Origin of the sequence: Kaistia defluvii (assembly GCF_026343955.1) — a bacterium.
Classification (GTDB): Bacteria; Pseudomonadota; Alphaproteobacteria; order Rhizobiales; family Kaistiaceae; genus Kaistia; species Kaistia defluvii.
Genome location: NZ_JAPKNI010000003.1, coordinates 558658 through 615246 on the forward strand (window position 1 = coordinate 558658; position 56589 = coordinate 615246).

57 protein-coding genes and 1 tRNA gene (2 of these 58 cut by a window edge) are annotated in these 56589 nt (G+C 66.6%); 21 read left to right on the plus strand and 37 right to left on the minus strand.

All coding sequences use genetic code 11. From position 1 onward, the window contains the following. The 4 genes from purH to htpX form a co-directional block, all read right to left on the minus strand. On the minus strand, positions 1-827 hold the 5' portion of the coding sequence (purH, locus tag OSH10_RS10665) for a bifunctional phosphoribosylaminoimidazolecarboxamide formyltransferase/IMP cyclohydrolase (RefSeq protein WP_266331685.1). 790 nt of this gene lie to the left of the window's left edge; 827 of the gene's 1617 nt are visible here — the first part of the coding sequence; its start codon is at positions 825-827; the stop codon falls past the left edge of the window. Positions 828-895: 68 nt separating this feature from the next. After that, positions 896-2536, minus strand: coding sequence for a heparinase II/III family protein (locus OSH10_RS10670; RefSeq protein WP_266331686.1), 1641 nt, complete (start codon positions 2534-2536; stop codon positions 896-898). 254 nt (positions 2537-2790) lie between these two features. Beyond that, entirely contained in the window at positions 2791-4161 is a 1371-nt protein-coding gene (locus tag OSH10_RS10675) for an RsmB/NOP family class I SAM-dependent RNA methyltransferase (RefSeq protein WP_407660697.1), read from the minus strand. Then, complete coding sequence (htpX, locus tag OSH10_RS10680; RefSeq protein ID WP_266331688.1) at positions 4152-5153, minus strand: zinc metalloprotease HtpX; 1002 nt, start codon at positions 5151-5153, stop codon at positions 4152-4154. The genes OSH10_RS10675 and htpX overlap by 10 nt, the downstream gene beginning before the upstream one ends. Before the next feature lie 172 nt (positions 5154-5325). Here htpX and OSH10_RS10685 point away from each other — a divergent pair, with 172 nt between their 5' ends. From OSH10_RS10685 to OSH10_RS10695, 3 genes are all read left to right on the plus strand, one after another. Continuing rightward, positions 5326-5523, plus strand: a complete 198-nt coding sequence (locus OSH10_RS10685; RefSeq protein WP_266331689.1) for a DUF1674 domain-containing protein — start codon at positions 5326-5328, stop codon at positions 5521-5523. 68 nt (positions 5524-5591) lie between these two features. Further along, positions 5592-5858 carry a CopG family ribbon-helix-helix protein gene (locus OSH10_RS10690; protein ID WP_266331690.1) on the plus strand — a complete coding sequence of 89 codons (267 nt, stop codon included), beginning with the start codon at positions 5592-5594 and terminating at the stop codon, positions 5856-5858. Further along, complete coding sequence (locus OSH10_RS10695) at positions 5846-6139, plus strand: type II toxin-antitoxin system RelE/ParE family toxin (RefSeq protein WP_266331691.1); 294 nt, start codon at positions 5846-5848, stop codon at positions 6137-6139. The genes OSH10_RS10690 and OSH10_RS10695 overlap by 13 nt, the downstream gene beginning before the upstream one ends. Positions 6140-6157: 18 nt before the next feature. Here OSH10_RS10695 and acs read toward each other — a convergent pair whose 3' ends face one another. From acs to tsaD, 7 genes are all read right to left on the minus strand, one after another. After that, a complete protein-coding gene (gene acs / locus OSH10_RS10700) occupies positions 6158-8098 on the minus strand; it encodes an acetate--CoA ligase (protein WP_266331692.1) in 1941 nt (646 codons plus the stop codon). 57 nt (positions 8099-8155) lie between these two features. Next, entirely contained in the window at positions 8156-8908 is a 753-nt protein-coding gene (locus OSH10_RS10705) for a class I SAM-dependent methyltransferase (RefSeq protein WP_407660698.1), read from the minus strand. After that, a complete protein-coding gene (locus OSH10_RS10710; RefSeq protein WP_266331693.1) occupies positions 8860-9288 on the minus strand; it encodes an EVE domain-containing protein in 429 nt (142 codons plus the stop codon). The genes OSH10_RS10705 and OSH10_RS10710 overlap by 49 nt, the downstream gene beginning before the upstream one ends. 43 nt (positions 9289-9331) lie before the next feature. Further along, positions 9332-9610, minus strand: a complete 279-nt coding sequence (locus OSH10_RS10715) for a YciI family protein (protein WP_266331694.1) — start codon at positions 9608-9610, stop codon at positions 9332-9334. A gap of 81 nt (positions 9611-9691) precedes the next feature. Beyond that, positions 9692-10660: an NAD(P)H-dependent glycerol-3-phosphate dehydrogenase gene (locus OSH10_RS10720; RefSeq protein WP_266331695.1), complete on the minus strand. Its 969-nt coding sequence runs from the start codon at positions 10658-10660 to the stop codon at positions 9692-9694. Further along, positions 10657-11106 carry an NUDIX hydrolase gene (locus OSH10_RS10725; RefSeq protein ID WP_266331696.1) on the minus strand — a complete coding sequence of 150 codons (450 nt, stop codon included), beginning with the start codon at positions 11104-11106 and terminating at the stop codon, positions 10657-10659. Before OSH10_RS10725 ends, OSH10_RS10720 begins: the two co-directional genes overlap by 4 nt. Then, complete coding sequence (gene tsaD, locus OSH10_RS10730) at positions 11103-12194, minus strand: tRNA (adenosine(37)-N6)-threonylcarbamoyltransferase complex transferase subunit TsaD (RefSeq protein WP_266331697.1); 1092 nt, start codon at positions 12192-12194, stop codon at positions 11103-11105. Before tsaD ends, OSH10_RS10725 begins: the two co-directional genes overlap by 4 nt. A 123-nt stretch (positions 12195-12317) precedes the next feature. Here tsaD and hemC point away from each other — a divergent pair, with 123 nt between their 5' ends. The 5 genes from hemC to OSH10_RS10755 all read left to right on the plus strand — a co-directional run bounded on the left by hemC (position 12318) and on the right by OSH10_RS10755 (position 17054). Beyond that, the gene (gene hemC, locus OSH10_RS10735; RefSeq protein WP_266331698.1) at positions 12318-13256 is read left to right on the plus strand and encodes a hydroxymethylbilane synthase; all 939 of its coding nucleotides are present in this window, start codon (positions 12318-12320) and stop codon (positions 13254-13256) included. A gap of 3 nt (positions 13257-13259) precedes the next feature. Next, entirely contained in the window at positions 13260-13991 is a 732-nt protein-coding gene (locus OSH10_RS10740) for a uroporphyrinogen-III synthase (protein ID WP_266331699.1), read from the plus strand. A gap of 47 nt (positions 13992-14038) precedes the next feature. Continuing rightward, positions 14039-15271 (plus strand): COG4223 family protein, encoded by a 1233-nt coding sequence (locus OSH10_RS10745; protein ID WP_266331700.1) that lies wholly within the window; start codon positions 14039-14041, stop codon positions 15269-15271. A gap of 10 nt (positions 15272-15281) precedes the next feature. After that, complete coding sequence (locus tag OSH10_RS10750) at positions 15282-16871, plus strand: heme biosynthesis protein HemY (RefSeq protein WP_266331701.1); 1590 nt, start codon at positions 15282-15284, stop codon at positions 16869-16871. Positions 16872-16978: 107 nt separating this feature from the next. After that, positions 16979-17054 (plus strand) — tRNA-Thr (locus OSH10_RS10755). Between the two features lie 204 nt (positions 17055-17258). Here OSH10_RS10755 and OSH10_RS10760 read toward each other — a convergent pair. The 12 genes from OSH10_RS10760 to OSH10_RS10815 all read right to left on the minus strand — a co-directional run bounded on the left by OSH10_RS10760 (position 17259) and on the right by OSH10_RS10815 (position 29969). Next, positions 17259-18029, minus strand: coding sequence for an SDR family NAD(P)-dependent oxidoreductase (locus OSH10_RS10760; RefSeq protein ID WP_266331702.1), 771 nt, complete (start codon positions 18027-18029; stop codon positions 17259-17261). 1 nt (position 18030) lies between these two features. Further along, a complete protein-coding gene (locus OSH10_RS10765) occupies positions 18031-18969 on the minus strand; it encodes a 3-hydroxyacyl-CoA dehydrogenase (protein ID WP_266331704.1) in 939 nt (312 codons plus the stop codon). Further along, positions 18969-19859 carry an N-acyl homoserine lactonase family protein gene (locus tag OSH10_RS10770; protein WP_266331706.1) on the minus strand — a complete coding sequence of 297 codons (891 nt, stop codon included), beginning with the start codon at positions 19857-19859 and terminating at the stop codon, positions 18969-18971. Before OSH10_RS10770 ends, OSH10_RS10765 begins: the two co-directional genes overlap by 1 nt. A 13-nt stretch (positions 19860-19872) precedes the next feature. Further along, on the minus strand, positions 19873-20451 hold the full coding sequence (locus OSH10_RS10775; RefSeq protein WP_266331708.1) for a hypothetical protein: 579 nt from the start codon (positions 20449-20451) through the stop codon (positions 19873-19875). Next, positions 20441-21484 (minus strand): LacI family DNA-binding transcriptional regulator, encoded by a 1044-nt coding sequence (locus tag OSH10_RS10780; protein ID WP_266331710.1) that lies wholly within the window; start codon positions 21482-21484, stop codon positions 20441-20443. The genes OSH10_RS10775 and OSH10_RS10780 overlap by 11 nt, the downstream gene beginning before the upstream one ends. Positions 21485-21510: 26 nt before the next feature. Beyond that, a complete protein-coding gene (hisD, locus tag OSH10_RS10785) occupies positions 21511-22800 on the minus strand; it encodes a histidinol dehydrogenase (RefSeq protein ID WP_266331711.1) in 1290 nt (429 codons plus the stop codon). 58 nt (positions 22801-22858) lie between these two features. Then, complete coding sequence (locus OSH10_RS10790; protein WP_266331712.1) at positions 22859-24079, minus strand: sugar ABC transporter substrate-binding protein; 1221 nt, start codon at positions 24077-24079, stop codon at positions 22859-22861. Positions 24080-24177: 98 nt separating this feature from the next. Further along, positions 24178-25191 carry an ABC transporter permease gene (locus OSH10_RS10795; RefSeq protein ID WP_266331714.1) on the minus strand — a complete coding sequence of 338 codons (1014 nt, stop codon included), beginning with the start codon at positions 25189-25191 and terminating at the stop codon, positions 24178-24180. Beyond that, entirely contained in the window at positions 25188-26195 is a 1008-nt protein-coding gene (locus OSH10_RS10800; protein WP_266331715.1) for an ABC transporter permease, read from the minus strand. The genes OSH10_RS10795 and OSH10_RS10800 overlap by 4 nt, the downstream gene beginning before the upstream one ends. After that, positions 26192-27745, minus strand: a complete 1554-nt coding sequence (locus OSH10_RS10805) for a sugar ABC transporter ATP-binding protein (protein WP_266331716.1) — start codon at positions 27743-27745, stop codon at positions 26192-26194. Before OSH10_RS10805 ends, OSH10_RS10800 begins: the two co-directional genes overlap by 4 nt. A gap of 202 nt (positions 27746-27947) precedes the next feature. Next, positions 27948-28766 (minus strand): PIG-L deacetylase family protein, encoded by an 819-nt coding sequence (locus tag OSH10_RS10810; RefSeq protein ID WP_266331717.1) that lies wholly within the window; start codon positions 28764-28766, stop codon positions 27948-27950. A gap of 69 nt (positions 28767-28835) precedes the next feature. Continuing rightward, positions 28836-29969, minus strand: coding sequence for an ROK family protein (locus tag OSH10_RS10815; RefSeq protein ID WP_323181578.1), 1134 nt, complete (start codon positions 29967-29969; stop codon positions 28836-28838). A 399-nt stretch (positions 29970-30368) separates the two neighbouring features. On the opposite strand from OSH10_RS10815, the gene OSH10_RS10820 reads away from it, so the two are divergent. The 9 genes from OSH10_RS10820 to OSH10_RS10860 all read left to right on the plus strand — a co-directional run bounded on the left by OSH10_RS10820 (position 30369) and on the right by OSH10_RS10860 (position 40190). Beyond that, on the plus strand, positions 30369-31946 hold the full coding sequence (locus tag OSH10_RS10820; RefSeq protein ID WP_266331719.1) for an ABC transporter substrate-binding protein: 1578 nt from the start codon (positions 30369-30371) through the stop codon (positions 31944-31946). 102 nt (positions 31947-32048) lie between these two features. Then, positions 32049-33038, plus strand: coding sequence for an ABC transporter permease (locus tag OSH10_RS10825; protein WP_266331721.1), 990 nt, complete (start codon positions 32049-32051; stop codon positions 33036-33038). Beyond that, on the plus strand, positions 33028-33975 hold the full coding sequence (locus OSH10_RS10830; RefSeq protein WP_266331722.1) for an ABC transporter permease: 948 nt from the start codon (positions 33028-33030) through the stop codon (positions 33973-33975). The genes OSH10_RS10825 and OSH10_RS10830 overlap by 11 nt, the downstream gene beginning before the upstream one ends. 7 nt (positions 33976-33982) lie before the next feature. Next, positions 33983-35176, plus strand: coding sequence for an amidohydrolase family protein (locus tag OSH10_RS10835; protein WP_266331723.1), 1194 nt, complete (start codon positions 33983-33985; stop codon positions 35174-35176). After that, positions 35176-36192, plus strand: coding sequence for an ABC transporter ATP-binding protein (locus OSH10_RS10840; RefSeq protein WP_266331724.1), 1017 nt, complete (start codon positions 35176-35178; stop codon positions 36190-36192). Before OSH10_RS10835 ends, OSH10_RS10840 begins: the two co-directional genes overlap by 1 nt. Beyond that, positions 36185-37198, plus strand: coding sequence for an ABC transporter ATP-binding protein (locus OSH10_RS10845; protein WP_266331725.1), 1014 nt, complete (start codon positions 36185-36187; stop codon positions 37196-37198). The genes OSH10_RS10840 and OSH10_RS10845 overlap by 8 nt, the downstream gene beginning before the upstream one ends. 14 nt (positions 37199-37212) lie before the next feature. Then, positions 37213-38694 (plus strand): amidohydrolase family protein, encoded by a 1482-nt coding sequence (locus tag OSH10_RS10850; protein ID WP_266331726.1) that lies wholly within the window; start codon positions 37213-37215, stop codon positions 38692-38694. 105 nt (positions 38695-38799) lie between these two features. Next, positions 38800-39537, plus strand: coding sequence for a GntR family transcriptional regulator (locus OSH10_RS10855; protein ID WP_266331727.1), 738 nt, complete (start codon positions 38800-38802; stop codon positions 39535-39537). Further along, entirely contained in the window at positions 39534-40190 is a 657-nt protein-coding gene (locus OSH10_RS10860) for a flavin reductase family protein (protein WP_266331728.1), read from the plus strand. The genes OSH10_RS10855 and OSH10_RS10860 overlap by 4 nt, the downstream gene beginning before the upstream one ends. Before the next feature lie 29 nt (positions 40191-40219). Here the strand turns inward: OSH10_RS10860 and OSH10_RS10865 are convergent, their stop codons facing one another. The 12 genes from OSH10_RS10865 to OSH10_RS10920 all read right to left on the minus strand — a co-directional run bounded on the left by OSH10_RS10865 (position 40220) and on the right by OSH10_RS10920 (position 52335). After that, positions 40220-40945 (minus strand): ribonuclease activity regulator RraA, encoded by a 726-nt coding sequence (locus OSH10_RS10865; RefSeq protein WP_266331730.1) that lies wholly within the window; start codon positions 40943-40945, stop codon positions 40220-40222. Between the two features lie 24 nt (positions 40946-40969). Then, positions 40970-42703, minus strand: a complete 1734-nt coding sequence (gene araD / locus OSH10_RS10870; protein WP_266331731.1) for an L-arabinonate dehydratase — start codon at positions 42701-42703, stop codon at positions 40970-40972. After that, entirely contained in the window at positions 42700-43620 is a 921-nt protein-coding gene (locus tag OSH10_RS10875) for an aldose 1-epimerase (protein ID WP_266331732.1), read from the minus strand. Before OSH10_RS10875 ends, araD begins: the two co-directional genes overlap by 4 nt. Next, a complete protein-coding gene (locus tag OSH10_RS10880) occupies positions 43617-44408 on the minus strand; it encodes an NAD-dependent epimerase/dehydratase family protein (protein WP_266331733.1) in 792 nt (263 codons plus the stop codon). The genes OSH10_RS10875 and OSH10_RS10880 overlap by 4 nt, the downstream gene beginning before the upstream one ends. Before the next feature lie 43 nt (positions 44409-44451). After that, positions 44452-45651, minus strand: coding sequence for a mandelate racemase/muconate lactonizing enzyme family protein (locus OSH10_RS10885; protein ID WP_266331734.1), 1200 nt, complete (start codon positions 45649-45651; stop codon positions 44452-44454). Between the two features lie 51 nt (positions 45652-45702). Then, the gene (locus tag OSH10_RS10890) at positions 45703-46548 is read right to left on the minus strand and encodes an ABC transporter permease (protein WP_266331735.1); all 846 of its coding nucleotides are present in this window, start codon (positions 46546-46548) and stop codon (positions 45703-45705) included. A gap of 3 nt (positions 46549-46551) precedes the next feature. Next, positions 46552-47370 (minus strand): ABC transporter permease, encoded by an 819-nt coding sequence (locus tag OSH10_RS10895; RefSeq protein WP_266331787.1) that lies wholly within the window; start codon positions 47368-47370, stop codon positions 46552-46554. 101 nt (positions 47371-47471) lie between these two features. Continuing rightward, positions 47472-48551 carry an ABC transporter ATP-binding protein gene (locus OSH10_RS10900; protein WP_266331736.1) on the minus strand — a complete coding sequence of 360 codons (1080 nt, stop codon included), beginning with the start codon at positions 48549-48551 and terminating at the stop codon, positions 47472-47474. An 86-nt stretch (positions 48552-48637) separates the two neighbouring features. Then, entirely contained in the window at positions 48638-49807 is a 1170-nt protein-coding gene (locus OSH10_RS10905) for an extracellular solute-binding protein (protein WP_266331738.1), read from the minus strand. A 69-nt stretch (positions 49808-49876) separates the two neighbouring features. Then, the gene (locus OSH10_RS10910) at positions 49877-50788 is read right to left on the minus strand and encodes a dihydrodipicolinate synthase family protein (protein WP_266331739.1); all 912 of its coding nucleotides are present in this window, start codon (positions 50786-50788) and stop codon (positions 49877-49879) included. 22 nt (positions 50789-50810) lie between these two features. Next, complete coding sequence (locus OSH10_RS10915; protein WP_266331740.1) at positions 50811-51695, minus strand: GntR family transcriptional regulator; 885 nt, start codon at positions 51693-51695, stop codon at positions 50811-50813. A gap of 106 nt (positions 51696-51801) precedes the next feature. Continuing rightward, positions 51802-52335, minus strand: coding sequence for a lipocalin family protein (locus OSH10_RS10920; protein ID WP_266331742.1), 534 nt, complete (start codon positions 52333-52335; stop codon positions 51802-51804). Between the two features lie 141 nt (positions 52336-52476). On the opposite strand from OSH10_RS10920, the gene OSH10_RS10925 reads away from it, so the two are divergent. The 4 genes from OSH10_RS10925 to OSH10_RS10940 all read left to right on the plus strand — a co-directional run bounded on the left by OSH10_RS10925 (position 52477) and on the right by OSH10_RS10940 (position 55821). Next, positions 52477-53043 carry a dual specificity protein phosphatase family protein gene (locus OSH10_RS10925; RefSeq protein WP_266331744.1) on the plus strand — a complete coding sequence of 189 codons (567 nt, stop codon included), beginning with the start codon at positions 52477-52479 and terminating at the stop codon, positions 53041-53043. Beyond that, a complete protein-coding gene (locus OSH10_RS10930) occupies positions 53040-53396 on the plus strand; it encodes a porin (protein ID WP_266331746.1) in 357 nt (118 codons plus the stop codon). The genes OSH10_RS10925 and OSH10_RS10930 overlap by 4 nt, the downstream gene beginning before the upstream one ends. 120 nt (positions 53397-53516) lie before the next feature. After that, a complete protein-coding gene (locus OSH10_RS10935; RefSeq protein ID WP_266331748.1) occupies positions 53517-54545 on the plus strand; it encodes a YihY/virulence factor BrkB family protein in 1029 nt (342 codons plus the stop codon). Between the two features lie 166 nt (positions 54546-54711). Then, positions 54712-55821, plus strand: a complete 1110-nt coding sequence (locus OSH10_RS10940) for an AI-2E family transporter (protein ID WP_266331749.1) — start codon at positions 54712-54714, stop codon at positions 55819-55821. Positions 55822-55912: 91 nt separating this feature from the next. Here the strand turns inward: OSH10_RS10940 and OSH10_RS10945 are convergent, their stop codons facing one another. Together OSH10_RS10945 and OSH10_RS10950 are read right to left on the minus strand one after the other, a co-directional pair. Beyond that, complete coding sequence (locus OSH10_RS10945) at positions 55913-56308, minus strand: hypothetical protein (RefSeq protein ID WP_266331750.1); 396 nt, start codon at positions 56306-56308, stop codon at positions 55913-55915. A gap of 121 nt (positions 56309-56429) precedes the next feature. Then, a protein-coding gene (locus OSH10_RS10950; protein ID WP_266331751.1) for a L,D-transpeptidase family protein crosses the window boundary here: on the minus strand, positions 56430-56589 show its end. It continues 1130 nt past the right edge of the window; the window shows 160 of its 1290 coding nt (coding positions 1131-1290); its start codon lies beyond the right edge, outside the window; the stop codon is at positions 56430-56432.

Here is a 56589-nt window from a genome sequence, read left to right on the forward strand (position 1 = left end):
TCGGCCACCAGCTCGAAGGCGGCGTCGGTGTCGTTGATGTTGTTGTAGGAAAGCTGCTTGCCCTGCAGCTGCTTCGCGGTCGACACGCCGGGACGAACCTCGCCGGTGGCGTAGAAGGCCGCCTGCTGGTGCGGGTTCTCGCCATAGCGCATGATTTCGCGCAAGGACCCGCCGAACGAGCGCCAGGCCGGCGCCGGCTCTTCGAGCACACGGGCAAACCAGTTCGAGACCGCCGCGTCATAGGCAGCCGTGCGAGCAAAGGCTTTGGCCGCGAGGCGCTTGCGGAAGGCGAGCGGCGTCGCGCCGCCATTCGCGTCGAGCGCTTCCAGCACCGAGGCATAATCGGCCGGGTCGACGACGATCGAGACGAAGCCGTGGTTCTTGGCGGCGGCGCGGGTCATCGCCGGGCCGCCAATATCGATGTTCTCGACGGCGGTGGCGTAATCCTCGGTCGAGGCGATGGTCTTCTCGAACGGGTAGAGATTGACGGCAACGAGGTCGAAGCCCTCGATGCCATGCTCCTGCATTTCCGCTGCGTGCTGCGGATCGTTGCGGATGCCGAGCAGGCCGCCATGGATCTTCGGATGCAGCGTTTTGACCCGGCCGCCGAGGATTTCTGGAAAACCGATGACATCGGCGACATTGGTGGCCGGCAGGCCGGCGTCGATCAGCGCCTTGCAGGTCGAACCCGTGGCGACCAGGGCGACGCCGCGCTCATGCAGCGCACGGGCGAAGTCGAGCAGGCCAGTGGAGTCCGACACCGAAAAGAGCGCGCGCTTCATCGGAACGAGTTCGGGAAGGGCGACCTTTGACGGCGGTACGGCCATGGAGTCCTCGCGGGTTCGAATGCTGAAGGCCCGCGCGATACCACGTTTTTTCACGCCATGCAGCCGCTTTACGCACCCAGCGGCAGATCGTCTCCGGGATCGTCGTGATTGCGCATCCGTCCGCCCGGCTCGACGACGCGATGCAGGATCCATTCGACCGAGGCCTGATGCAACGCCCGGCCATAGACGACTATCTGATCGGTGCGCCGGCTGCCGCGAATATCGGAGAGGCGAATGCTCTCCTCGAGCAGAACCTCGAGCTCCGGAGTCTCGAACTGCCAGGCCGAACCATCCGGCAAGGCGAGGAAGACGCCGCGACCATTGTCAAAGCGCGTGGCCTCGACGGCGGGATGCAGGTGGAAACGCAGCGCGAACGCGTCGCGGCCGCCGCGCGCGATGGTGTTGCCGCTCGGCGTCGTGAACGAATCCACGCCGTCGATGCGGTCGCCATAGGCGGAAAGCACCAGCTTGCGCTCGTGCCGGATGCCGAAGCGCGCCACATAGCCGTCATGCGCCGCGATCAGCACCGTCTCGCTGCGATTGTCCTGGCGGGAGACGTCGACGCGGGTCGGGCCGGAAAGGATCGCCTCCCCGAGCTTGTCGGCGAGATAGGTCCCCTTCAGGAAGCGGCAGGACGAGGAATCGTTCAGCGTCACGGTCGAATGCGCCGCCGTGGTGCGTGCCATCCGCCGCAGCGCCGTGGCGCCCGGCCCCGGCACGCCGCAATTGACGATCAGCGGCTGGCGACCGGAGCTCATCTCGAAGGAGAGGCAGCCGGCATGCGCCTCGAGCGACAGCACCGGGCGCGGCGGCGGGCCGGTGTCGACCAGCATCACCGTGTCGCCCGCATCGAGCCGCTGATAGCCGGCATAGGGCGCATTCTTGCCCGGCGCGCCGCGCGCGTCGTCATAGGCGAGGACGGTGGCGAGCAGGCCGAGCTGGGTCTCGCCCATGCCGTTGAACTTGGCGAAGGAACCGTCGCCATGCCGGAAGAAGCGCAGCATCGGCATCATGCGGTCGATGGCGCCGAGAAGCGCCGGCGAAGGCTGCTGGCCACGAGCGGTAAAGGCCTGGCGAAGCGGCAGCAGGTCGACCAGGATTTCCAGCACCGTGCCGGGATTGCGGCCGACATGGCCGCCATCCGGCAGGATCTGCCGGGCCAGTTCGTGATCGAGCCAACGCGACGCCTGGCGGACCAGGCGCGGCTGGTCGGAAAGCGACAGCCCGGCGGCGGCCAGCGCCATCATCACGCGCAGGCGCGGCATGCCGGGGCGCACATCGCGCGCCACCCGGCGCAGATGGCGGACCTGCTTGGTCAGGGAGCGCATGAAGCGACGGTAGAAGCCGTGATCGCAGCCCTCGAGCACCAAGGGTGTCTGCGCCAGCCAGGACAGGATCCGCCGCGCCATGACGTCGGGATCACGCGCGATCGGATCATGGCTCTTCTGGAAGCGGATCCATTCGTCGAGCAGTGCGCGGGCATTGGAGCGCGAGACGGCGAGGTCGGAGGCGCGCAGATGGCGCAGCCAGCCGAAACTGTGCAGCCGCTCGGCCCAGGCGCGCGACGGCGCCTCGATCTCGAACACCGAGAAGCCGGCGACGTCGACAACCTCGCCGGCGAAGACGAAGCGGCCGGCATAGATATCGTTGGCGATGGTAGGGTCGGCGGTGCGCAGGTCGGTCGGCGCGATCAGCAGCCGCTCGGGCACCTGGCCGGAATATTTCCACCGATAAAGCGCGCTGGCATGAAACGCGTAGCGCGCTCGTCGCCATGCAGACGCGAGTGCGAAGCGGACGAGCCGACCCCGACCGGATCCTGCTCCGAACGCCATACCCTCTCGCTCCCTCATCTACGGCTGAAATCGTGCTGACCCGATCGTCGACGGTTCGAAACGAATCAGTCGGCCAGCGATTCGAGCAATCTAATTGCGGATTCGCTCAAATTGAAACCGTTTCCCGGCGCCTAGAGGCGCCGGAAGCGGGCGGCGAAGAAGCCGTCGAGCCCGGAAAGCCGCGGCTCGGCATTCGGCAGGTCGGATGGCAGCGTGCGCAGGAAGCCGTCGCGACAGATGGCTTCGACACCGCCCACCTCCTCCGGCCGGATCGGCTCCAAAACCAGCGGTAGGCTGGCCAAGGCCAACGCAACCTGATCCTCGCCCTCGGCCTTCTCCAGCGAACAGGTGCAGTAGACCAGCGTTCCGCCGGAGACCAGCATCGAGGTGGCGCGCGCGAGCAGCGAGGCCTGCAGATTGGCCAGCGCCTTGATGTCGGCCGGCCGCTTCAGCACGGCGACGTCGGGATGGCGGCGGATCGTGCCGGTCGCCGAGCACGGCGCGTCGAGCAGGATGGCGTCGAACAGCCGGTTCGGCTGCCAGGTCTCGACATCGGCCGCGATGGTTCCGATCTGCAGCTTGAGCCGCGACAGATTCTCGCGCACCCGCTGCAGGCGGCCCTCATTGATGTCGACGGCCATCACCTTGGCGCCGGCGGCGGCGAGCTGGGCGGTCTTGCCGCCCGGCGCCGCGCAGAGATCGGCGACGTCGAGACCCTCGACCTTGCCGAGCAGCTTGGCCGGCAGCGCGGCGGCGGCGTCCTGCACCCACCACTGGCCTTCGGCGAAGCCCGGCAGTGCGTCAATCGGTCCGTGCGCAATCAGGCGGACGCTGCCGGTCGGCAGGACGATGCCGCCGAGCTTCTCCGCCCAGCCCTCGGGATCGGACTTGACCGACAGGTCGAGCGACGGCTCCAGCAGATGGGCGGCGGCGATCGCCTGCGTGGTCTCGGCGCCATAGTCCTTGACCCAGCGCTCATAGAGCCAGTCTGGCACGTTGAGGCGAACCTCATCCTGCGAGGCGAGAATGGCGTCCCGCTGCTCGGTCAGGCGGCGCAGCACGGCGTTGACCAAGCCCTTGAAATGGCGCGCGTCGCGATCGGCCTCGGCGGTCTCGACGGCGATCGAGACGGCGGCATGATCGGGCACGTCCATGAACAGGATCTGCGCCGCGGCGACATGCAGGATCGCCGGCAGCGGGCCGGACTTGCGCGGCAGGGCTTTGTCGAGGAAGCGGCCCAGCGCGTCGTCGATCTGGCCGCGACGGCGCAGCGCGATGCCGAGAATGGCCCGCGCCAGGCCGCGCTCGCGCGGATCGAGCGTTTCGAACGGCCCGTCGGTGGCGTCGACGGCGCTATCGAGCGGGCGATGGTCGACCAGCACGGCCATCAGCGCGGTGGTCGCGGCAAGGCGGGCGGCGACGCCCGGCGCGAGGCGGGGCGCACGCGGCGCGTTGCGGTTCGGACGGGTACCGGCCGGCGTTGTCTTCTTGCTCAACCCCACGGCCCCCGGCCCTGCGAACCGCCGGAGCCATTGCCCCACGGCCCGCGCGACGCACCCGAAGCGGGACGGCTGGAACGGAAGCCGCCCGGCAGGTTGACGCCACGGCCAGCGCCCGGACCCGGACCGAAGCCCGCGCCCTGGCTGCCTGTCTCGGCTTCCATCGCCAGCAGCGCCGCGATCCGGTTGTCGGTATCGGGATGGGTAGAAAAGAGATTGTCCATGCGCTGCCCGGATAGGGGATTGATGATGAAGAGATGCGCGGAAGCCGGATTGGCCTCTGCCGTCTCGTTGGGGATCTCGTGCGCCCCGCGCGCGATCTTGGCAAGGGCTGTCGCGAGCGAACGCGGCGAACCGCAGATCTCCGCCCCCAGCCGGTCGGCCGCGTATTCGCGCGTCCGGCTGACCGCCATCTGCACCAGCATGGCGGCCATGGGCGCGACGATCATCATGACGATCGTCCCGATCATGCCGATCCCGCCGCCCTCGCGGTTGCGGTTGCCACCGAACAGGAAGGCGAAATTGGCCAGCATCGAGATGGCGCCGGCCAGCGTCGCCGCAATGGTCATGGTCAGCGTGTCGTGATTCTTCACATGCGCCAGTTCATGCGCCATCACGCCGGCGATCTCGTCGCGGGAGAGTGCCTGCAGCAGGCCGGTCGACGCGGCAACGGCGGCATTTTGCGGATTGCGGCCGGTGGCGAAGGCATTGGGCTGGGCGGAATCGATCACATAGACCTTCGGCATGGGCAGGTTGGCGCGCTGCGCCAGCTGCCGGACGATGCCGTAATACTCCGGCGCGCTGCGTTCGTCGACCTCATGGGCGCCGTACATCGACAGCACCATCTTGTCGGAATTCCAGTAGCTGAACACGTTCATGCCGGCGGCGATGACGAAGGCGATCATCATGCCGCTGGATCCGCCGATCAGATAGCCGATGCCCATGAACAGGGCGGTCAGGGCCGCGATCAGCAGGGCAGTGCGCATGATGTTCATCGGGGACTCCGGGAATGACTCCGAGGATGGTTGGCGGACCGGCTGCGTTGCAGCGGCCCGCCGCTTCGACCTATATGATGGGAGGAGGCAGGTCGACCTGCAAGCGGCGGCTTGGCTGGAATCCGCCGGAAAGCAAGCCGTTTCCCTCCCTTATGCAACGTGCGAGGCCCTCATGAGCGACGAAGTCGAAACCCCTATGCCGCCGCGCCCGCTCAGCGACGCCGCCCGCCGCGCGCTGGCCGAGGCGGAGGTCCGCCGGATCGAGATCGACGCGGCGACGAAGCGCCCGCGCGAAATCCTCGGCCGCTCCGGCCCGGAGCCGATCCGCTATGGCGACTGGGAAAACAAGGGCATCGCCAGCGATTTCTGAGGGCGGGACGGGCGCACTCTCCTGTGCTAGCCTCCCTCCACACACAGCGGATCGGGAATGCCATGCCATTGTCAGTCAAGCTGGACCCGGATGCCGAGGCGCGCCTGAAGGCGCTGGCGGAATCACGTCATCTCAATCCGGACGTCATGCTGCAGGAGGCAATCGGGGAATATCTCGATCGCGAGGAAGCACGCCAGGCCTTCAGGACAGAAGCCTTGGCGTCGCTCAGCGCCTTCCACGAGGACGGGCTGCACGTAACCCTAGAAGAGACTGAGGCTTGGCTCGATAGCTGGGGCACGGATGCGGAAACGCCTCCGCCGGCTTGCCACAAATAGTCCTGACAGCGGGTGCGCTTGCCGGCATAGAGCGATGCCGTAACCATCTTTTCGCCCGCGACCCCGATGCGGCACGTCGCGCCGCATCGGTGATAAGGAACCAGTTGCAGATCCTATCGGGCGCGCCGATGGCAGGCAGGCCCTTTCCCGGCACGCCGGAACTGCGCGAGTTGATAATTCCATTTGGCCGAACCGGCTATGTCGCGCTTTATCACTACGACATTCCATCGGACCGTGTGCTGATCCTCGCCTTCCGGCATCAGCGAGAGGCCGGCTACTGAGCCGGCCTCTGCCATTTTCTAGCGCTTGTTCTGACGGTTGGCGACCAGGTCGTCGACGACCGTCGGGTCGGCCAGCGTCGAGGTGTCGCCGAGATTGCCGAACTCGCCCTCGGCGATCTTGCGCAGGATGCGGCGCATGATCTTGCCTGAACGGGTCTTCGGCAGGCCGGGCGCGAACTGGATCAGGTCGGGCGAGGCGATCGGACCGATCTCCATCCGAACCCAGGCAACCAGTTCCTTGCGCAGCGCATCGGACGGCTCGACCGTCGCCATCAGCGTGACATAGGCATAGATGCCCTGGCCCTTGATGTCGTGCGGATAGCCGACGACGGCGGCTTCCGAGACATGCTCATGCGCCACCAGCGCGCTCTCGACCTCGGCCGTGCCCATGCGATGGCCGGAGACGTTCAGCACGTCGTCGACGCGGCCCGTGATCCAGTAATAGCCATCCTCGTCGCGCCGGCAGCCATCGCCGGTGAAGTAGGCGTTCTTGTAGGTCGAGAAGTAGGTCTGCACGAAGCGCTCGTGGTCGCCATAGACCGTGCGCATCTGGCCGGGCCAGGAATCGGTGATGATGAGGTTGCCCTCGGCAACGCCCTCCAGCACCTTGCCCTCGCCATCGACGATCGCCGGCTGCACGCCGAAGAAGGGCAGCGTCGCCGAGCCCGGCTTCTGCGCGATCGCGCCCGGCAGCGGGGTGATCAGGATGCCGCCGGTCTCGGTCTGCCACCAGGTATCCACGATCGGGCAGCGATCGTCGCCGACGACGCGGTGATACCACTCCCACGCTTCCGGATTGATCGGCTCGCCGACCGAGCCGAGCAGGCGCAGCGAGGCGCGCGACGTCTTCTTCACCGGCTCGTCGCCGGCCTGCATCAGCGCGCGGATCGCCGTGGGCGCGGTATAGAAGATGTTGACCTTGTGCTTGTCGATCACTTCCCAGAAGCGGGAATTGGTCGGATAGCTCGGCACGCCCTCGAACATCAGCGTCGTGGCGCCGTTCGACAGCGGACCGTAGACGATGTAGGAATGGCCGGTGACCCAGCCGACATCGGCCGTGCACCAGTAAATGTCGCCATCCTGATAGTCGAACACCTTGCTGTGCGTCAGCGAGGCATAGACGAGATAGCCGCCGGTGGTATGCAGCACGCCCTTCGGCTTGCCGGTCGAACCCGACGTGTAGAGGATGAACAGCGGGTCCTCGGCGTTCATTGCCTCGGGTTCGCAATGCTGCGACACCGTCTTGGCTAGGTCGCCATAGAACACATCGCGACCGTTCTGCATCGGCACGTCGGCGAAGGTGCGCTGCACGACCAGCGTCCGCACGTCTTCGTCAAGCTTGGCCAGCGCCGCGTCGACATTGGCCTTCAGCGGAATCTTCTTGCCGGCCCGCAGGCCCTCATCCGCCGTGATCACCAGCTTCGAGGCGCAATCCTGGATGCGACCGGCGAGGCTGTCGGGCGAGAAGCCGCCGAACACGACCGAATGGACGGCGCCAATGCGGGTGCAGGCCAGCATGGCAAAGGCCGTTTCCGGGATCATCGGCATGTAGATCGTGATGCGGTCGCCCTTCTTGGCGCCCATTTCCTTCAGCACATTGGCGAAGACCTGGACCTGATCGGAAAGCTCGCGATAGGTGATCGAGCGGCTTTCCGAGGGATTGTCCCCCTCCCAGAGGATCGCGACCTGATCGGCGCGCTTGGCCAGATGCCGGTCGACGCAATTCGCCGAAACGTTGAGCGAACCATCCTCGAACCACTTGATCGAGACATTGTCCGGCGCGAACGAGGTGTTCTTCACCTTGGTGAACGGCTGAATCCAGTCGATTCGCTTGGCCTGCTCGGCCCAGAAACCATCCGGATCCGCGACCGAGCGCTGATACATGGCGCGATAGGTCGGCTCGTCGATCTGTGCTCGCTTCGCCCAATCGTCCGAGACCGGATAGATCTTGTCGTGCATCTTGATTCCTCCCTGGCAGCTCCGCTTTCAGCGAAGCACACCTTAATGCCGGCGGCATTATGCGAATCCCGGCTCTCCCGGCAAGACAGTCTGGAAACCTTCGCGGTTGTCGAAGCCCAGTATGCGCACCCGCTTCACCGCGGCATCCTCGAGGGCGGGATGAACCGGGACGTCATATCGGGCGAGATCACGCACGCGGGCGAGCGGACGATAGGTCCGGTCCGGGTCGCCGGCGATCACCGTGACGCCGCTGGTGGCGAGCATTCCCAGCCACGGCAGCAGCCGCGCCGCGAAGCCCGGATCATAGAAGACGTCGCCGGCGAGCAACACGTCGACATTCCCGATCGCACTGCCGACAATGTCGGCCTGGCGTACGCGGATATCGCAGCCATTTGCTGCGGCGTTGAGGGAAATTGCTGCAACTGCGAAGGGATCGATGTCGATCGCCTCGACCTGGGCGGCGCCCGCCTTCGCGGCGGCGATCGCGACCAGTCCGGAACCGGAGGCGAAATCGAGCACACACCTGCCTTTGACGAGTTCCGGATGATCCAGGACATAACGCGCCAGCCCCTGTCCGCCGGCCCAGGCAAACGCCCAGAAAGGCGGCGGCATGTCGGCGCGGTCCAGCGCCGCTTCGGTCAGATGCCAAAGCGCGGTCGCCTCATCTGCTTGATAAATCTGGATTTCCGGAACGAAGGCAACCGGCGCCAGCCGGGTCTGTTCGACGATGAAGCGCGCGGGATCGTCGAACAATCGCTCGCTCAGATCGAGGCGGGGTCGAGCCCGCCCAGTTCGCAGATCAGCTTCCATTCGGCTTCCGTCACCGGCTGCACCGAAAGTCGCGAATTGCCGACCAGCGCCATGCCCTCCAGCCGGGGCTCGGCCTTGGCCGTCTCCAGCGAATAGGGCTTGGGGATCGGCCGGATGGCGCGCAGGTCGACGCATTCCCAGCGGCCGCTGTCATCGGTCGAATCCGGATGGGCCAGCTTCGCCACCTCGACGATCCCGACGATCTCCTTGCCGATATTGGAATGGTAGAAGAAGCCGCGATCGCCAAGCTGCATGGCGCGCATGTTGTTGCGCGCCTGATAGTTGCGGACCCCGTCCCATTCCTGGCCAGCCGCGCCCTTCTTTACGAGATCATCGAAGGAAAACACGTCGGGTTCGGACTTGAAGAGCCAATAGGCCATGGGACGCTCCGGTAGAGATCAAGAAGGAAGTCGGGTCGACCGATCAGGCCGGCTTGCCGACGGCCCAGCGCCAGGGACGAACCACCGTTTCCTTGAACAGTCCGGCCTTGGCATAGGGGTCGGTTGCGAAGACGGCGCGGGCGGCGGCCTCGTCCTCGGCTTCGAGGATCAGCAGCGAGCCGACCATGTCGCCCTTGTCGTCCAGGAACGGGCCGGCGATCGCCATGCCGGTTTCCTTCAGCCATTCGATGTGAGCGGGGCGGTTCTCGAGACGAACCGGCAGGCCGTCCTCGCGATCGGTCAGAATGGCAACGAAATGCATGAAAACCTCCAAGAATTGCGGCGGCACGGTAGGCGGCTCGCTCGCTCAGGTAAAGACCTCGGGGCCCGACGGCCCGAGGGATCAGTCGGCCTCGCGCTTCAGCGGACGCAGCATCAGCGCTTCCGCCGCCGCATCGATCGAGAGCGTGCCGTCGAGGATGGCGGCGACCGCCTCTGTGATCGGCATCGGCACGCCGAGCCGGCGGGCGAGATCGCGCGCCACCGGCGCCGTCGCGGCGCCTTCGGCAAGCGCCGGCGGCAGGGTCGCGCCGCTGCCCAGCGCATGGCCATAGGCGAAATTGCGCGATTGCACCGACGAGCAGGTGAGCACGAGATCGCCGAGGCCGGACAGGCCCATCAGCGTTTCCGGCTGCGCGCCCTGCGCCTCGCCGAGACGACGCAGTTCGGCGAAGCCGCGCGCGATCACGGCCGCACTCGCGCTGGCGCCGAATTCGCGGCCGGCGACGATGCCGGCGGCGATCGCCAGCACGTTCTTGAACGCGCCGCCGATCTCGACGCCCAACATGTCGGTCTCGGCATAGGGGCGGAAGCTGGCGGAGCCCAGCGCATGGCAGAGCGCCATAGCAAGCCTCAGATCCATGGCGGCGATGGTGACGGCGGTCGGCAGGCCGCGCGCCACATCGACGGCAAAGCTCGGTCCCGACAGCACGGCGGGGGCGGCGGGCGGCAATGCCTCCGCCAGAACCTCGGTCATCCGCTTGGCGGTGCCGCGTTCCAGGCCCTTGGCGCAAAGCACGACCGGCGTGTCCTCGGCGATCGCCTCGAGATGGGCCGCCACCTCGCGCAACGTTTGCGCGGGCGTCGCAAGCAGGATCGCATCGGCCGCCAGGACATCGCCGATCCGGTCGGTGATCCGCAGCGAAGCCGGCAGCGTCACGCCCGGCAAGTGGGCGGAATTCTCGTGCGTGGCCGCCATGTCGGCGACGTTGCGGCCCCAGAGCGTCACCGTGCGGCCGGCGCGGTGGGCGGCAAGCGCCAGAGCGGTGCCCCAGGCACCGGCGCCGACGACAGCGATATGGTCGATCGTCATGGGGCCATCTCCTGCGCGGGCAACTGATCCAGAAACGCATCCAGTTCGCCGAACAGCGCTTCGCTCAGCGGCAGGTCGAGCCAGTAGAGCGCAAAGCGGATCGGCGGGCCGCCGGCATCGGGGTGCATTTCCATCTGTTCCCAGCTCTCGGCGAACTCGCCTTCGAGCGGCAGATGGAAGTACCAGCGCCGATGCTGCCGCGCGGGTCCGCCCGGCGGAGCATAGTGATAGTCGCGCTCGCCAAGCAGCGTCAGGACATCCGGCGCGACCAGCCCGGTCTCTTCCAGAAATTCCCGCCGCGCCGCCTGTTCGGGCGTCTCGCCGGCTTCCATCGTCCCGCCGGGAACCTGGATGCCATATTCGGGAAAGTCCGGCTCGCGGAAGACAAGCAGCCTGCCGCGCCAGGTCGCGTAGAGGACAACCTTGCTCTTGCGGATGATGCTCACGCCTTCGCCCCCTTGTGGCCGGAGCCGAGCATCGGTGCCGCCAGTTGGTCGAGCGGCCAGCGCGGGCGAGCCGGAGCCGCGAGATCGTCGAGCAGGCCAAGCGCCAGTCTCTCCGCGCCGGCCCAGGCGATCATGGCGCCATTGTCGGTGCAGAGCACCAGCGGCGGCGCCACCAGCCGGAACCCGCGGGCCGAAAGCTCGGCATCGAGCCCGGCCCGGAGCGCCTTGTTGGCGGCGACCCCGCCGGCCACCACCAGGGTCGGGTCGGCACTATCCGGGAACTCCGACCGGAACCGGTCGAGCGCGTGGCCGATGCGGTCGCGCACCACCAGCGTCACCGTGCGCTGGAAGGCGGCGCAGAGGTCGTCGACATCGCTCTCCGACAGCGGCGCGATCGCCTCCGCCTCGATACGCAGCGCCGTCTTCAGGCCCGAGAAGGAGAAATCGGCGCCGGGCCTGCCGAACATCGGCCGCGGCAACGCGAAGCGATCGAGATTGCCGCGCGCGGCGGCGCGCTCCACGGCCGGGCCGCCCGGATAGGGCAGGCCGAGCAGCTTGGCAGTCTTGTCGAAGGCCTCGCCCAGCGCATCGTCGATCGTCGTGCCCCAGCGCTCATACTGGCCGACGCCGCGCACCAGCAGGATCTGCGTATGGCCACCGGAAACCAGCAGCAGCAGATAGGGAAAGGCGATGCCATCGGTCAGCCGCGCCGTCAGCGCATGGCCTTCGAGATGATTGACCGCCACCAGCGGCTTGCCGGACGCCAGCGCCAGTGCCTTCGCCGTCGTCAGGCCGACGATCACGCCGCCGATCAGGCCGGGACCGGCGGTGGCCGCGATCGCATCGAGATCGGCGAAACCGACGCCCGCCTCGTCCATCGCGGCCTGCACCACGCTATCCAGCGCCTCGACATGGGCGCGCGCGGCGATCTCGGGCACTACGCCGCCAAAGGCCGCATGGTCGTCGAACTGCGAGAGGATGACGTTGGAGAGGATTTCGCCATGCCCGTTCGCGTCGCGCGAAACGACGGAGGCCGCCGTTTCATCGCAACTCGTCTCAATACCCAGAACCAGGACGGACAAACTCACACCGGGGCCTTTCGCCGCGTATCGGGCGGCTTGCTTGCAGATGGGCGCGTCGTGACTAGACTGGCGCCGAATTTTGCCCTCATGGGCATGTTGAGACAGGCCCTAACATCCGGACCCGACCCCGTGCAATCCGAAGCCTCTACGCCCCTCCTCCGCATTGGTACGCGCGGCAGCCCGCTGGCGCTTGCCCAGGCGCAGGAGACGCGGGCCAGGCTCGCCATCGCCCACGGCCTCGACGAAGCGTCGATGGAGATCGTCGTCATCAAGACCTCGGGCGACCGGATCCAGGATCGCTCGCTGTCGGAAGCCGGCGGCAAGGGCCTTTTCACCAAGGAACTCGAGGAAGCGCTGTTCGCCGGCACGATCGACATCGCCGTGCATTCCTCCAAGGACGTGCCGACCTTCCTGCCGGAAGGACTGACGCTGATCGCCTATCTGCCGCGCGAGGACGTGCGCGATGCCTTCCTGTCGCCGGTGGCAGCCTCGGTCCGCGACCTGCCGGAGGGTGCGGTGCTGGGCACCTCGTCGCTGCGCCGCCGCGCCATGGCGCTGCGGCTGCGGCCCGATCTCGTCGTCGTCGAATTCCGCGGCAATGTGCAGACCCGTCTTTCCAAGCTCGAAAACGGCGTCGCCCATGGCACGCTGCTGGCGCTTGCCGGCCTGCGCCGGCTCGGCCGCGCCGACCTCGCCACCTCGATCATCGAGCTCGATGATTTCCTCCCCGCCGTCGGGCAGGGCGCGGTGGCGGTGGAAGGCCGCGAGGGGGATGTCCGCGTCCGCGAATTGCTGGCCGCCATCAACGATCCCGCAACCGAGATCGCGCTGCACGCCGAACGCGCTTTCCTGACCCGGCTCGACGGCTCCTGCCGCACGCCGATCGGCGGCCTCGCGACGCTTTCCGGCGACGACCTGCTGTTTCGCGGCATCGTTCTCTCGCCCGATGGCCGACAATCCGAGGAAACGCGCATGACGGCGCCGCTCGCCGACGCGGAACGGATCGGCACGGCGGCGGCGGACGAACTGATCGGCCGCGGCGGCAAGACCTTCTTCATGACGGGCTGAGCGATGCGGCTGCTCGTCACCCGGCCCGAGCCCGACGCGACGCGAACCGCCGAGCGGCTGCGTGCGCTGGGCCATGAGCCGGTGATGGCGCCGCTGCTGGAAACGGCCTTCCTCGACCCGAAGCCCCCGTCTTTCCGCCCTTCGGCCATCCTTCTGACCAGCGGCAATGGCCTGCGCGGCATGCTGCGCTGGCCCGGCGCGGCCGACTGGCTCGACATAACGGTGCTTGCCGTCGGCGACCGTACGGCCGAGGCGGCCCGCGCGGCCGGCTTCACGCACGTCCTGTCAGCCGAGGGGGACGGCGAAGCCCTGGCCACGCTCACCATCGCCAGCCTCGATCCCACAGCCGGGACGCTGCTCTATCCCGCGGCAGTCGATCGCGCCGGTCACTGGCCGGAGCGTCTCGCCGCCGCCGGTTTCACGATCTCGCTGGCCGAGATCTACCGGATGGATCCAGTAGCGAGCCTGCCCGATTCGGTGGTGGCGGATCTCCACCAGGGCCGTCTCGACGGCGTGCTGCTCTACTCGCCGCGCACGGCCAAGACCTTCGTGCAGCGAGTGGTCGCGCTTGATCCACAGCCGCCGGCCGACCATCTGTCGATCTACACGCTGTCGCCGAACGTGGCGTCTTCCGTGACCTTTGGCAGGATTTTCACGGCCCCCGAACCGACCGACGACGCGCTGCTGGCGCTGATCCCCCAAAGCATGGGAACATCCCCTTCAGGCGTCCGTTAACGCATGGGCCTATACTGGATGTAGGCGACCGACGAGATCGAGGCGAGATGAGCGACGACGACACCTTCAAGCCGGCAGGCGAACCATCCGGATCCCGGCGCAAGCGCCCTCCCGTGACGATCGACCTGGCCGCCGAATCGAGCGGCGCGACCTCTCCGCCTTCGCCGGAGCAGACCGCGCCCGTGTCGACGCCGGACCCGGTCATCGAGCCGGCGCCGGACGCGCCCGTGCCGCCGCCTGCTTATGAACCCGAAGTCGGCACGCCCGAACCCGCCGCGCCCGTAGCGCGCGAGTCGGCGCCCGGACGCTTCGTGATCCCGGCCATCGCCGCCCTCGGCGGCGGTGTCATCGGTGGCCTGCTCGTCGCCCTGCTCTCCTCCTCGACCGGCACGAATCCGGTCAACAGCGCCAGCCTCGATTCGCGTTTCGCGGCTGTCTCCGCCCGTCTTGACCGCGTCGAAGCGGCAACGACCGAAGCCGCGTCAAGGCCGGCAGCGGCCGGCGGCGTCGACCCGGCCCGGATCGCCGGCCTGGAAAAGGAAATCGCCGCGCTGAAATCCGCCGCCAGCCAGCCGGTGGCGACCGCCACGGCGCCGAGCGTCGATCTCGGCCCGATCGAGAGCCGGCTTTCTGCGCTCGAAACCCGCCCGGCGCCGGTTGCGCCGGAGGCCGCCCCCGCGGCGCCGCCGGTCGACCTGACGCCGCTGCAATCGCGCCTCGATGCGCTGACGACGCGGCTCGACGCCGTGGAAGCCCATCCGCCGGCCGACCCGAAGACCGAAGCCGCCGCCCGCGTCATCGCGGTGACGGCGCTGCGCCAGGCCGCGTCCGGTTCCGGCCCGTTCGCCAATGAACTCGCCGCGGTCTCGGCCCTCGGCACGGAAGACACGGAGATCGCCGCGCTGCAGCCGCTGGCCGCAACCGGGGCACCGTCCAAGGCTGACCTCATCGCCGCTTTCCCGGCGGTCGCCGATCAGATCCGCATCGCCGCCGCCAAGGTGGATCCCGGGGCCAGCCTGATCGATCGCCTGACGGCCTCGGCCGGTTCGCTGGTCAGCGTCAAGCCGTCGGGGCCGATGGCAGGCCCCTCGGCCACCGCCGTGGTCTCGCGCATGGAAGCTGCGGTGAAGGACGGCAATCTGGCCGAAGCGCTGCGGGAAGGCGACGGGCTCGACGCCATCGCCCGCGCGCCGCTTGCTGATTGGGCGGCCAAGGCCGGCCAGCGCATTGCCATCGATACCGCTCTTGCCGGCCTCAGCGCCGCCAAGTCTTCGAACTGACGGAGCGACGATGATCCGCATCCTGGTCTATGTCGCCATCGTCTTCGCGGTTGCCGCGGGATTCGCGTGGCTTGCCGACCGACCCGGCGATATCGTGCTCACCTGGCAGGGCTTTGACTACAAGACCAGCCTGATGGTCGCTTCGGTAAGCCTGGCCGTCCTGTTCGTGGCGCTGGCGATCCTGATCTGGATCGTCGTCACGGTGTTCCGTGCGCCAAAACTGTTCGGCGGCTGGCTCTCGGGCCGCAAGCGCGATCGCGGCTACCGGGCGCTGTCGCGCGGCATGATCGCGATCGGCGCCGGCGACGTGAAGCGCGCCAAGCGATTCGCCCTGGAATCGCGGAAGATCCTGAAGGATGAGCCGCTGACGCTTTTGCTGGCGGCCCAATCCGCGCAGATGACCGGGGATGGCGCCGGCGCCCGCGCCGCGTTCGAGACCATGCTGGACGACCCGGAAACGCGGCTGCTTGGCCTGCGCGGGCTTTATGTCGAGGCGCAGCGCAGCGGCGAGCCGGAGGCCGCGCGCCACTATGCCGAGGAAGCCGCCAGGGCGTCGCCGAGCCTCGCCTGGGCGGGCACTGCCCTGTTCGAGGATCAGGCCGCCAAGGGTGAGTGGTCGGCGGCGCTATCGACGCTGGGCTCCAATCTTCACGCCAAGCTGATCGAACGCAGCGCGGCGCATCGCCTGCGCGCCGTGCTCCTGACCGCGCGCGGCCTGGAGCTCGAAGCCTCCGATCCGGAGGAGGCGCGCGCCGCGGCGCAGGAAGCCGTCAAGCTGGCACCCGGCCTCGTTCCCGCCGCGACGCTCGCCTCCCGGCTGTTCGCACGCCAGGGCGACGTCAAGCGCGCCGTTCGCGTCATCGAGACGAGCTGGAAATTCGAGCCGCATCCCGAGCTTGCCGAAGCCTATGCCAATGTCCGGCCCGGCGACGCGGCCCAGGACCGGCTGAAGCGGGCCGAAAAGCTAGCCTCGTTGCGTCCCGGCCATATCGAAGGCCATCTGGCCGTCGCCCGCGCCGCGATCGACGCCCGCGACTGGTCGCTCGCCCGGCGCGAACTCGCCGCGGTCCCCGACCAGGAACGCACGGAGCGCTTCTGCCTGCTGATGGCGGAGATCGAGGAAGGCCCGGACGGCCATCGCGGCCATGTCCGCGAATGGCTGTCGCGCGCTGTCCGCGCGCCGCGCGATGCGCAATGGACGGCCGATGGTTACGTCTTCCCGGCCTGGGCACCGGTCTCGCCGATCTCCGGCAAGCTCGACGCGTTCGAATGGCGGATGCCGACCGTGGCCCTGGCCGCGGACCAGCGCCCGGCCATCGATCTCGCCATCGAGGACGAAACGCCGGAGCCGGTCGTGATCGAGGCGCCGGCGACGATCGCCGCGCCGAAGCCCGAGCCGGTCAAGGCCGAGCCGGCCCCGACGCCGCCGCGCCCTGCTCCGGCGTCCGAGCCCGCTCGCCAGACATCGCCCGCTCCGGTCTCGGCCGTGAAGAATAGCGGCTCCGCCGCCCCGGCGGCCGCCGTGGTGGCGCCGATTCCCGACGATCCGGGCATCGACGACGGCGACACCGAACCTGCGGATCGGCTTCGTTTGCAGTGAGGCAGTGGAGAACGGCCGGGGAGGCTTGAAACCCGGATCGAATGTAGCTATGAACCCCGTGGATTTTACAGCAGCCCTTCGCGGCGCCGGTCAAATCCCTCGGGTAAGCCGCTTTAGCTCAGCTGGTAGAGCACATCATTCGTAATGATGGGGTCACAGGTTCGAATCCTGTAAGCGGCACCACCACCCCTCCCCCTCCGTGAACGATCTGGCGCCGATGGCGTCAAAGCCGATTCGGCGTGGACCGGATTGGCGGCCCATGGCGACCACGCGATGCCGGGCAGGCCCGCCGATCGCCGAGGCCGCGAAACCGCTGGACAATCCCTTGGTGCGAAGCGAACAGCGCGGCGCTTCCGCCGGAACCGTGATCTCGTTCTCGAAGAACGCTCAGAGCAAAGGGCGCCCGCCATCGATCGGGATGATCGAGCCGGTGGTGAAGGTCAGAAGGCTGGCGACGGCCAGCACGGCGTTGGCTACCTCATCCGGGGCCGAGAGACGGGCGAGCGGCGTGTTGGCGGCCTGCCGGTCGCGCCATTGCGGGTCGAGCCCCTTGACGAACTCCGTGTCGACGAGCCCGGGCGAGACCGAAACGACGCGGATTTGCGGCGCCAGCGCGCGTGCCAGCGACTTGGTCAGGTTGTCGACGGCCGCCTTCGAGGCGCAATAGGCAATGTTGCTGCCCATCGCGGTCACGGCGGCGATGGACGAGATGTTCACGACCAGCCCGTCGCCGGATTGCGCCAGCAATTTCCGGAAGGCGCGCACCATCGCGATCGGACCGCGAACATTGACCGCCAGCACCCGGTCGATCAGTTCGTCGTCCAGCCCGTCGAGATCGCCATGCGCGACGAAGCGGGTCGTGCCGGCGCAGTTCACCAGGATGTCGAGCCGCCCGAAGCCGCTCTCGACCTCGGCGGCGAGCCGACCGATCGCGGCCGTGTCGGTGACCGGTGCGGCGAGTGCCCGATGCCCCGCGCCCGGCAACGAGGCAGCCAGCGCCTCGGCCGCCGCGGCGGAGGCGTTGTAGCCGACGACGACGGTGGCGCCCGCCGCGGCCAGCGCCCGGGCGATGGCGGCGCCGATGCCGCCCGCGCCGCCGGTGACGAGCGCGACCTTGCCCTGAAGCGCCTTCGCCCCGATCGGTGACGGATGGGTCATGTCAGTCCTTCTGCGCCTGCTTGTGCGCCACCAGCCGCATCAGCCTGCCATCGCGCCACGCGCGGCGATCGGCGAGCTTGTCGCCGGGCAAAGCCTCGCGCCGCTCGGCGGCAACCTTGGCCACCAGGTCCTCCGACCACGGCCTGGGCTCGGTGCGGTCCCGCGCCACCGAGTGGTAGAGCGGCCCAAGCCGCTGGGCATAATCGGCGACGCCGCCTGGAGCGTTCAGATCGATCGTCTCGAACGGCCCCATGAACGACCAGCGCAGGCCGAGGCCATGCGCGACCGTGGCGTCGATGTCGGCAGCGCTGGCATAGCCTTCCTCGAACAGCGCCCAGGCCTCATTCAGGAGGGCGCCCTGCAGCCGGTTCAGGATGAAGCCGGCGATCTCGCGATTGACGACCACCGGCACCTGGCCGAAGCGCGCCATTTCGGTGCGCAGGAAGGGCACGATATCCGGGTCGGTCCAGGGCGCCGGCACCAGTTCCACCACCGGCACCAGATGCGGTGGATTGACCGGATGGCTGACCAGGAAGCGGCTGCGATGCACGCAGCCTTCGGTGAAGGCCGAAGCCGGGATACCGGAGGACGAACTGCCGACGATCGCGTCCGGGCGCATCGCCGCGTCGATCGCAAGAGAAATCGCCGTCTTGACGTCGACACGCTCGAACACGGATTCCTGGATGTAGTCGGCGTCCGATACCGCGTCGGCCAGCGTGTCGGCCACCGCGATGCGGCCGGCGATGCCGTCGACATCGTCGACGAGCCCGACCTCGCGCATGTCGGCGAGGCTGTCGCGGATGCGGTCCAGCACCGAGGCGCGGATCGACGCCTCGGCATCATAGACACGCACCGTCGCCCCGGACCGGGCGAAGACGATCGCCCAGCCCGAGCCAACCAGTCCGGCGCCGACGATGGCAACCCTGCGGATCGGCTGCATCAGCTTACCTTCGACGTTTCGCCATCGGCGAGGCAGATTTCGGTGATGCGCAGGCCGTCCTCGGTGATGCGCGACGGGAAGCGATCGCGCAGGCGCTCCTCATGGATCGGGATGACGCGGCGGGATTCGTAACCGACCTGCTTCATCATCTCTTCGGTCGCCAGAACCAGATTGGTCTGGCTGCCGGTGGCGAGGCCGACGGGCACGTAGATCGGATCGTCGACGTCGACGGCGCCGCCCGGGCCTTCGATGTTGTCGAAGACATAGACGAGGTCGCCGGCGAGCACCCAGGTGTCGGACGAGTCGTCCTGCCCGTCATTGCGGACGGTGATCCACTGAGAGCCGAAGGTGTGGCTGTCGAAGGCGGCGTGCAGGTCGACGCCCGGCAGCACGTTGGCCCGGGCGCCGTCGACGGTGACCAGGCGGCGCTGGCGGGCCAGATCGAGGCCGCGCACGATGTCACCGGGATCGACGGCGGTCATCATCCAGCGCATCCGGTCCGGCAGCGCCATCGCCCAGGCCCATTTCGCGATTTCGCGCTCCTGGATGTAGAAGGTGGCGTTCGGGAAGTCCTCGACATTGCCGAAATGGTCGAAATGGGCGTGCGTCACGAAGACGGTATCCACGTCCTCCGGCGTGACGCCGACGCCACCGAGCACGGTGCGCGGCGAACGCCAGTTCTCGACGCCGAAGCGATCTCCCAGTACCTTGCCATAGTCCTTGTCGTTATAGCCGACGTCGATCATGGCGGTATGGCCGTTGCCCTTGATCAGGGCATAGCAATAGGGAAGCTTCACATAGCCCTGATTGTGGGCGCCATAGAGAACGCCGCTTTTGTGATAGTTGGTGACATAGCTGTATTCGAGCACCCAGATCGAATAGTCGCCCATGTAAACTTCCTCCCTAGCGCAGTGTTGGTTGGACCATGCATGAACAGCAGGCCTGGCTGAAATCGACCATGCTAAGCCCCGCCTCCATGTCGGAGGCGCTCCTCAGGGCTTGGTAGGCCGCGTTGATCTCGTTCGAGGCGATGGCGAGCGCCGTCTCGCCGCCGCCGATTTCGCCGAAGCGCCGGAAATGCCGGAGACCGGCCCCGATATGCGCGAAGGTCGCGTCCAGCTTTGATTTGTGGGCGGCAAGGCCCCCCGGCGCATGAAGCGCCGCCAGCGTTTCACCGGCCTTCTGCCAGCGCTCGTCGGCGATCGGCAGATCCGGCAGGTCCAGCACTTCACGCCGGCCGCTGGCCTGGACCAGGATCAGCAGCCCGGCCAACTGGCCGATGAGCCGGCGAAATGCCTCGTACGCCTTGCCCGCCTCGATGCGGTAGGCGACGACCCGATCGGCAAGCGCCTCGTCGGACCCGCCCGGCACCGCAACGGCTGTGGCCGTGAACCGCGCCGGCTCCGCCAGGGCCGAGCAATCGTCCCTATGCAGCGTCACGGCACGCTCGAACAACGCCCGCCCCGCCTTGTCAGTCTGCATGGCGATCCCTCGTGGACTGGCGCTCGACGAGGACCGTCGGCGCGATGCGCTGGACGAACGGCTCGGTCGCGGCATGGGCGGAAACCTTGCGGGCAATATCGACCGTGCTCTTCAACATCGCCTCGACGGGTTGGCGCACCGTGGTCAGGCCGTGCGACGGCCAGGCCGCCATCGCGACATCGTCGAAACCGACGACCGAAAGGTCCTGCGGGATGGCGAGGCCCAGTTCGCGGCGCACGCCATCCATGAAGCCGATGGCGAGAATGTCATTGGCGCAGAAGACTCCGTCCGGTCGGTCGGCAAGCGCGCCATAGGCGGCCGCGGCGCCATAGCCCGCTTCATAGGAGAAGAGCCCGGCTTCGACGCAGATCGGTTCGTCCAATCCGCGCTCGAGCGTCCGCTCGACGAAGCCTGCCCGCCTTTCGACATTGGTCGAGGCGTCCGGTCGCGCCGCGACATAGGCGAGGCGCCGGTGACCGCGGTCGATCAGGAAATCGGCGACCATGGCGCCGCCGACGCGGTTGTCGCAGCTGACGCCGAAGCAATGGTCGTCCTCCGACAGCCGATTGAAGAACACGACGGGCGTGCCCTGCGCCGCGCATTCGTCGCGAACTTCCGGCGACAGGCGCGAGGCGAGGATGATGGCGAGGTCCGGCTGGTAGGTGAGCAGCAGGCGGACGGCGTCATCGATCTCCTTCGGGGCCTGCGCCGCCACCAGCATGACGTTCATGCCATAGGCGCGCAGGTCCTCGGTCATCCGGGTGACGACCTCCGGATAGAAGGGATTGGTGATGTCCGACACCACCAGTCCCACGATGCGCGTCTTCTTGGTGATCAGGCTGCGGGCGAAGGGGTTCGGCCGGTAGCCGATCTCCTGCGCCCGCTTCAGCACGGCGTCGCGCGTCTGCTGTGCAATGACCGCGTGCGGATGAAAGGCCCGCGAGACGGTGGACACGGACATGTTGAGGTCGCGCGCCAGATCCTTGACGGTGATGCGCGGCTTGCGCTCCCGTCCACTCGCCTTGTCGGCCATGATCAATCCTCCGAGGTCCATGCTGATCAGGCGGCGTTGCGCCCCCCGAATCGACGGACGCGGATGTTCGCCTGTTCGGCGTGACCGTGGAATCCTTCCAGCATGCAGAGGCGGGAACAAACTTCACCGACCAGCGCGCTGGCCTCGTCCGTCAGGACCTTCTGGTAGGTGCAGGTCTTGAGGAACTTGCCGACCCACAGCCCGCCGGTATAGCGGGCGGCCTTTTTGGTCGGCAGGGTGTGATTGGTTCCGATCACCTTGTCGCCAAAGGCGACATTGGTGCGCGGGCCCAGGAACAGCGCGCCGAAATTGGTCATGTTGGCCAGGAAGTAGTCGGGGTCGCGGGTCATGACCTGGACATGTTCCGAGGCGATCCGGTCGGCTTCCGCCACCATCTCCTCATAGCTGTCGCAGACGATGACCTCGCCATAGTCGGCCCATGACTGGCCGGCCAGCGCCGCCGTCGGCAGCGTCTGCAGCTGGCGCTCGATCTCGGCCATCGTATCGCGGGCGAGTTTCTCCGAATTGGTCAGGAGAACCGCCGGCGAATTCTTGCCGTGCTCGGCCTGGCCGAGCAGGTCGGTGGCACAGATCTCGCCATCGACGCTGTCGTCGGCGATCACCAGCGTTTCCGTCGGGCCGGCGAACAGGTCGATGCCGATGCGGCCATAGAGCTGACGCTTGGCTTCGGCGACGAAGGCGTTGCCAGGACCGACGATCATGTCGACCGGCGCGATCGTCTCGGTGCCGAGCGCCATGGCGCCAACGGCCTGGACGCCGCCGAGCACATAGATCTCGTCGGCGCCGGCGAGATGCATCGCCGCGACGATCGCCGGATGCGGCCCGCCCTTGAACGGCGGCGCGCAGGCGACGATGCGCTTCACGCCAGCCACCTTGGCCGTCACCACGCTCATATGGGCGGAGGCGACCATCGGATACTGGCCGCCCGGGACGTAGCAGCCGACGGCATTGACCGGAATGTTCTTGTGGCCGAGCACGACGCCGGGGAGCGTCTCGACCTCCAGATCGAGAATGCAGGCGCGCTGCTTCTCGGCGAAATTGCGGACCTGCGCCTGGGCGAAGCGAATGTCGTCGAGATCCTGCTTCGAGACCTTGGACAGCGCCGCCTCGATATCGGCGTCGCTCAACCGGAAGGCCTCCGGCGACCAGGAGTCGAAGCGCTCCGAAAGCTCGCGGACCGCCGCGTCGCCGCGCTTGCCGATATCGGCCAGGATGCCTTCCACCGTTGCGCGGACCTTGGCGTCATTGTCCGCGACCGTGCTCTGATCCTGACCGCGCTTCAGATACTTGGCCATTCTCGTTCCTCGTCTCGTCAAAGGGATGGTGGACGGCCGAAGCCGTCCACCGGTTGCATCAGGGACTTACGGTCGGCTGGATCTTGGTCAGCTTGTAGAGATCCGCCGGCGGCTCGCAGTTCTGGCAGTTGATGCCGGGCTCGTTCGGCGCCTTGACGATCTCGGCCGGCAGCGGCTGGATCGTGGCGCCCGGCGTCGGCTTGCCTTCGAGCGCCGAGAGCAGCGACAATTCGGGCAGCAGTTCCGGATTGAACACTTCGGTCACGAAGGACGACGGCACCTTGCCATCCGGGAAGGCGTTGCAGCCGTTCTCGAACGTTTCGCCTTCGCAGAGCTTGACCGAAGCGGCCGGCACCCACGGCAGCGGATATTCGATGTTCGTCGCCTCGAGCTCCCGCTTGCCGGTGAGGATTTCCATCAACAGCTTGAAGGCATAGCCCGACTGCGCCGGCGGCGAACCGGCCGAGACGCCCTTCAGGCCCTTGGCCTGCATGTCCGGATTGGCGAGGGCCAGGCGGAAGCCGTTCGAGTTCTCGCCGGTCATCGGCACGAGCTTGGTGCCCGCGTCCTGCAAGGCCTGGATCGCGCCGTACTCGCCGGCCTGTGCCCAGATGCCATCGACATCGGGATGGGCGGCGAGCGCCTTGGCTGTCTCCTGCTGGGTCGTGCGGTCGTCCCAGTAGGAATAGTATTCGGCCGCGATCTCGATGCCCGGATACTGCTTGAAGATATGCATCGCGCCGTCGGTATGGCGCTTGTCGACCGAGTTGCCCGGCACGCCGCGGCTCAGGAAGATCTTGCCCTTGCCGCCGAGCTCGTTGACCAGCGCCTGGGCCGAATTCTCGCCGAACCCTGCCGTGATGTAGCTGACATTGTAGGCGCAGGGCTCCGTGACCGTTGCGTCATAGGTGAAGAACTTCACGCCCTGCTCGCAACCGCGCTTGATGACGCGGTTGAGCGCCGTCGAGGAGATGGGGAAGGTCACGATGCCATCGGCGCCGGCCTCGATCATGCTCTCATAGGCGGAGATCTGGGCCTGCGGGTCGGTGCCCGAGATGACCTCGATCAGTTCGACCTGCTTGTCATAGGGCGGGGTGGCGGCCAGCGCCTTGACGATGTTCGCCGCCTCGGACTGCCACGCATTGCCGCTATAGCTGAGGCTCAGATAGATCTTGAACTTCTTGTCCTCGGCATGCGCCGAACCGACGAGACCGGCCAGCGCCACCGCTGCCGTCGTGCAGAGCATGGTGGCCCTGCGGATCCGCTTCCAATTCATCATGTTTCCTCTCCTCTTCCCTAACTTTGAATCGACGTCGTGCGTCTGGTGAGAACGTTCTCACCGCCTGTCAAAAAAACGCACGTCCTCGCCGCCTCCCGTCAGCTTCGCTTCGGCCGTCGCAGCCTGGCGAAGAACTCCTCGCGCATGAAGAACAGGGCGGCGACGATGATCCCGCCCTCGATCACGGTCCGCCAGCCTTGCTCCAGGCCGATCGCCGCGATCACCGTGCCCAGCGTCGTCAGCAGCACCGCGCCGCCGACGGTGCCGATGAAACTGCCGCGCCCGCCGAGGATCGAAGAGCCGCCGATCACCACGGCCGCGATGCTGGGGAGCAGATAATTGTCGCCCATCCGCAGCGTCGCGCCATTGGCATAGCCGACCAGCATCATGCCGACGAAACCGGCGCAGATGGCGCTGACGACATAGGCCTGGGTCGTGACGGGACCGATGGCGACACCCGCCACCCGCGCGGCCTGGTCATTGGCGCCGATGGCATAGAGCTTGCGGCCGAACACGGTCCGGCTCTGCAGCAGCCAGCCGGCGAGGACGAACAGGAGGACGAAATAGACCACGACCGGAATCCCGACCCAGGTCGTCTTCATCAGCGCGGTCATCGCGGCCGGCGAGGCGCCACGCGGCGTACCGCTGGTGTAGCCGAGCGCGGCGGACGCCAGAATGATCGACGTCGCCATCGTCATGATGAAGGGCGGGATCTTGAGCACGGTGACGCCAAAGCCGTTGAAGGCGCCGACAAGGCCGCAGATCGCCAGGATCGCCGGCAGCACGTACCAGTCTCCGCCACCGCCCGCCCAGCCCGTGGCGAGCACGCCGCCCAGCGTGATCACCGCTGGAATGGAGAGATCGAGGCCGCCGACCAGGATCACGAGCCCCTGTCCGAACGACAGCACGATCAGGAACGAGGCGAGCATCAGCACGGTCAGGACCTGGCTCCAGGAACCGAGTGCGGGGCTGACGAAGCGCGAGCCGAGGATGAGCAGGATGCTCAATCCGAAGACGATGATGGCGTTGGTAGTCTCTCTCGAAATGCCGCCGCCGCGACGCAGATCCGCCGAAGCCTGGAAGGCGGCGCCCTTGGGTTCCGATACGCTCATTTCTTCGCTCCGGCGTTGAACAGGCGCGGCATGAAGCGGCCGAACAGGATGGCGAGGATCAGGACGAAGCCCTGGAAGATGCCGGTGTAGAAGGACGAGACGCCGCCGGAGAACAGCACCTTCTGCAGCAGCATCAGGCAGCCGGCGCCGACGATCGAACCGATCAGCCCGCCCCTGCCGCCGGAGAGCGAGGTGCCGCCCAGCGCCACGGCCGCGAAAACCAGCATCAGGAAGGGCGCGCCGGCATTCGGATTGCCGGTTGCCGTCTGCGCGCTGAGCATGAAACCGGCGACGCCATAGAGCATGCCCGCGCCGACGAAGGCGGCGAAGCGCACGCGCGTCACCGACACGCCGGACAGCATGGCCGCCTGCTCATCCGCGCCGACGGCGTAGATGCCGATGCCGGTATTGGTGCGCAGGAAGACGAGCCAGAGCAGCGCGACGGCGGCAATGATCAGGCCGGCGATCGGCACGACGCCGAACAGCGTTCCCGTCAGTTCATAGGAAACCCAGTCGGCAACCATCCCGCCCGGCGCGTCGAGAATGACCAGGGCCAATCCTTGGCAGACGATCATCGTTCCGAGCGTCGCCGCGATGGTCTGCAGGCGCAGCACGGCGACCAGCCAGCCATTGACCGTCCCCACGACCGCGCCGATGGCGCAGCAGCCGAGCAGGCTGATCAAGGCCCCGCCGGGTCCTTCCATCGGCCAGACGGCCATGAACACATTGGTCAGGGACACGACGCCGGCGACCGACAGGTCGAAGCCGCGGCTCAGAACCACCAGGGTCTCGCCGGCGGCGGCGATCGCCAGCGGCGCGGCGTTGTTGATCAGATTGGTGAAGGTGTAGGACGAAAGCGCCCGCGGCTCCCACAGGGCGTAAAGGGCGTAGAGGACGACATAGAGCAGCGTGACGATGGCCGCCCCGCTGGTGAGCGCCCTGACCCAGTTGGACTTGCGTCCGCCGCCATTCCGCTCGAGCGGCTGCACCGCGCTGGCACTCATGAACCCGTCTCCAAACCCGCCTTGCGCGGCATACCCTTCGGCACGGCGGCATGACCCACCAGCGCACCGACCAGGCGCTGCTCCTCAAGATCCTCGCCGTGGAACTCCGCGAAAATCCGGCCGCCATAGAGGACCATGCAGCGATCGGCGAGATCGGTGACCTCGGGCAGCTCGGATGAATAGAACAGCACCGAGCCGCCGGCATCGGCGAAGCGGCGGATGGCGGCATAGATCGACTGCTTCGTGCCGACATCGACGCCGCGCGTCGGATCGAACAGCAGCAGCGTCTGCGCGCCGGTCAGCAGGGTCCTCGCCAACAGGGCCTTCTGCTGGTTGCCCCCGGAAAGATCGGCGATCGGAAAGGACAGGTAGCGGGCCGCGAGATCGACGCTCCCGGCGACCGAAGCGGCCGCCTTCGCCTCGAGTCCGCTCCAGACGAGGCCGCCGCGCGAAATGCGGCCGGCCACCGGCAAGGTGATGTTTCCCGCCGCCGTGAGGCTGGACAGAATCCCCTCGGTCTTGCGCTCTTCCGGGACATAGGCGATGCCTCGGCCGGCCTTCAACGCGCCCTGCGGATTGCGCAGCACGGTCGGTTTGCCGTCGATGTGGATGCTTCCGGCCGCCGGCCTGGCGAGACCGGCGAGGATGCGGAACAGGTCGCGTTGACCCTGCCCTTCCAGCGCCGCTACGGCCAGCACTTCGCCCTGGCGAAGCGTGAAGCTGACCTCCTTCAACTGCCCGCCAGCAAGGCCGGCGACGGCAAGGGACGCCGGCGCGGCGGAATCGCGCAACGGACGCGGCGCCTTCTCGTTGCGGACTGCGCGTCCCACCATCATCTCGAAAATGTCGGCATCGGAAGCACCGGCCAGATCGACCGTCGCGATGCTTCGGCCGTTCCGCAGGACGGTCGCGCGGCTGCAGAGCGCACGGACCTCGGCAAGCCGGTGCGAGATATAGAGGACGGCCACGCCGCGGGCGGTTATCTGGCGGATCAGGCCGAACAGCCATTCGACCTCGGAAAGGGCGGCCGTCGGCTCGTCGAGCACCAGAACCCTGGTCGCATGTTCCATGGCGCGGACGATCTCGAGCCGCTGACGATCGGCAAGCGAAAGCGCGGAGACCGTCTCGTCGGCGTCGATGCGCGCGAGATCGTAGCGCCGCAGAATTTCGGAAGCCGCCAGGCGGGCCGCCGAAGCGGAAGCGAGGCCGGTCCTGCCCCGCGGCATGCGCGGCATCATCAGGTTTTCAGCCACCGTCAGGTTCGGCAGCAGGCTCAGTTCCTGAAAGGCCGTGGCGACGCCGTGGCTCCTGGAATCGAGAATGGTGCGCGGCTGAAAGGCGCTGCCGGCCAGCGTCATCGCGCCGCCATCGGGGCGCACGACGCCACTCAGGATCTTCACGAGCGTGGATTTGCCGGCGCCGTTTTCGCCAAGCAGAGCATGCACTTCGCCCGGCTGCAAAACGAGGTCCACACCTTCGAGCGCGACGGTGGCGCCATAGGATTTGGAAACAGCGCGGACCGCGAGCGCAGCTTGCCCGTCTCTGACCATGCGCCCCTCCCAAGGTCCATATCGTCAGTGAGAACGTTCTCTGAGAACGTTCTCACATTGGCTGACGAAATTTGCCTTGTCAACCGTAAGAGGGTGCGCAGCGGACGGCCGCAGCGCCACGGCGATCCCGCTGGATGAGCGCTCGCGCGCAAAGCCCTGGCGGGCGATTCACACGCCGCCAGAGGATGCATCCTCACGACATTCAGAGGCCCAGCATGTCATGGACCTGAGCCAGGCTGGTCTCGCGCCCGTAGTCTGCGAGCTGGAAGCTCTCCGCATAAGCGATCGCCGCGCCCCGCTCCTGGCCATATTTGGCAAGCATCGCCTCCCGCATCGGTTCAGCCGACATGAACTCGTGCCAGTGAGTCAGGATGAACTGCCGACGGATCGCCCAGTCTTCGCTGGCCGGAACGCGATCGAGAAAGCCGCGCTCGAAGGGGGCAAACTCGAAGAACTGCGTGGCATGCTCGCCGCATGCCCTGAGCTTGCGCTCGATGCTGGCATCCACATCAACCACGACCTCATGCCGGTGGGTCGCGAGCGCGCCGTAGTCCGTCATTTTCAGACAGACAGGCTCCGCCGCCAGCGGCGGGTAGGCCGGCACGACGTTGCCGTTGGTGAAGAAGCCGGATGCGTCGCGGACCGCACGACCCGCCATTCGATTGTCGATGTGGCCCGGCTGCTCGTCATGAAACGTGATCACGAGATCGGCCTGCCAACGCCGGACGGAGGCGATGATGGCCTTCCGGATCTCCAGATCGGACATCAACTCGCCGTCGTGGATGTCGAGGATCTCGTAGTCCAGCACGCCGAGATGACGGGCCGCGGCATAGGCCTCGCGAGAACGCCGACGCTTCAACGGTTTGCGCGCCATTTCATAATGACCGGCATCGCCATTGGTCAGGGACAGGAACTTGACCCCGGCCCCTTTGTCGGCCAGGCGCGCACATGTTCCACCCGCATAGAGCTCGGCCTCATCCGGGTGCGCCTTGATCACGATTACCTTGAGCGGATAGGGCATTTCAGCGGAATTCCTCGCAAGAGAGGCGGCGCTGCGAGCGCCAGCATGGATAGGACTGGGGGATGAAACTCAGGGCTGGCCGCGCGCGGCGCTGCCGCCGGCAAAGAGCCTTTCCCGTGCGTGGTCGAGCGCCAGTTCGACGGCTCCGGCCCGGACCGCATCGACGCCAACGGCCGAAGGGACGATCTGTGGCAAGGCGATCGGCAATGTCGTCAGGATGCTGGTCACGCCGCGAGACAGGCGGCGGCCGGCGGCATGGCCGATCGCGCCGCCCAGCACCACCATTTCGGGATCGAGGATCCCGATAGCTCCGGTAAGTCCGGCTGCAACGCGGTAGGAGAGGTCGGCAAAGAAGGCGGCATGGCCGCCGCCCGTCGCAGCCCTGGCGACGGCGTCGACGCTGCCGTCGCCTTCGAGCCCATGCTCGTCGATCAGGCGCTCGATGGAGGCGGGACCGAGCAGGTCCTCCAGCAACGCCATCCGCACCATTTCGCCGGGAGCGGCCATCCGGTCGGGCACCATGGTGCCCCCCAGTTCGCCCGCCATGCCGGTATAGCCGCGCAGAAGTTTGCCGCCGACCACGGCGCCCGCGCCGACACCGTCGCCGATCCAGAACAGGATGAAGGATTGCACACCCTGCGCGGAACCGGCTGACATCTCCTCGAGCGCGACGAGATTGACGTCGTTCTCGATGATCACGCGGCGATGGCCGACCACGCTTTCCAGCGCCTCGGGAATATGGAAGCCCTGCCAGTTGGGCAGTTGCTGGCCCTTGCGCAGATTGCCGCTTTCCGTGTCGACAATACCGGGCAGCCCCACCACCAGCTGGTCGATTTTGAGCGGCGAGATGCCGGCCTGGCGGGCGACGTCCTCGATCACGACAACCAGGCGCTCCTGCGCGTCATAACGCTCGCCGGGTTCGCAGTGCCGGCTCGAAACCGCGATCGTGCGGCCCGTGACGTCTGCGACGGCAGCCCGGATTCCATGCACTGAAACGTCGATCCCACCGACAAAGGTCGACGCCGGCTCGATACACCAGAGGCCGGCCTTCGGTCCGAAACTGCCGGCCTTCTCGCCGTCGCGGCGGATCAGGCTGGCGGCCTCCAGCCGGCGCAGCAGGTCCGACATCGCCGGCTTGGAAAGGCCGGTGAAGGCTTCGAGCTCCATACGCGTCAGCGGCCCTTCGGAGAGAAGCCGCTTCAAGACCGCGCGTTCATTGAGATTCCGCAGCAGCCTGGGACTGCCGGATAGAGTTTCGATTTCCATCAAACTACCGTCTGGTAACTTTCTTTACAGTCTGTTACGAGTTATTCCGTCGGACTGTCAAGCGCTCAATCGGTGCCAGAAGCCCCGGCCTCAGATCGAGCCTCAGGCCTTTGGGCCGATCCCCGCGGCGGACACGCCACGCGGATCGGACGGTAGTTTTGTATACATTTTGACCATTTTTTGTACGCGCTCGTTTTATTTTCAGTACCCGGTTGACAGATAAATTGTGCACGATAGCGTTGCTGGCGAAGGCTGGTGGGAACCACACCGGACCGTTTCAGCCCCATGCGGGGCCAATAAAAACAGACTCACTTCCTTTCAGATCAGGAGACGGAAATGGTTGCTTGGAGATCGGCCGCGCTGGCGGCGGTACTGGCGGGCGGGCTCGTCGCCCCGGCCAACGCGGGCACGCTACGATGGGCGCCGCAGCGCGACATCGTCTCGATGGATCCCTACTCGTTCGGCGACACCTTCACCCTGTCGGTGCTGAACCACGTCTATGAGGGGCTGGTCCGCTACGACGACAAGCTGAAGATCGAGCCGGCGCTGGCCGAGAGCTGGGAAGTCGTCAACCCCACGACCTGGCGCTTCCACCTGCGCAAGGGCGTGAAGTACCATGACGGCGCCGATTTCACCGCCGACGACGTGCTGGCTTCGCTGAAGCGCGTCAGCGACCCGACCTCTCCGCTGCGCGGCAACGTGCCGTCCTATGTCTCGTCGAACAAGGTCGATGACTACACGGTCGATATCGTCGTCACCGAGAACTATCCGCTGCTTCTCAACGACCTGACCAACATCCACATCTTCGACCAGGGCTGGCTCGTCGCCAACAAGGCCGAGGCGCCGACCGACGTCGCCAAGGGCGTCGAAGGCTATGCCACCAGCCATGCCAACGGCACCGGCCCGTTCAAGTTCATCTCCCGCAAGCCGGACGCGGAGACCGTATTCGAGGTCAATCCGGACTGGTGGGACAAGCGCAAGCACAATGTCGACCGGATCGTCATGACCCCGATCACCTCGGCCGCGACGCGCGTCGCGGCGCTGATCTCGGGCGAAATCGACTTCACCAACCAGGCGCCGCTGCAGGATATCCCGCGGCTGGAAGCCTCGTCCGACCTCAAGGTTCTGTCGAACAGCGAGCTGCGGACCATCTTCTTCGTGATGAACCAGACGCCCAAGGCGTTCGAATCCGACGTGACGGACAAGAACCCGCTGCAGGACATCAAGGTTCGCCAGGCGCTCTATCACGCGATCGATGCCGACGCGATCCAGAAGGTCGTGATGGCCGGTCTCTCCCGCACCACCGGTTCGCTCGTCTCCCCGGCGATCCCCGGCTATGTCCCCGAGCTCGACAAGCGGCTCAGCTACGATCCCGAACTCGCCAAGAAGCTGCTGGCCGAAGCCGGCTATCCCGATGGCTTCTCCTTCTCCTTCCTCTGCCGAAACACCGAGTTCGTCAACGAGGAGCAGATCTGCCAGGCCGTATCGGCCATGTGGGCCCGCATCGGCCTCCGTCCGAACCTCAATCTCGGACCGACCACCATCCAGGACGCCAAGTTCGACGCCGGCCAGTTCGACGTCGGTACGCTGGGCTGGGCCAATGAGCCGATGATCGACAGCTATTCGATCCTGGTTCAGGTCGTCCATTCGAAGACCGGCAATGCCGGCGTGTTCAACTGGGGCGGATGGAAAGACGCCGAGATCGACGCGCTGATCGACAAGGCCGGCGCCACGGTCGACCGCGACGAGCGCCTCGCCATGCAGGCGAAGGCCCTGCTGCGCGCCAACGAGCTGTCGATGTTCATCCCCGTCCACCAGCAGCCCATGGCCTGGGCGACCGGCGCCAACATCGAGAGCGTCCTGCAGCTCTCCGACAACAAGCCGCGCCACTGGCTGACCCGCATGACCGAGTAGGCTCGGGCTCACGCCCCGCATCGATGGACCGTCGCGCCCCGGCGCGGCGGTCCGGCCCCGTCCTGACGGGCCGACGTCCTTCACTCCGCTGGAGACACGCCGTTGCTGCTGCTCATCATCAAGCGCATGGCCAATGCCATCTTCGTCATTCTGGCGGTATCGCTGCTCGCTTTCACCATCTTCAAGTTCCTGGGTGATCCCGTTCAGCTGATGCTCAATCCGCAGGCCACGCAACAGGAGCGCGATCAGCTCACCGAGCGGCTCGGGCTGAATGATCCCGTCCCGGTCCAGTTTGCGAAATTCGTCTTCAACGCCGCGCGCGGCGAGTTCGGCATGAGCTATCGCAACCAGATGCCGGTGATGGAGGTGATCGCCCAGCGCTTTCCCGCCACCTTCGAGCTGGTGCTGGTTTCCTCGGTCATGGCGCTCCTGATCGGCCTGCCGCTCGGCGTCTTCGCCGCCATACGCGGTGGCACGGTCATGGCCCGCGTCTTTCACCTGATCTCGATGATCGGCGTTTCGGTGCCCGCCTTCGTCATCGGTATCCTGCTGATCCTGGTGTTCTCGATCGAGCTCAAGTGGCTGCCCGCCTTCGGGCGCGGCAAGGTGGTCGATCTCGGTTTCTGGACCACCGGCTTCCTGACGCCCAGCGGCCGCGCGGCTCTCGTCATGCCGTCGATCTCGCTCGCCCTGTTCCAGATCTCCTTCATTATGCGGCTGGTAACGGCGGAAATGCTGGAGGTACTGCGGACCGATTTCATCCGCTTCGCCAAGGCCCGCGGCCTCAAGGCGCGCGCGATCTATTTCCGCCACGGCCTGCGCAACTGCATGATGCCGGTCGTGACGATGACAGGCATGCTGATCGGCGACCTGATTGCTTTCACGCTGGTGACCGAGATCGTCTTCCAGTGGCCCGGCATGGGCTTCCTGTTCGTTCAGTCGGTGCAGTACGTCGATATCCCGGTCATGGCGGCCTACCTGATGATCGTCTGCTGCATCTTCATCACCATCAACCTGATCGTCGATTTGATCTATGTCGTGGTCGATCCGCGCGTCGATCAGTTGGTGCGTGGAGGCGGCAATGGCCACTGAACTTTCCCCCGCCCGTCCGAGCCTGCTGCAGCGCCTCTGGGCCTTCTACGACAGTGACCTGATCTGGAGCTTCCGCCACAGCCCGATGGCGATCCTCTCGGCGGCGCTTCTGGCGATCGTCGCCTTCACCTCGCTCTTCGCCGCATGGCTGATGCCGCAGAACCCGTTCGACATCACCCAGCTCTATCTCGACAAGGCCAACCTGCCGCCGATCTGGATCGAGGGCGGACAGATGCCCTATCTGCTGGGCACCGATCTCCAGGGTCGCGACATCCTGTCGGCCATCGTCTACGGATCGCGCATCTCCCTCATCATCGGCGTCGCCAGCGTCGCGCTGTCGATGACCATCGGCGTGCTGGTCGGACTGATGGCCGGCTATGTCGGCGGCGCGCTCGACAATTTCCTGATGCGCATCGGCGATGCCGTCATGTCGATCCCGACCCTGCTTGTCGCCATCCTGATCAGCGCGATCTTCCGCGGAATGCTGCCGGTCGATTATCGCGACGCGGCCGCCCCGCTGATCCTGGTCGTTGCGCTGTCGCTGACCAGCTGGGTCGTCTATGCCCGCATGATCCGCGCCGCCACCATGGTCGAGGCGGGCAAGGAATATGTGCTGGCCGCCCGGATCATCAAGGTACCGCGCCGGCGGATCATCCTCCACCACATCCTGCCGAACGTGCTGACGGCGGCGCTGGTGACGGCAACTCTCAATCTGGGTCTCGCCGTGCTGGCCGAGGCGACGCTCTCCTTCCTGGGTGTCGGCATGCCGAGCGCCCAGCCGTCGCTGGGCACGCTGATCCGTATCGGCAACCAGTTCTTCTTCTCGGGCACCTGGTGGATCGTTCTGTTTCCCGCCCTCCAGCTCACCCTGATCATCCTGGCCGTGAACCTGCTCGGCGACTGGCTGCGCGACGCGCTCAACCCCAAACTGAAGTAGGAAGACCATGACCGATCTCGTCATCCGCAGCGTCCGTCCGCTGGGCAAGGCGGCCACCGATATCGCCATCGCCGAAGGACGCATCGCCGCCATCGGGCCAAACCTTCCCGCCAATGGCGCTGCCGAGGAAGACGGCGGCGGCGCGCTGCTCCTGCCCGGCCTGATCGAAGCCCATACCCATCTCGACAAGACCCTGCTCGGCATGGACTGGGTCGAGAACCGCGTCGCCTCCAGCATCCGCGCCAAGATCGACAACGAACGCGAGATGAAGGGCGTGCTCGGCCTCGATCCGGCGCTGCAATCAGCGCGGCAGGTGGTGATGTCGATCGCGCGCGGCACGACCGCGATCCGCAGCCATGTCGACATCGACACCACCTATGGCCTCGCCGGCTTCGAAGGCGTCGCCGCTACGCGCGCCCGCTACGCCGACGTCATGGACCTGCAGATCGTCGCTTTCCCGCAATCGGGCATGATGATCCGCGAGGGCACGATCGAACTGATGGACGAGGCGCTTCGGCAGGGCGCCGACGTCGTCGGCGGCCTCGATCCCTGCGCGATCGATTTCGACCCGAAGGGCCATCTCGACGTCGTGTTCGACCTGGCGGTCAAGCATGGCAAGCCGATCGACATCCACCTGCATGAGCCCGGCGAGCTCGGTGTGTTCACCTTCGGCTTGATCCTCGAGCGTACCCGCGCCCATGGCCTCGCCGGCAAGGTGACCGTGAGCCATGCCTTTGCGCTCGGCATGAATGATTATCTTCGTATCGGCCAGTTGCTGGACAATATCGCGGCGGCGGGCGTGATGCTGATGTCGACGGGGCCGGCCGGCGTCCCGGTTCCGCCCCTGATCCGGGGCCTCGACGCCGGCATCACCTTCTGCTCGGGCACGGACGGCATGCGCGATCTCTGGAACCCCTATGGCAATGCCGACATGCTGCAGCGCGCCCAGATCCTGGCCGACCGCAACAATCTGAGCCGCGATGTCGAGATCGAGCGGGCGCTGGATGTCTGCACCTTTGGTGGCGCCAAGGTGATGGACCTTCCCGATTATGGCCTCGAAATCGGCGACTTCGCCGACCTCGTTCTGGTCGAGGGCCGCACGCTCACCGAGGCCGTCGTCACGCTGCCCGAGCGCAAGCTGGTGGTGAAGCGCGGCCGCATCGTGGCGCGCGATGGCGAAGCCCTGGTCGAGGCGGCATGATGAACCAGCCGCTCGCGCGCCAGGCCTCCGCCGAAAGGCCCGTTGCACCGCTGCTGACCGTGCGCGGACTGAGCGTCGAATTCGTCACCCGTCGTGGCAGTTCACGCGCGCTCGACCGCGTCAGCTTCGACATGGCGCCGGGCGAGATTCTGGGGCTGGTGGGGGAATCCGGCGCGGGAAAGTCGCTCTCGGGCAACGCCATCATCGGGCTGATCGACCCGCCCGGCCATGTGGTGGAAGGCGAGATCAACTTCGAAGGCAAGCGGATCGACAATCTGGCGCCCAACCAGATGCGCAGGCTGCGCGGCAGGCGGATCGCCGCCATCTTCCAGGATCCGCTGACGTCGCTCGACCCGCTGATGCGCATCGGCGACCAGATCACCGAAACCATCCTCACGCATCTGTCGATGTCGCGCGCCGCAGCCCGCGCCCGGGCGCTCGAGCTGCTGAAGGCGGTCGGCATCCCCGCCCCCGAGGTTCGCATCGACCACTATCCGCATCAGTTCTCCGGCGGCATGCGCCAGCGCGTCGTGATCGCACTGGCGGTCTGCGCCGATCCCAAGCTGATCATCGCCGACGAACCGACCACGGCGCTCGACGTCTCGATCCAGGCGCAGATCACCGCCCTGCTCAAGACGATGTGCCGCGAGCACGGCACCGCCATCCTGCTCGTCACGCACGACATGGGCGTCATTGCCGACACGGCCGACCGCGTCGCGGTGATGTATGCCGGGCGGCTGGTCGAAATCGGCCCGATCGAGGAGGTGCTGCGCTCGCCCCGGCATGTCTATACCGCCGGCCTGATCGGCTCGATTCCCAGCCTCAACCGCCGACGCGAGCGGCTGGTGCAGATCGATGGATCCATGCCCCGGCCGGGCGCCGTGCCTTCGGGCTGCGCCTTCGCCCCGCGCTGTCCCAAGCGCATTCTGAAATGCGACGAGCGGCCGGAGCTCATGCCCTTCGGCAATAGCCAGGTCGCCTGCTGGCGCGCGGAAGAGAGCCATTCCTATGTCTAGCCAATCCGCCCTTGAAGTGCAGGACCTGGCGCGCTGGTTCGATGTCTCGGCCCCCTGGCTGACCCGCGTGCTCGAGCGCAAGCCGAAGCGCATCCTCAAGGCCGTCGACGGCGTCAGCTTCCGCGTGCCGCGCGGCAGCACCTTCGCCATCGTGGGCGAGAGCGGCTGCGGCAAGTCGACCATCGCGCGGCTCGCCGTCGGTCTCCACAGTCCGACACGCGGCGAACTGAATTTCGCGCATGGCGCCGGCCGGGACGGCCGCATGCGCGCGCAGATGATCTTTCAGGATCCCTATGCCTGCCTCAATCCGCGCTGGCGGGTGAAGGACATCATCGCCGAGCCGATCCGCGAGCTTGGCCTGCGCCGGGGCGCGGCTGCTGTTCAGGCCCGCGTCACGGAACTGCTCGGCCTCGTCGGACTGACGCGCAGCGATGGCGAGAAATATCCGCACGCCTTCTCGGGCGGCCAGCGCCAGCGCATCTCGATCGCGCGCGCCTTGGCGACAGAGCCGGAATTCCTCGTCTGCGACGAGCCGACCTCGGCGCTCGACGTCTCGGTTCAGGCCCAGATCCTCAATCTGATGATGGACCTGCAGCGTGAATTCGGCCTCACCTACCTGCTGATCAGCCACAACCTCGCCGTCGTGCGCCACGCCTCCGACCAGATCGCGGTCATGTATCTCGGCCGCATCGTCGAGCAGGCGCCGACCGAGATGCTGTTCCGCAATCCGCAGCACCCCTATACGCGCCTGCTGATCGACACCATTCCCGACCTCGAGGCGCCCAATCGCGCGCGCCAGCCCCTGGCCGGCGAGGTGCCGAGCCCGATCGATCCGCCATCCGGCTGCACCTTCCATCCCCGCTGCCCCTATGCGCAGGACGTTTGCCGAAAGGTGTCGCCGCCCATGGCGAAGGACGATGACGGCCGGGCGATCGCCTGCCACTTCCCGCTGACAACAGCCCGAACCTCCCCCCTTGCCGGCCTCGCGGCCGTCTCCGCGACCTGAAAGGACCGGCACGAATGGATTCCACGGGACGCACGCTGCTCTCGGCGAAATGGATCGTCGGCCACGACGATGGCAAGCACACGCTGGTGCATGATGGCGAAATCGTCTTCGAGGACGGCGCCGTGATCTTCGTCGGCCATGATTTCCCTGGCGAAGTCGCCCGCCGGATCGACTATGGCAACGCCCTGATCAGCCCCGGCTTCATCGATCTCGACGCCCTGTCCGATCTCGACACCACCGTCTTCTCCTATGACAACCACCCGGACTGGCAGAAGGGTCGGACCTGGCCGCAGAGCTATATGGATCGCGGGCCGTACGAGATGTACGACGCAGAGGAACTCGCCTTCCAGAAGCGCCACGCCTTCACGCGGCTGATCCGCAACGGCATCACCACAGCCATGCCGATTGCTTCGCTCTACTACCGGCAATGGGGCGAGACCTATGCGGAATTCGCCGACGCCGCCAAGGCCGCCGACGATCTCGGCCTCAGGGTCTATCTTGGTCCCGCCTACCGAACCGGCAATCCCATCGTTGGCGAAGACGGCGCCATCAGCCTCTATTTCGAGGAGCCGCGCGGCCTCGCGGGCCTTGCCGACGCCATCCGCTTCTGCCGGGATTTCGAGGGCAAGGCGAACGGCCGCATCCGTACGATGCTGGCGCCCGACCGCATCGAAACCTGCACGGCGGAACTGCTGCGGCAGACCGCCCATGCCGGGCGCGACCTCGGCGTTCCCGTGCGCCTGCATTGCAACCAGGGTCGCTTCGAGCGCGACACGGTGCGACGCCTGCATGGCAAGACCTCGGTCGAGTGGCTGGACAGCCTCGACTTCCTGACGCCGCGAACCCTGCTGCCGCACGGCACCTATGTCAGCCCGTCCCGCAATATGGACGAGCCTGGTAACGATCTGTTAACCCTCCTCGATCGCGGTTCGGTGGTCGTGCATTGCCCGCTAGTGGCAGCACGACACGGCGACGCCCTGGCGAGCTTCGCCAGCCACAAGGCGATGGGACTGCGCATGGCGCTCGGGACCGATACGGCGCCGCCCGACATGATCCTCAACATGCAGGTCGGCATGATGATCTCGCGCGTGCTCGACCGCGAGATCGCCAACATCCGCTCCGAGGACTATTTCGACGCCGCGACGCTGGGCGGCGCCGATGCGCTGGGCCGGCCGGATCTGGGGCGGCTCGCGCCCGGTGCCCGGGCCGACATCACCGTGTTCGACCTCGGCAATCCCGATCTCGGCCAGATCATCGACCCGATCCAGACGCTGATGCTGACGGGGAGCGGCCGCGACGTGCACAGCGTCTTCATCGACGGCCGCCTGGTGATGGCGGATCGCACGCTTCCCGGTGTCGATTTCGCCGCCGACAGCGCCCGAGCGCAGCGCCAGTTCGAGGGCCTGATCTCGAAATATCCGGAGCGAACCGTCGGCCATCCGCCGGTCTCCGAGATCTTCTCCTCGGCATACAGGATCGTTGAAGCGCCGAACTGACGCGGAAATTATGCCTGTTTTCGCGCCATAATCAGCAATTTATGTATACTAATTTAGCCATATCTTGTACGCATGGGTGACAATCCGAGGACAAGAGGTCTTCCCATGGCGCGTCCCTCCCCGCGTATCGAAGTGGCCCATGAAGCGCTCCGTCAAGCGATCATCGAGCAGGCCCTGAAGCCGGGCACCAAGCTGCCGGAGGACGTGATCGGCGAGCAGTTCGCCATGAGCCGCACGCTGGTGCGCGCCGTTCTGGCGAAGCTTGAGGCCGAAGGCCTCGTCGACGCCAACCCGAAGCGCACCGCGACGGTGGCGCAGCCGACGCTGGCCGAGGCGCGCGATGTGTTCGAGGTGCGCCGCGCCCTGGAGGCGGAGGCCGTGCGCCTGGTCGCGAAGCGCTGGCAACCATCCTTTGCCGACGAACTGGACAGCCTGCTGCGCCAGGAAGACGAGGCGCGCGCGCGCCAGGACGAGCGCGTCTCGATCCATCTCGCCGGCGAATTTCACCTCCGCCTCGCCCAGTTGAGCGGCAACGCCCTGCTGGAGCGATATCTGCGCGAACTGATCACGCGCTGCTCGCTGATCCTTGCCGTGTTCGGCCGGCCGCATTCATCCGATTGCGCGATCGAAGAACATTCGGCGCTGATCGCCGCCTTGCGGAAGGGGGATGCCGATGGCGCCGTGGCGATCATGCATTCCCATCTCGGCGCCGTCGAACGCCGCGCCCTGCTGGGTGGCGACGACGAAAAGCCGGCAGCCCTTGGCGACGTGCTGTCGCGCTACGCCGCCGCGGTCACCGCGCGACAGACAACCAAGCCTCCCAGGACGGCGAACCAGCCATGAATGCTCATTCGCACGGCCACGTGCATTTCGACTTTGCCGAACTGACCGAGCGCCAGCGCTACAAGCTGCTGATCGGCACGGTCATTCCCCGCCCGATCGCCTTTGTCAGCACCGTCGACCGTGACGGCCGCCGCAATGCGGGGCCGTTCAGCTTCTTCAACGTGCTCACCCACGATCCGGCCATCGTCGCGATCGGCGTCGAGAACTATGACGACATGCGCTTCAAGGACACGTCGCGCAACATCCGCGACACCGGGGAATTCACAGTCCACATCGTCGACGAGGCCCTGGTCCAGCAGATGGAGATCTGCGCGATCAAGTTCGGCCCGGAGGTCGACGAGATCGCCGAAGCGGGGCTGACGACAGTTCCAGGACTGAACGTGAAAAGCCCCCGCATCGTCGAAGCGCCGGCGGCGCTCGAATGCCGGCGCTACATGACGCTGGAACTCGGCCGGGCCCGCGAGATCATCCTGGGCGAAGTGCTGGGCGTCTTCGTCCGCGAGGATGCCGTCGACCCGCAGAGCCTGCACATCGATCAGATCAAGATGGATGCGATCGGACGGATGGGCGGACACACTTATGCATCGACCAGAGAGCAGTTCGACATCAAGACCCTATCCGTCGCCGAATGGCGGAGCCGCCAAGGCGAGTGAGAATCGGTCGGAGTACCGCCGGCTCGCCCTCACAGGCCGCGCTCCTTACGCCACCGGGCGTAGTCGGTCTGCGCCTTTTCGCTGGTGGGCGGGTAGAGGCCGATGATCGGCGCGCCGGCCTCGACCTGTTCGAGCACGAACACCTCGAACTGCTCCATGCCGGCGCATTCGTTGGCGATCTCATCCGCGAGGTGGGCGGGAATGACCATGACGCCGTCGCCATCGCCGACCAGCACGTCGCCGGGGAAGACCGCCGCGTCGCCGCAGGCGATCGGCACATTGATGTCGAGCGCCTCGTGCAGCGTCAGATTGGTCGGCGCGCTGGGGCGCTGGTGGTAGGCGGGCATGTCGAGCTGGCCGATACCCTCGGCGTCGCGAAATCCGCCATCGGTGACGACGCCGGCGCAGCCGCGCCTGGCCAGCCGCGTGATCAGGATCGAGCCCGCCGAGGCGGCGCGCGGATCCTTGCGACTGTCCATCACCAGCACGTGGCCGGGCGGACAGGTCTCCATCGCCACGCGCTGCGGATGCTCGGGGTTGCGGAAGACCTCCATCGGGTTGCGGTCTTCGCGCGCAGGGATATAGCGCAGCGTGAAGGCCTGGCCGACCATGTTACGGCCCTTCCAGCGGACCGGGCTGACGCCCTGGATGAACTGGTTGCGCAGGCCGCGCTTGTACAAAGCGCTGGCGACGGATGCGGTCGAGATCTTCGACAGCTTCGCCCGCGTCTCGTCGGAAAGGATGTAGGTGCTCATGTCGCTCACGATCTCTTCAAGGCGCTAGTAGATGACCGGCTCGTCGACGGGGCGGCCATATTCGGTGCGTAGGAAGTCGAAGTCGCAACCCTTGTCGGCCTGCTCGATATGCCTGGAGAACATCAGGCCATAGCCGCGTCCGTAGCGGGGCGGCGGCGCGATCCAGGCCGCGCGGCGCGTCGCAAGCTCCTCATCGCTGACCAGCATGTCGAGCCGGCGCGCCGGAATGTCGAGCTCGACCCTGTCGCCGGTCTTCAGAAGAGCGAGCGGGCCGCCGACATAGGATTCCGGCGCGACATGCAGGACGCAGGCGCCGAACGAAGTGCCCGACATGCGCGCGTCCGAGAGGCGCACCATGTCGCGCAGGCCCAGCTTCAGCAGCGCCTTGGGCATCGGGATCATGCCCCATTCCGGCATGCCCGGCCCGCCCTGGGGCCCCGCATTCCGCAGCACCAGCACGGTGTCTGGCGTCATCGGATAATCCGGATCGTCGATGATCTTCTTCAGTTCCGGATAGCTGTCGGCGACCAGCGCCGGACCGACATGCTTGTGGAATTTCGGGTCGCAGGCGGCCGGCTTGATGACGGCGCCGTCGGGACAGAGATTGCCCTTGAGAACGGCCAGCGAGCCCTCGTGATAGACCGGGTTGGAGAGCGGCCGGATCACGTCCTCATTGTAGATCTTCACGTCCTCCAGTCCCTCGACCAGCGGCCGGCCGGTCACCGTGATGGCCGAGGCATCGAGCTTGTCGCCCAATTGCTTCATCAGCGCGCGCAGGCCGCCGGCATAGAAGAAATCCTCCATCAGATATTGCGTGCCGGAGGGACGGATGTTGGCGAGGACGGGCGTCGTGCGGCCGATCCGGTCGAGGTCGTCCAGCTCCAGCGGAATGCCGGCCCGCCGCGCCATGGCGATCAGATGGATGATGGCGTTGGTCGAACAGCCGGTCGCCATGGCCACCGTGACGGCGTTTTCCACGGCGGCGGGGGTGATGATCTTTTCCGGCGTCAGGTCTTCCCACACCATCTCGACGGCGCGCCGGCCGCATTGGGTGGACATGCGCTGGTGATTGGCGTCGGCGGCGGGGATCGACGACGAACCCGGCAGCGACAGGCCCATCGCCTCGGCGATCGCGGTCATCGTGCTGGCGGTGCCCATGGTCATGCAGTGGCCGTAGGAGCGCGCGATGCCCGCCTCCATGCCCATCCATTCTTCCTTGGTGATGGTGCCGGCGCGCCGCTCGTCCCAATATTTGAACATGTCGGTGCCGGAGCCGAGATATTTGCCGGCATAATTGCCGCGCAGCATGGGCCCGGCCGGCAGGAAGACGAAGGGCAGGCCGACCGAGATCGCGCCCATGACCAGCGCCGGCGTGGTCTTGTCGCAGCCGCCCATCAGTACCGCGCCGTCGATCGGATGCGAGCGCAGCAGCTCCTCCGTCTCCATCGCCAGCATGTTGCGATAGAGCATGGTGGTCGGCTTGACCCAGCTTTCCGAGAGCGACATGGCGGGCAGTTCGATGGGAAAGCCGCCCGCCTGAAGGATGCCGCGCTTCACCCACTCCACGCGATCCTTGAAATGGGCGTGGCAGGGCTGCGCGTCCGACCAGGTATTGATGATGGCGATGACCGGCTTTCCTTCCCAATCGGCCGGGTCGTAGCCCATCTGCAGCGTGCGCGAACGGTGCCCCGATGACCGTTGGTCGTCCGGCGCGAACCAGCGCGAGGAGCGGAGCTGGTCATAGGTCTTGCGGGTCATCGTCTGTGCCTCGTGGTGGAAAAGGGCATCGCGCGGAGGGGCATGGCCCGGATCGTCATCGTGCCGGCCATCGCCTCGCCGGGCGCAAGCCTGTGCATGGCGTTGGCAATGCCGAGTTCGGGGCGGTGGATCGCGTCGGGGGCGTGGCTCACCGGTTCCGCGCAAAGGACGGCGCGATCATCCGGGACGAAGACATGGATATGGCGGAAGGCGCCCTCGGCTTCCAGCTCCAGGGCCAGATCGTCCTCGGGCCGCTGCAGCCGCGCCCGGCGGGGCTCCCAGCCATCCAAGAATCCGTCGAACCAGGGCAGCGTCGCGAGGGGAGCCGGGGATGCGGGTTCAAAAGCCGGCACCGTCCGCGGCGGCAGGATCGGCAGGCCGCGCGCGTCCCGTCCCAGCACGCCGCGCGAGGCAATGGCCAGCGTGGTGCGGGGCGATTTGGGAAACCAGGGGTGAAAGCCGATGCCGAACGGCATGGCGCGCGCGCCGTCATTGCGCACGGAGAGCGACAGACGAAGCCCCGCCTCGGAAAGAGTGATCTCCTGCCGGGCGTGATAGCCATACGGGTTGTCCGCGCGCTCGAAATCCTGTTCGAGCGTCAGCGTGGCGCGGTCCTGCGTCGTGACGCGCCAGGGGTTCTCTCGCCCGAAACCATGGATTGCCATCGCCTCGGCGGGGTGATTGACCGGCACCGCATAGTCGTGTCCTTCGAAACGGAAGCGGCCATCCGCGATGCGGTTGGCAAACGGGACCATGGCGAAACATCCGGCCTTGAAGGGCGTCAGCCCCTCCGTCATCGGCTCCAGCACGGCAACCTTGCGGCCGTCGGGGGAGCGCCAGTTCGCCGAGAGGATGGCCCCACCCTGAGCGGGATCCACCGTCGCGTCGTAGCTGCCGGCTGCCAACGCGACGGTCATGGCTCTACGTCGCCCTTCGTGTAATCCTGAGCGGTGAAGCTGCCGCCCTGAAACCGCCGCGTCACGGCATCGCCCGCCTCGGGCAGCGGCGCGAAGCGCTCGGCGTCGTCCTGCGGGACATAGCCGATGCGCGCGGCGTGATCCTCGCCCCACCACGATTGGCGGTTGGCCGAGACGCCCCACACGATGGCGTGGCCCGGGCTCTCGGCCTCCAACGCGGCGATCACCAGGCGCTCGAGATCGTCATGCGACAGCCAGGTCGACAAGTGGCGGGCCTCGGTCGGCTGCGGAATGCAGGTGCCGATGCGCATGTGAACGCTTTCCAGCCCATGCTTGTCGAACATCATGCGGGCGAGCAGTTCGCCATACGCCTTGGAGAGACCGTAATAGCCGTCCGGCCGCATCGGGTCGCGGACGGACAGCGTCTCGCCCCGCTCGTAAAAGCCGATGGCGTGGTTGGAGCTGGCAAAGACGATGCGCTGGCGATCCTGCCGCGCGGCTTCGAACAGATGGGTGAGGCCGAGTATGTTGGCGTCGAGGACGGGCCGGAACGGCTTTTCGACGCTGATGCCGCCCAGATGAATGATCTGGTGCGTACCCTGCACCAGCTCCCGGACGGCGGCCTCGTCCCGCAGATCCGCCGGCACGAACGTTGAGCCTTCGGGCAAGGGATCGGGAAAGGCCGCGATGTCGGAAAGGCGCAGGGCGTAGCCCTTGCGCGCCAGGCGCGGGGACAGCATGCGGCCCAGCGTGCCGGAAGCGCCGGTGAGCAGGATCGTGCGCGTCATGTCATGGCTCCGTTCATCCGGGCGCGGCTGCCGACCCGGCCCGTCACGATGTCCTCGTGGTCCGACGGATCACCTCGGGATGATCGAGCACGAAGTCGGATAATTCCAGCCCGAGGCCGGCGCCCTCGAAGGGATATATTTCGCCGTTCTCGATGCGCGGCATCACCGTGACGAGATCGCGATACCACGAGGTGTAATAGGCGCGCACGGATTCCTGGTAGATCGCATTCGGCAGGTTCAGCGACAGGTGGATCGAGGCGGCGAAAACCACGGGGCCGGTGCAGTCATGCGGCGCGACCGGCCGCTGGAACGTCTCGGCCATGGTGCCGATCTTCTTGGCCTCCGACAGGCCGCCGCACCATGACACGTCGAGCATCACATAGTCCGTGGCGTCGGCCTTGAGCACGTCGAGGAACTGCGATCGCGTCGCCAGCGTCTCGCTGGCGCAGACCGGAATGCCGGACTGGCGGGCATAGATCGCCAGGGATTGCGGGTTGACCATCTTGATCGGGTCTTCGGCCCAGAACGGGTTGAACTCGCGCAAACCCCGCGCGATCGCCAGCGCCGAGGTCAGATCCCACATCGAATGCAGCTCGACCATGACCTCCATCCTGTCGCCGACCGCCTCGCGGATCTGGCGGAAGGGCAGCAGCGCCTTGTCGAGATCGGTGGCGTGGATGAAATTGCCGCCATTGGCGACCGCGAACGGGTCGAAAGGCCAGATCTTCATCGCCGTGATGCCTTCGGACAGCAGGCTTTCGGCCAGCGCGCCGGCATCCCTGTGGAAGGCCATCTGGTCCTCGTAGGGCCCTTCCTTCGCGTCGTCGCCATCGCCGATGTAACGCCGCGCGCCGCTCTTGTTGTAGGTGTAGCCGGCGCAGGTGTTGTAGGTGCGGATCGATGGCCGCGACAACCCGCCGAGCAGCTGGTGGATCGGCTGGTTCACCGCCTTGCCGAAAATGTCCCACAGCGCGACGTCGATCGCCGATGCCGCGCGGATCTCGACGCCCGACGAGCGAAAGCCGACATAGGGCGACAGCAGCAGGCTGGAGATGCGATCGATCTCCAGCGGGTTCTGGCCGATCAGCAGCGGCGCGATATCGCTGTGAATGTAGGCCGCCACCGCATTGGCGCCGCGGAACGTCTCGCCCAGACCGACAATGCCTTCATCGGTATGCACCTGCACCCAGAGGATGTTGTTGAGGTGCGGCAGCTGGATGGTTTCAATCGCTTGGATCTTCATGGAATTTTCCAGGGCATTGCGGGAGGGGCGGCCTGCGCCGCCCCCGGGACGTCAGTGGGTCGAGGCTTCCGACCGGCCGCGCGCGACGATCTGCGTCGGGTTCACGAAGCGGAGCGCGATCAGCAGCCAGACCAGCGAGGTCACCATGTAGATCACCGCCATGGCGTCGATCGACTGCACCGAGCGGACGCCGGCGGCGAAGACCGAGTAGTAGAGCGCGACCACGAGGGTCTGGCTCGTCGGACCCGCCGTGAGGAAGGTCAGCTCGAACATCGCGACGGTGCGGACCAGCACCAGCAGCATCGAGGCCAGCATGCCGGGAAGCAGCATGGGCAGCAGCACGTGACGGAAAAGCTGGAACGTGCCGGCGCCGAACACGCGCGCCGCGGCTTCGACCTTGGGGTCGATCTGCTCGATGAACGGGATCATCACCAGGATGACGAAGGGCACGGTCGGCACGAGATTGGCCAGCACCACGCCCCAGAACGTGCCGCCGACGCCGGCCATGTAGAGCACGGTCGCGAGCGGGATGCCGAAGGTGATGGGCGGCACCAGCAGCGGCAGCAGGAAGATCAGCAGCACGAGCTTCTTGCCGGGAAAATTCCGCCGCGCCATCGCATAGGCGGCCGTCACGCCGAGCAGCCCCGACAGGATCACCACGGTGAAGACGATCTGGAAGGTGACCAGCAGCACATGGTCGAGCTGGAACTCGGCCCAGGCCGCCGCATACCAGCGGATCGTGAAGGCATCGGGCAGCCAGCTGCGCAGCCAGCGCGTGCCGAAGGACGAGACCACCACGGCTGCGATGACGGCGATGACGTTGAGGACGAACAGACCCGTGACGACCCAGACGACCGTGATCCAAAGCTTGGAAAGAAGGGAGGTATCGCGAACCATGGGTCAGCCTTTCCCGCCGGCGGTCGAGCCGCGGTAGAACATTGAGCGCACGCCAAGCAGGCCGGCTACGACGAGGAGCTGGACGGCGGCCATGATCATGGCGATCGCCGAGGCCTTGGAGGGGTTGTATTCCTCGAACGCGGCCTGCGCGGCGGCGATGGAAATGACCCGCGTCGGCCCCGAAGGCGCACCGAGCAGCACGGCGGAGGGGAAGACCGAGAAGGCCTGCACGAAGGTGAGACAGGCGGAGACCACGAGGCCCGGGATCAGCAGCGGCAACAGCACATGGCGGAAGCGCTGCCAGCTATTGGCGCCATGGGTGGCGGCGGCGCGCTCCAGCGCCGGGTCGACGCCGGAGATATAGGAGAGCGTCAGCAGAAAGGTGAACGGGAAGACGGTGATCACCAGCGAGACGAAGACGCCCCAGTAATTGTTCGTCAGGCGCAGCGGGCTGTCGATCAGACCGATGGTCATCAGCGTGCGGTTGAACCAGCCCTGCGCGCCCAGATAGTTCAGCAGGCCCTCGGCGACGAGCACCGTGCCGAGCGTGATCGGCAGCACGAGAATGGTGGTGAGCAGCCGCTGGCGCTGGAGCAGGCGCACCCGCATCGCGATCGGCACCGCCAGGATGCCGCTGAGGAGCGTCACCGGAACGGCGAGCTTAAGCGTCGCGCCGATCGTGTTGTAGAGATAGGGGTCCGAGAAGAATTCGCGATAATTGGCGAGGGCGTCGCCTTCGAGGGGATGGAACGACAGCACCAGCCCGTACAGGAACGGGTAGACGAAGATGCCGAGCACGAAGAGAAGGGCCGGCAGGATCATCAGCGTGACGCCGTCTATGCCCCGGTTGGCTAGCCGACGGCGCAGGCCCGGCCGGTCCGGCTCCGCGTTGACGCGCGGCCGTGTCTGGATCGCCTCGACGCTCATGCTGCCCTCCCTGTGGCGAAAACCAGGGCTCTCAGGGCGTCGATCTCCAGGCTGATGCGGCTGCCGATATCGACCTGGCGCGGCCCGTGGAAGACGAGCTCCATGTCGGTGGCGGTGCGGGCGGTGCCGACATATTCGCGGCCGCGATATTCGATGGTCTCGACCGTCGCCTGAATGGCGTTTGCGCCCGAAGTGCCCTCGATCACGTCGTCCCCGCGGGCGGCGAGCACGGCATCGTCGCCGGGCTTCAGGGCGTCCATGGCGCGGCCGGTCAGTTCGCGTCCCTCGGTCGAGATGGTGGCGACGCCGTTCGCGACGCCAACGACCTTGCCGACGACACGGTTGCGGAAGCCCATGAACTCGGCCACGTCGAGATAGAGCGGGCTCTCGTAAAGCTCATGCGGCGTGCCGACCTGGCGGATCGACCCGTCGCGCAGCACCACGATGCGATCGGCCAGCGACAGCGCCTCGTCCTGATCGTGCGTGACGTAGATCGTGGTCGCGCCAAGCTGGTTGTGGATGCGGCGGATCTCGGCGCGCATTTCCAGGCGCAGCTTGGCGTCGAGGTTGGACAGCGGCTCGTCCATCAGCACCAGAGGCGGTTCGATGACGATGGCGCGGGCGATGGCGACGCGCTGCTGCTGGCCGCCGGAGAGCTGGCCCGGAAGCTTGTCGGCCTGGCCCTGGAGACGCACCAGCGCGAGCGCCGCCTGGGCGCGGGTCTCGATCTCGGCGCGCGGCAGGCCGCGCATCTTCAGGCCGAAGCCGACATTCTGCAGCACGGTCATGTGCGGAAACAGCGCATAGTTCTGGAACACCATGCCGAAGCCGCGATCTTCCGGCTTGAGCTGGTCGATGCGCCGGTCGTCGATGTAGATGCCGCCGCCGGTGGTGCCGAGCAGTCCGGCGATGCAGTTGAGCGCGGTCGACTTGCCGCAGCCCGACGGGCCGAGCAGCGCGACGAACTCGCCCTTGCCGATCACGAGTTCGATCTGGTTCAGCGCATGGAAGCTCCCGAAAGCCCGGCTTACGCGGTCGAGACGCAGTTCATTGAAGGACATTGAGGCGAGCGACATGCCGTTATTCCGTCCGAAACAGGGATCCAGGGCGTTGCTGCCGCGGACCCGAAGGGCGCGCGGCAGCGACCATGAGGAGCAGCCGGTCAACCGGCGGCGACGTCCTCGTCCCAGCGACGGAACGCCACCACCAGGGCTTCGGGCTCGAGCGGCAGCTCGATCGGGTTGTTGGCGATCCAGTCCGCATATTCCGGACGGCCAAACTCGGCGATGATGTCCTGGCTGGCCTGGGGCGCCATGCTCAGCGGCACATCCTTGACGGCCGGGCCCGGATAGAAATAGCCGGCGTCATAGGAGTAGGCCTGCTGTTCCGGCTGGAGCGCGAACTTGATGAACTCCAGCAGCACCGCGACCTTCTCGGCCGGAACGCCCTTGGGAATCGCGAAATAATGCGCGTCGCAGACCCAGTGGAAGCCATCCAGCTTGCCGACGGCGGCTTCCTTCGGCACGACGCCGAGGGCGCGCGGATTGATGTCCCAGCCGGTGGTGGTGACGGTCATGTCCCGCGTGCCTTCGCCGAACTCCTTCATCAGCGCGCCGGTGCCGGCCGGGTAATATTCGATCTGCTTGTGCAGTTCCTTGAGATAGGCCCAGGTCTTGTCCCAGCCCTTGGCCGGATCCTTGGGATTGGAATCGCCCAGCAGGTAGGGCAGGCCCATCAGGAAGGTGCGGCCGGGGCCGGAATTGGCCGGGCGCGCGTAGATGAACTTGTTCGGGTTCTGGCGCGTCCAGTCCAGCAACTCCTGGGCCGTCTTCGGTACGTTCGGAACACGGTCGGGCATGTATTCGAGCAAGGGGCCCGAGGGGTAGTAGGAGACGACGACGCCCTTGCCCTGCCCCTGTTGCTGCATGCGCCAGGCCGGGTCGAGATAGATGTCCTGCAGCTTGGGCAGGCCGTTCTCGGGCAGGGCGATGATGTCGGTCCAGATGTCGTCGGCAAGGCCGGCCGACAGCGCATCCGGGCCGATGATGACCATGTCGATATCGACGCGATTGGCGCGCTGCTGGGCGCGGATCTTGCCCGGTAGTTCCGGCGATGGAGCCTTGTTGAAGGTGAAGCGCGACACGAGATTGCTGTGCTTCGACGCGAAATTGTCGAAGATCGGCTGCGTCAGGGCCAGATTGCCGGCGGCGTCGATGACGTTGAGGGCGACCGGCGCGCCTTGCGCGAACGCGCCCCGCGGCAGGATGAGCCCGGCGCCGGCCGCGAGGCCCGCTCCGGCCATGAAGCGGCGACGTGAAACCTTGTTGAACATGACGTACTCCTCCCAGTGGTTGTCATGAACGCCGCGCGCCTCCTCCCAGATGACGCGCGGCGCTGGCTTTCAGGCGAGCGCGGATTCCTTCCAGCTTTCCAGAATCCGGCCGAGCGTCTGGCGATCGGCTGTCTCGAGTTCCGGCAGGCCGGGAAGGCGCACCGCCCCGACCTCTGCACCGCGAAGGCGCAGAGCCTCCTTCACGACGGTGACGTTGGCGCCGTTGTTGTATTTCGTGCGCATGGTCTCGAACGGCGCGATGCGATCGACGTAGTCGCGCGCCGCCGCATAGTCGCCCGCTTCCAGCGCCCGCCAGACCGCGAGCGAAAGCGCCGGCGCGATATTGACGAGGCCCGAGGTGAAGCCCTTTCCGCCCAGCGCGTAGAAGGGCAGCGCCCAGCTTTCCGCCAGACCGCAGATCCAGGTGGCGTCGGTGCCCTCGGTGGCGCGGGCGCATTCGGCGAAGCGCATCGTGTTGGTCGACGCGAACTTGACGCCCGCGACGGCCGGATGGCTGCCAAGGCGCACCATCTCGTCCAGCGGGATCAGGTCGGAGCGGACATAGGCGACGAGCGGAAGATCGACGGCTTCGGCAATGGCGATGAAGTAATCGACCTGCGAATGCGGGGCGGCAAAGGGATCGAGCGGATGGTGGATCATCACGCCATCGGCGCCGGCTGCCTTGGCAGCCTTTGCCACCGTGATCGCCTCGCGGACGGAGCGGCCGGCCCCGGCGGTGACCGCCGAACGGCCATCGACAGCTGCGACAGCGATGTCCTGCAGGCGGATGACCTCGTCCGTGGTCAGGCTGAAGAACTCGCCGGTATTGCCGCCCGTCACGATATTGTGGACGCCGGCCGCCGCGATGTCGGACACGATGCGGCCCGTCAGCTTCGGCTCGATCTCGCCACGGTCATCGTAAGCGGTGACATGCACGCCGGATATGCCGTGCAGGACGCGGCGGTACGCCTCGAACTTCATTGTATTCCTCCCTGTAAGCCGATCAGAAGACCAGCTCGATATGCGTCTTCCCCGCGTCCATGATGTGCTGGCGCATCAGCCTTTCGGCCTCATCCTCGTTGCGGGCGACGATCGCCTCCATGATCGCTTCATGTTCATGGAACGACGCCCGGCGAATGTCCTCGCTGGACAGCACGGTGATGCGGGCGGCGTGATCGTAGGTGCGCTGGGCGTTCTGAAGCCGGCGCAGGTAATCGCAGCCGGACGCCTCGTGGATCGTGTCGTGGAACTGCTCGTTCAGCGCGATGAGCTGCTCGACGCTGCCCGTTTCCAGCACGATGCGCATCTGGTCGACGACCGCGCGCAGCCGGGCAAAGGCGGCGTCCGGCGCGTGCTTGGCGGCCTGGCGCGCGATGATGCTTTCCAGCGCGGCGCGCGCGAGCGTCATCTCCTCGGCCTGCCGGGGCGAGAAGGTCACGTAGCTGCCGCGGCGCGGCTCGGTCCGCACGAGACCTTCGGCCTCGAGCTGGCGCAGCGCTTCCTTCAGCGGGCTGGTGCTGGTTCCCAGATCCGCCGCGAGCTGGCGCTCGTTCAGCTTCGCGCCCGTCTTCAGGCGACCCGAGATAATGGCTTGGCGGAGTTCGTCATGGATGTGCTCGCGCAGGCTGCGCATGCGGATCGGTTCGAGAACGCGCTCGCTTCGCTGTTCCCTGTCGTCCACCACGTGACCATCCATTCCATCATCTCCTAGGGCGGGAGCGAATCTGTAGCCGTTGAAATCTGATCCGTCAATTTGTGATGTATCAGATTTCAAGCGCAGTCGCGTGTTGCAGATCGATCCGGCGCACCCACGAAACCCGCCCTTCCCCCGATTCAGCCGCTTGCGACGATGGAGCGGGATCGGCTCGATGCAACGCGAACGCTTCATTCCGATGGGTCGTCGCAGCCTTCAGGCCGATTTCGGGACGCCAGGGGAGCGATCCGGCTGGCGCCCCGACCGGGGCGTATCCCTACGGATCGACCACGCCAGGGCCTCAGTGACGGGTCCAGCGCACCATGCTGACGTCATAGCCAAGCGACCGGACGCGGCTTTCGATGCACCTCCGAACCGGACCGGATGGCGTCGGGGTCCGCGTCAGGATCCGGAGATAGCGGCCGGAGCCTTCTCCCACGATCGACCAGGCGTAATCCGGCGCATGATCCAGCACCCAGTAATCGCCCAGAAAGGGCCCGAAGAAGGAGACCTTGAACTTGGCGTTTCCACTTCCCGCCACCACCCGGGCGCGGCCCACCGCGACCCGCGCCTTGCCGTCGATGCCGCCGGCGCGGCAGGTATTGACCACCGTGACCAGGCCATCCCGGCGCAGGCTGTAATCGGCCGTCACCGCCTCGCAACCCCGCTCGAAACCGTTCTCATAGCGGCCAAGCTCGAACCAGCGGCCGAGATATCGCTCGATTTCGACGCTCTTGGCCGGTGGCGGCACAGCGGCGTTGCCGACCGGGCCGGACGGGCCGCAAGCGGCCAACAGGCAGGCGGCGAAAAGCGGAAGAATTCTTCCTGGGGTCATGCTGTCCAAGTCGACCGGCGGGCCTGAGTTCCCTCGGGAGCTGACGGTGCGACACATACGATCTGGCCCGAGGCTGCCGTTTCCGCTAATTTGCACGGGCGTTGCCAGGGGGTGCGCGGCAAGGCGGGAAACGGCCGGAACATGAGCAAGAAGCGAATTCTGTGGTGCGGCGCCGCCATACTGGCCGTGCCGGTGGTGCTCGGCATCTACATCGCCACGCTGCTTCTGACGGGCAATTTCCACACCGTCATCGCCGGCGAACTCTACCGGTCGGCGCAGCCGACGCCGAGCGCGCTGGAACGGTACTCCCGCGATTTCGGCATCAAGACCGTCATCAACCTGCGCGGGGCCAATGAAAAGGCAGGCTGGTATCGCGCCGAGATCGACGAATCGAACCGGCTCGGACTGGTGCATGAGGACTTCCGCATGTCCTCGCGGACGGAACTGACGCAGAACGAGGCAGCGGCGCTGATCGAGCTGTTCAAGACGGCTCCGAAGCCGATCCTGATTCATTGCACCGATGGCAGCGACCGGACCAGCCTGGCGTCCGCGCTCTACATCGCCGCCGTGGCCCGGCTGGGCGAGGAGGCCGCCGAAGATCAGATCTCGATCCGCTACGGCCACATCGCGCTGCCGCTCAGCCCGACCTGGCCGATGGACATGACTTTCGAGGCGCTGGAGCCTTGGCTGGGGTTTCACGATTCATGACCGCCTGCGTACCGCCAGACCGCCTGAAAAGAAGCTGGCGCAGCCGTGCCCGGCTGATCGTCGCGATCGGAATGCTGCAGCTTCCCTCGGCTGCCATGGCCGATGCCTGGCCGCCGCTCGTCGCCCCCTCGCTCGCCGACAAGCCGGCCGTCGCCGCGGGGACGAACGCGCCTCGGCCGCCGCGAGCGCCCGAAGCGGAACCTTCGGATGACGACCCGCATTACGAGAGAATATGCGACGCCTTCGGCGAGGGCTTCTCCTATTCGCCGGGGTCCGGGGCGTGCATCAAGATCGGCGGTTCCGTGAAGTCCGGCACCAGTTTCGGCAGCAGAAGGTCGACACGGACTGATTGAATATGGAAGCTGACCATTCAAGATGGGATGACGGACAAGGCGGCCTCTGACGGGATCCCTCCGGCAAGCGATTCGCCTCCCGACGCTGGTGTAGCGCCCGACACGAAACAGGCATGGCAGATGGCTTCCGCGAACCTTCCCTCCCCGCTCCTCACCGGCACCACCCCGCCTCCGGCGCTCGAGCAGGCGATCGACGATGCGGAACCGGGACGTGGCCGACTGGCCAACGCCCCGGCGGATATTCCCGCGCGCGGCTGGAAGGACATCGTGTGGCGGGTCTGGGAAAGCTCGCTCGAGGATCGGGTCATGACCGTGGCCGGCAGCATGGCCTTCTTCTGCCTGCTGGCGATTTTTCCAGGTCTCTCCGCCCTCGTGACCCTGTACGGCCTGGTGGCCGACAACTCGACCATCAACAGCCACCTCTCCGGCCTTGCCTTCGTGCTGCCGGCCGGCGCCTTCGAGCTGATCTCCGATCAGGTCAACCTGGCGATCCGCGCCTCCAGCGGCGCCCTCAGCTTCAGCTTCGCTCTCTCCTTTCTGTTCTCGATCTGGAGCGCGAATGCCGGCATCAAGGCGACGATCGACGGCCTCAACGTCGCCTATGGCGAGCGCGAGCGGCGAGGCGTCATTGCCCTCAACGTTGAGTCGCTGATCTTCACCCTGCTGGCGATCGTCGCCGGCATCGGCGCCATCGCCTTCATCATCGCGGTGCCGATCGCGTTGCGCTTTCTCGACATCGGCCGTTCTTCCGAGGTCTGGATCAATGCCCTGCGCTGGCCCATCCTCGGCTTCTTCGTCTGGGCGGCGCTGGCGATCCTCTATCGTTTCGGCCCGTGCCGGGAACAGCCGAAATGGCGTTGGGTGACCTGGGGCAGCACCGTCGCCGCGGCGCTGTGGATCCTCACCTCGATCAGCTTCTCCTGGTACGTCTCGAGCTTCGGCAGCTACGACCGAAACTACGGCGCCCTCGGTGCGATCATCGGCTTCATGACCTGGATCTGGCTGTCGTCGACGGTTCTGCTGCTCGGGGCCGAGCTGAATGCCGAGATCGAGCATCAGACGGCGCGCGATTCAACGGTCGGCCGGCCCAAGCCGCTCGGCAAGCGCGGCGCCGTGATGGCCGATTCGATCGGCGAGGCGCTGGACTGACGGCGCGCGGGAGCGAATCCGCCAGATTCTTTCGTCCGCATGCAACCACCAGCCTGCTTGCGCATTGCCGGAGATCGGGGAGAAGGGTCGCGCTGCAAAACGCGATCCGATGGATGCGGATTGACGCCACCGTCTGCTCCCGTTTCCCGCAACGCGAGTCCCGTCCATGGCAGATCCCCTGAGAATCGAGATCCCGACCACGGAAACGGTTGCGTTGGAGCCCCCGGAACTGACGGGGGAAGACGGGCCGCTCTCGTCCGATCCCAAACTGGTGATCCAGGCCTGCCTGCTGGTTCTGGCGGTGCTGGCGGTCTGCTATTTCGCTTCCGACATCATCCTGCCTGTCGTTTTCGCCATCGTGCTGAAGCTGCTGTTCCAGCCGGCGATGCGGGTGCTGGAGCGGTTCAACGTACCCAGGACCCTGGCAGCGCTGCTCCTGATCCTGACCGTATTCGGCGTCATCGTCGGCGTCGGCGCCGCGCTATCCGGTCCCGCGACGGCCTGGGGTGAAAAGCTGCCCGGCGGCGTGCAGCGCCTGGAGGAGCGGCTTAAATTCCTGAGCCAGCCGATTGGCGCACTGCAGAAATTCCTGCACCAGTTCGATGGCGTGGCGACCGGCACAGGCGGCGGCCCGGCAGGCCCGACACTGGCCGAGACGCTGATGAAGGGGACGCAACACTTTGCCAGCGGCTTCTTCGAGACGATCCTGATCCTGTTCTTCCTGCTCGTCTCGGGCGACACCTTCCTGCGGCGCATGGTGGAGATCGTCCCGCGATTCAGGGACAAGCGGCGGGTGGTCGACCTGTCGCAGCAGATCGAGGAAAACGTCTCGGCCTATCTCGTCACGATCACGCTGATGAATGCGGGGGTGGGCATCGCGACCGGCTTCGCCATGTGGGCCTGCGGTCTCGGCGACCCGATTCTATGGGGCACCGTGGCCTTCCTGCTCAATTACGTGCCGATCATGGGACCGGTGGTCGGTGTTGGCCTCTTCCTGTTCGCCGGCCTGCTGACCATCGATCCGCTCTTCCAGGCCTTGCTGCCGGCCGGCCTTTATCTGCTGATCCATCTCGTCGAGGGCGAGGCGATCACGCCGATGCTGCTCGCAAGGCGCTTCACGCTCAACCCGGTGCTCGTGATCATCTCTCTGATCTTCTGGTTCTGGATGTGGGGCGTGCCGGGCGCCGTTCTCGCCGTGCCCATGCTGGCCATGGCCAAGATCATCTGCGACGGCGTGCGCCCGCTCAATGCCGTGGGCCACTTCCTGGAAGGATAGCGGGCCGATCCCGCGAGAGGGACAAAGAAAAGCCGGCGCCTGTTGAGGGCGCCGGCCGGAAGCGTTCAAGCCCGGGTCGGACGATGCCGGCCTATTTGCACTGGGCGTTGATGGTGCCGGCAACCGCGACGGCGCTGCCCATGCCGGGGCTGGACAACACCATGCGCACCGACGAACCCTCGACCAGCGTGGCATAGCCGGACGGCATTCCCACCTCGCCCTTGGTGCCGTTGGAGCGGGTATATTCCAGCACGACCGAAGCCTTGGCCGGGACGCCAGCGACCGAGACGCGCCAGACGCGGTCCTGGCCACCCTCGGCAATCGTCTTGGCACCCGCGCCCCTGAGTTCCCAGCGCGACTGCTTGCAGGAGGCATCGCGCGCGGGAGCCGCCGCGGCGGCCTTCGACTTGGCGAAGCTCTCGCCGGCGGAAAAGGCCGCGACGACCGAAACGGCGGCCAGAGCCAGCGGAAGTGCGAAGCGGTTCATACTATGTCCTCGTCGAAATGATCGGCATAGCTACCAAGACGAAGCCCGACGCGGCAAGCCTGCGCGGCGCAACGGCGTTATTTTGCGCGGATGTGTGGCCGTCGGATCGCGCCCGTCGGCCCTACTGGAGCGGCGGCGGCATGGGCTGGTAGTCGCCCGCGCCGACCGTCACGCCATCCGCCGGCGCCGCCTTGGCGGGGGCAACCGACGCGGTCGGGGTCTGGTCGACGAATTCGACATCGACGCCGGGCTTGACCAGCTTCACGAGTTCCTGCGCGTCC

Coding starts and splice junctions, on each gene's coding strand:
- OSH10_RS10860 (WP_266331728.1), top strand. CDS start 39,534: ATGAATGCTCATTCGCACGGCCACGTGCATTTCGACTTTGCCGAACTG.
- OSH10_RS10710 (WP_266331693.1), bottom strand. CDS start 9,288: ATGGCCTATTGGCTCTTCAAGTCCGAACCCGACGTGTTTTCCTTCGAT.
- OSH10_RS10745 (WP_266331700.1), top strand. CDS start 14,039: ATGAGCGACGACGACACCTTCAAGCCGGCAGGCGAACCATCCGGATCC.
- OSH10_RS10930 (WP_266331746.1), top strand. CDS start 53,040: ATGACCGCCTGCGTACCGCCAGACCGCCTGAAAAGAAGCTGGCGCAGC.
- hisD (WP_266331711.1), bottom strand. CDS start 22,800: ATGGCCAAGTATCTGAAGCGCGGTCAGGATCAGAGCACGGTCGCGGAC.
- OSH10_RS10750 (WP_266331701.1), top strand. CDS start 15,282: ATGATCCGCATCCTGGTCTATGTCGCCATCGTCTTCGCGGTTGCCGCG.
- OSH10_RS10705 (WP_407660698.1), bottom strand. CDS start 8,908: ATGGAAGCTGATCTGCGAACTGGGCGGGCTCGACCCCGCCTCGATCTG.
- OSH10_RS10805 (WP_266331716.1), bottom strand. CDS start 27,745: ATGGTCAGAGACGGGCAAGCTGCGCTCGCGGTCCGCGCTGTTTCCAAA.
- OSH10_RS10890 (WP_266331735.1), bottom strand. CDS start 46,548: ATGGTTCGCGATACCTCCCTTCTTTCCAAGCTTTGGATCACGGTCGTC.
- acs (WP_266331692.1), bottom strand. CDS start 8,098: ATGCACGACAAGATCTATCCGGTCTCGGACGATTGGGCGAAGCGAGCA.
- OSH10_RS10830 (WP_266331722.1), top strand. CDS start 33,028: ATGGCCACTGAACTTTCCCCCGCCCGTCCGAGCCTGCTGCAGCGCCTC.
- OSH10_RS10875 (WP_266331732.1), bottom strand. CDS start 43,620: ATGACCGTCGCGTTGGCAGCCGGCAGCTACGACGCGACGGTGGATCCC.
- OSH10_RS10940 (WP_266331749.1), top strand. CDS start 54,712: ATGGCAGATCCCCTGAGAATCGAGATCCCGACCACGGAAACGGTTGCG.
- OSH10_RS10895 (WP_266331787.1), bottom strand. CDS start 47,370: ATGATCCTGCCGGCCCTTCTCTTCGTGCTCGGCATCTTCGTCTACCCG.
- OSH10_RS10685 (WP_266331689.1), top strand. CDS start 5,326: ATGAGCGACGAAGTCGAAACCCCTATGCCGCCGCGCCCGCTCAGCGAC.
- OSH10_RS10850 (WP_266331726.1), top strand. CDS start 37,213: ATGGATTCCACGGGACGCACGCTGCTCTCGGCGAAATGGATCGTCGGC.
- OSH10_RS10845 (WP_266331725.1), top strand. CDS start 36,185: ATGTCTAGCCAATCCGCCCTTGAAGTGCAGGACCTGGCGCGCTGGTTC.
- OSH10_RS10905 (WP_266331738.1), bottom strand. CDS start 49,807: ATGTTCAACAAGGTTTCACGTCGCCGCTTCATGGCCGGAGCGGGCCTC.
- OSH10_RS10775 (WP_266331708.1), bottom strand. CDS start 20,451: ATGCAGACTGACAAGGCGGGGCGGGCGTTGTTCGAGCGTGCCGTGACG.
- OSH10_RS10910 (WP_266331739.1), bottom strand. CDS start 50,788: ATGAAGTTCGAGGCGTACCGCCGCGTCCTGCACGGCATATCCGGCGTG.
- OSH10_RS10770 (WP_266331706.1), bottom strand. CDS start 19,859: ATGGGCGACTATTCGATCTGGGTGCTCGAATACAGCTATGTCACCAAC.
- OSH10_RS10780 (WP_266331710.1), bottom strand. CDS start 21,484: ATGGCCGACAAGGCGAGTGGACGGGAGCGCAAGCCGCGCATCACCGTC.
- OSH10_RS10885 (WP_266331734.1), bottom strand. CDS start 45,651: ATGAAGATCCAAGCGATTGAAACCATCCAGCTGCCGCACCTCAACAAC.
- htpX (WP_266331688.1), bottom strand. CDS start 5,153: ATGAACATCATGCGCACTGCCCTGCTGATCGCGGCCCTGACCGCCCTG.
- OSH10_RS10880 (WP_266331733.1), bottom strand. CDS start 44,408: ATGACGCGCACGATCCTGCTCACCGGCGCTTCCGGCACGCTGGGCCGC.
- OSH10_RS10765 (WP_266331704.1), bottom strand. CDS start 18,969: ATGCAGCCGATCCGCAGGGTTGCCATCGTCGGCGCCGGACTGGTTGGC.
- OSH10_RS10715 (WP_266331694.1), bottom strand. CDS start 9,610: ATGCATTTCGTTGCCATTCTGACCGATCGCGAGGACGGCCTGCCGGTT.
- OSH10_RS10800 (WP_266331715.1), bottom strand. CDS start 26,195: ATGAGTGCCAGCGCGGTGCAGCCGCTCGAGCGGAATGGCGGCGGACGC.
- OSH10_RS10840 (WP_266331724.1), top strand. CDS start 35,176: ATGAACCAGCCGCTCGCGCGCCAGGCCTCCGCCGAAAGGCCCGTTGCA.
- araD (WP_266331731.1), bottom strand. CDS start 42,703: ATGACCCGCAAGACCTATGACCAGCTCCGCTCCTCGCGCTGGTTCGCG.
- OSH10_RS10760 (WP_266331702.1), bottom strand. CDS start 18,029: ATGACCCATCCGTCACCGATCGGGGCGAAGGCGCTTCAGGGCAAGGTC.
- OSH10_RS10945 (WP_266331750.1), bottom strand. CDS start 56,308: ATGAACCGCTTCGCACTTCCGCTGGCTCTGGCCGCCGTTTCGGTCGTC.
- OSH10_RS10925 (WP_266331744.1), top strand. CDS start 52,477: ATGAGCAAGAAGCGAATTCTGTGGTGCGGCGCCGCCATACTGGCCGTG.
- OSH10_RS10795 (WP_266331714.1), bottom strand. CDS start 25,191: ATGAGCGTATCGGAACCCAAGGGCGCCGCCTTCCAGGCTTCGGCGGAT.
- OSH10_RS10835 (WP_266331723.1), top strand. CDS start 33,983: ATGACCGATCTCGTCATCCGCAGCGTCCGTCCGCTGGGCAAGGCGGCC.
- OSH10_RS10720 (WP_266331695.1), bottom strand. CDS start 10,660: ATGACGATCGACCATATCGCTGTCGTCGGCGCCGGTGCCTGGGGCACC.
- OSH10_RS10810 (WP_266331717.1), bottom strand. CDS start 28,766: ATGCCCTATCCGCTCAAGGTAATCGTGATCAAGGCGCACCCGGATGAG.
- OSH10_RS10900 (WP_266331736.1), bottom strand. CDS start 48,551: ATGTCGCTCGCCTCAATGTCCTTCAATGAACTGCGTCTCGACCGCGTA.
- OSH10_RS10855 (WP_266331727.1), top strand. CDS start 38,800: ATGGCGCGTCCCTCCCCGCGTATCGAAGTGGCCCATGAAGCGCTCCGT.
- OSH10_RS10820 (WP_266331719.1), top strand. CDS start 30,369: ATGGTTGCTTGGAGATCGGCCGCGCTGGCGGCGGTACTGGCGGGCGGG.
- OSH10_RS10740 (WP_266331699.1), top strand. CDS start 13,260: ATGCGGCTGCTCGTCACCCGGCCCGAGCCCGACGCGACGCGAACCGCC.
- OSH10_RS10915 (WP_266331740.1), bottom strand. CDS start 51,695: ATGAAGCGTTCGCGTTGCATCGAGCCGATCCCGCTCCATCGTCGCAAG.
- OSH10_RS10790 (WP_266331712.1), bottom strand. CDS start 24,079: ATGATGAATTGGAAGCGGATCCGCAGGGCCACCATGCTCTGCACGACG.
- OSH10_RS10920 (WP_266331742.1), bottom strand. CDS start 52,335: ATGACCCCAGGAAGAATTCTTCCGCTTTTCGCCGCCTGCCTGTTGGCC.
- OSH10_RS10935 (WP_266331748.1), top strand. CDS start 53,517: ATGGCTTCCGCGAACCTTCCCTCCCCGCTCCTCACCGGCACCACCCCG.
- OSH10_RS10865 (WP_266331730.1), bottom strand. CDS start 40,945: ATGAGCACCTACATCCTTTCCGACGAGACGCGGGCGAAGCTGTCGAAG.